This window comes from Streptomyces sp. NPDC015139 (assembly GCF_043079785.1).
GTDB classification, from domain to species: domain Bacteria; phylum Actinomycetota; class Actinomycetes; order Streptomycetales; family Streptomycetaceae; genus Streptomyces; species Streptomyces albidocamelliae.
The window spans coordinates 99,071-154,660 of record NZ_JBIBUW010000009.1 but is presented as its reverse complement, the minus strand read 5'-3'; the positions used below and the strand labels follow the sequence as shown (position 1 = coordinate 154,660).

General features: G+C 72.2%; 54 protein-coding genes (1 of these 54 running past the window's edge). 28 read left to right on the top strand and 26 right to left on the bottom strand.

Going from position 1 to position 55,590, the window contains the following annotated elements; translation table 11 throughout:
* Positions 1-156: 156 nt before the first annotated feature.
* The 4 genes from ACF08B_RS24655 to ACF08B_RS24640 all read right to left on the bottom strand — a co-directional run bounded on the left by ACF08B_RS24655 (position 157) and on the right by ACF08B_RS24640 (position 3,566).
* Entirely contained in the window at positions 157-879 is a 723-nt protein-coding gene (locus ACF08B_RS24655; RefSeq protein WP_392319398.1) for a chaplin, read from the bottom strand.
* A gap of 201 nt (positions 880-1,080) precedes the next feature.
* Positions 1,081-1,509, bottom strand: a complete 429-nt coding sequence (locus ACF08B_RS24650; RefSeq protein WP_392319397.1) for an ATP-binding protein — start codon at positions 1,507-1,509, stop codon at positions 1,081-1,083.
* Positions 1,510-1,624: 115 nt separating this feature from the next.
* Complete coding sequence (locus ACF08B_RS24645; protein ID WP_392319396.1) at positions 1,625-1,828, bottom strand: hypothetical protein; 204 nt, start codon at positions 1,826-1,828, stop codon at positions 1,625-1,627.
* A 43-nt stretch (positions 1,829-1,871) separates the two neighbouring features.
* Positions 1,872-3,566 carry a TROVE domain-containing protein gene (locus tag ACF08B_RS24640; protein ID WP_392319395.1) on the bottom strand — a complete coding sequence of 565 codons (1,695 nt, stop codon included), beginning with the start codon at positions 3,564-3,566 and terminating at the stop codon, positions 1,872-1,874.
* 268 nt (positions 3,567-3,834) lie between these two features.
* Between ACF08B_RS24640 and ACF08B_RS24635 the strand changes: the two genes are divergently transcribed.
* The 3 genes from ACF08B_RS24635 (at position 3,835) to ACF08B_RS24625 (ending at position 4,985) form a co-directional block, all read left to right on the top strand.
* Positions 3,835-4,092, top strand: a complete 258-nt coding sequence (locus ACF08B_RS24635; RefSeq protein ID WP_093472074.1) for a DUF6400 family protein — start codon at positions 3,835-3,837, stop codon at positions 4,090-4,092.
* Entirely contained in the window at positions 4,079-4,327 is a 249-nt protein-coding gene (locus ACF08B_RS24630) for a hypothetical protein (protein ID WP_392319394.1), read from the top strand. The genes ACF08B_RS24635 and ACF08B_RS24630 overlap by 14 nt, the downstream gene beginning before the upstream one ends.
* A gap of 82 nt (positions 4,328-4,409) precedes the next feature.
* Complete coding sequence (locus tag ACF08B_RS24625) at positions 4,410-4,985, top strand: hypothetical protein (RefSeq protein WP_392319393.1); 576 nt, start codon at positions 4,410-4,412, stop codon at positions 4,983-4,985.
* A 27-nt stretch (positions 4,986-5,012) separates the two neighbouring features.
* On the opposite strand, the gene ACF08B_RS24620 is transcribed toward ACF08B_RS24625, so the two are convergent.
* Positions 5,013-7,448, bottom strand: coding sequence for a SpoIIE family protein phosphatase (locus ACF08B_RS24620; protein ID WP_392319392.1), 2,436 nt, complete (start codon positions 7,446-7,448; stop codon positions 5,013-5,015).
* A 306-nt stretch (positions 7,449-7,754) separates the two neighbouring features.
* Between ACF08B_RS24620 and ACF08B_RS24615 the strand changes: the two genes are divergently transcribed.
* On the top strand, positions 7,755-8,570 hold the full coding sequence (locus ACF08B_RS24615; protein ID WP_392319391.1) for an SAM-dependent methyltransferase: 816 nt from the start codon (positions 7,755-7,757) through the stop codon (positions 8,568-8,570).
* Positions 8,571-8,724: 154 nt separating this feature from the next.
* A complete protein-coding gene (locus ACF08B_RS24610) occupies positions 8,725-9,483 on the top strand; it encodes an SDR family oxidoreductase (protein WP_392319390.1) in 759 nt (252 codons plus the stop codon).
* A 13-nt stretch (positions 9,484-9,496) separates the two neighbouring features.
* Here ACF08B_RS24610 and ACF08B_RS24605 read toward each other — a convergent pair whose 3' ends face one another.
* Positions 9,497-10,432 (bottom strand): LysR substrate-binding domain-containing protein, encoded by a 936-nt coding sequence (locus tag ACF08B_RS24605; protein ID WP_392319389.1) that lies wholly within the window; start codon positions 10,430-10,432, stop codon positions 9,497-9,499.
* A gap of 113 nt (positions 10,433-10,545) precedes the next feature.
* Here ACF08B_RS24605 and ACF08B_RS24600 point away from each other — a divergent pair, with 113 nt between their 5' ends.
* From ACF08B_RS24600 to ACF08B_RS24590, 3 genes are all read left to right on the top strand, one after another.
* Positions 10,546-11,670 carry a diaminopropionate ammonia-lyase gene (locus ACF08B_RS24600; protein ID WP_392319388.1) on the top strand — a complete coding sequence of 375 codons (1,125 nt, stop codon included), beginning with the start codon at positions 10,546-10,548 and terminating at the stop codon, positions 11,668-11,670.
* Positions 11,671-11,682: 12 nt separating this feature from the next.
* The gene (locus tag ACF08B_RS24595) at positions 11,683-12,303 is read left to right on the top strand and encodes a LysE family translocator (RefSeq protein WP_392319387.1); all 621 of its coding nucleotides are present in this window, start codon (positions 11,683-11,685) and stop codon (positions 12,301-12,303) included.
* 120 nt (positions 12,304-12,423) lie between these two features.
* Positions 12,424-12,987: a 2'-5' RNA ligase family protein gene (locus ACF08B_RS24590; RefSeq protein WP_392319386.1), complete on the top strand. Its 564-nt coding sequence runs from the start codon at positions 12,424-12,426 to the stop codon at positions 12,985-12,987.
* Between the two features lie 156 nt (positions 12,988-13,143).
* Here the strand turns inward: ACF08B_RS24590 and ACF08B_RS24585 are convergent, their stop codons facing one another.
* The 6 genes from ACF08B_RS24585 to ACF08B_RS24560 form a co-directional block, all read right to left on the bottom strand.
* Positions 13,144-13,575 carry a PRC-barrel domain-containing protein gene (locus ACF08B_RS24585; protein WP_392319385.1) on the bottom strand — a complete coding sequence of 144 codons (432 nt, stop codon included), beginning with the start codon at positions 13,573-13,575 and terminating at the stop codon, positions 13,144-13,146.
* Positions 13,572-14,177, bottom strand: coding sequence for a PRC-barrel domain-containing protein (locus tag ACF08B_RS24580; protein WP_392319384.1), 606 nt, complete (start codon positions 14,175-14,177; stop codon positions 13,572-13,574). The genes ACF08B_RS24585 and ACF08B_RS24580 overlap by 4 nt, the downstream gene beginning before the upstream one ends.
* On the bottom strand, positions 14,174-14,320 hold the full coding sequence (locus tag ACF08B_RS24575) for a hypothetical protein (protein ID WP_176985440.1): 147 nt from the start codon (positions 14,318-14,320) through the stop codon (positions 14,174-14,176). Before ACF08B_RS24575 ends, ACF08B_RS24580 begins: the two co-directional genes overlap by 4 nt.
* A gap of 162 nt (positions 14,321-14,482) precedes the next feature.
* Positions 14,483-14,932 carry an ATP-binding protein gene (locus tag ACF08B_RS24570; protein ID WP_392319383.1) on the bottom strand — a complete coding sequence of 150 codons (450 nt, stop codon included), beginning with the start codon at positions 14,930-14,932 and terminating at the stop codon, positions 14,483-14,485.
* Between the two features lie 87 nt (positions 14,933-15,019).
* A complete protein-coding gene (locus tag ACF08B_RS24565; RefSeq protein WP_392319382.1) occupies positions 15,020-15,379 on the bottom strand; it encodes an STAS domain-containing protein in 360 nt (119 codons plus the stop codon).
* A gap of 517 nt (positions 15,380-15,896) precedes the next feature.
* Complete coding sequence (locus tag ACF08B_RS24560) at positions 15,897-16,382, bottom strand: MarR family transcriptional regulator (RefSeq protein ID WP_256339368.1); 486 nt, start codon at positions 16,380-16,382, stop codon at positions 15,897-15,899.
* A 147-nt stretch (positions 16,383-16,529) separates the two neighbouring features.
* Here ACF08B_RS24560 and ACF08B_RS24555 point away from each other — a divergent pair, with 147 nt between their 5' ends.
* The gene (locus ACF08B_RS24555; RefSeq protein WP_392319381.1) at positions 16,530-17,705 is read left to right on the top strand and encodes a PP2C family protein-serine/threonine phosphatase; all 1,176 of its coding nucleotides are present in this window, start codon (positions 16,530-16,532) and stop codon (positions 17,703-17,705) included.
* A gap of 65 nt (positions 17,706-17,770) precedes the next feature.
* Entirely contained in the window at positions 17,771-18,949 is a 1,179-nt protein-coding gene (locus ACF08B_RS24550; protein WP_392319380.1) for a PP2C family protein-serine/threonine phosphatase, read from the top strand.
* A gap of 10 nt (positions 18,950-18,959) precedes the next feature.
* Here ACF08B_RS24550 and ACF08B_RS24545 read toward each other — a convergent pair whose 3' ends face one another.
* Entirely contained in the window at positions 18,960-19,460 is a 501-nt protein-coding gene (locus ACF08B_RS24545) for a MarR family winged helix-turn-helix transcriptional regulator (protein WP_392319379.1), read from the bottom strand.
* 195 nt (positions 19,461-19,655) lie between these two features.
* Positions 19,656-20,864 (bottom strand): phosphatidylserine/phosphatidylglycerophosphate/cardiolipin synthase family protein, encoded by a 1,209-nt coding sequence (locus tag ACF08B_RS24540; protein ID WP_392319378.1) that lies wholly within the window; start codon positions 20,862-20,864, stop codon positions 19,656-19,658.
* A gap of 650 nt (positions 20,865-21,514) precedes the next feature.
* Between ACF08B_RS24540 and ACF08B_RS24535 the strand changes: the two genes are divergently transcribed.
* Both ACF08B_RS24535 and ACF08B_RS24530 read left to right on the top strand, forming a co-directional pair.
* Positions 21,515-22,186, top strand: coding sequence for an ATP-binding protein (locus tag ACF08B_RS24535; RefSeq protein ID WP_392319377.1), 672 nt, complete (start codon positions 21,515-21,517; stop codon positions 22,184-22,186).
* A gap of 66 nt (positions 22,187-22,252) precedes the next feature.
* Positions 22,253-23,095, top strand: coding sequence for an RNA polymerase sigma factor SigF (locus tag ACF08B_RS24530; protein ID WP_392319543.1), 843 nt, complete (start codon positions 22,253-22,255; stop codon positions 23,093-23,095).
* 105 nt (positions 23,096-23,200) lie between these two features.
* Here the strand turns inward: ACF08B_RS24530 and ACF08B_RS24525 are convergent, their stop codons facing one another.
* Positions 23,201-23,632 (bottom strand): response regulator, encoded by a 432-nt coding sequence (locus tag ACF08B_RS24525; RefSeq protein WP_093472051.1) that lies wholly within the window; start codon positions 23,630-23,632, stop codon positions 23,201-23,203.
* 3 nt (positions 23,633-23,635) lie between these two features.
* A complete protein-coding gene (locus tag ACF08B_RS24520) occupies positions 23,636-23,989 on the bottom strand; it encodes a hypothetical protein (RefSeq protein WP_392319376.1) in 354 nt (117 codons plus the stop codon).
* 106 nt (positions 23,990-24,095) lie between these two features.
* On the opposite strand from ACF08B_RS24520, the gene ACF08B_RS24515 reads away from it, so the two are divergent.
* The 7 genes from ACF08B_RS24515 (at position 24,096) to ACF08B_RS24485 (ending at position 34,395) form a co-directional block, all read left to right on the top strand.
* Positions 24,096-25,679 carry an ATP-binding protein gene (locus ACF08B_RS24515; protein WP_392319375.1) on the top strand — a complete coding sequence of 528 codons (1,584 nt, stop codon included), beginning with the start codon at positions 24,096-24,098 and terminating at the stop codon, positions 25,677-25,679.
* Positions 25,676-26,875 carry a PP2C family protein-serine/threonine phosphatase gene (locus ACF08B_RS24510; protein WP_392319374.1) on the top strand — a complete coding sequence of 400 codons (1,200 nt, stop codon included), beginning with the start codon at positions 25,676-25,678 and terminating at the stop codon, positions 26,873-26,875. Before ACF08B_RS24515 ends, ACF08B_RS24510 begins: the two co-directional genes overlap by 4 nt.
* A 262-nt stretch (positions 26,876-27,137) precedes the next feature.
* Positions 27,138-28,331, top strand: coding sequence for a glutamate--cysteine ligase (locus ACF08B_RS24505; RefSeq protein ID WP_392319373.1), 1,194 nt, complete (start codon positions 27,138-27,140; stop codon positions 28,329-28,331).
* 237 nt (positions 28,332-28,568) lie between these two features.
* A complete protein-coding gene (locus ACF08B_RS24500) occupies positions 28,569-30,353 on the top strand; it encodes an N-acetylglutaminylglutamine amidotransferase (RefSeq protein ID WP_392319372.1) in 1,785 nt (594 codons plus the stop codon).
* Positions 30,326-32,605, top strand: a complete 2,280-nt coding sequence (locus ACF08B_RS24495; protein ID WP_392319371.1) for a S9 family peptidase — start codon at positions 30,326-30,328, stop codon at positions 32,603-32,605. The genes ACF08B_RS24500 and ACF08B_RS24495 overlap by 28 nt, the downstream gene beginning before the upstream one ends.
* 194 nt (positions 32,606-32,799) lie before the next feature.
* Positions 32,800-33,537 carry a flavodoxin family protein gene (locus ACF08B_RS24490; protein ID WP_392319370.1) on the top strand — a complete coding sequence of 246 codons (738 nt, stop codon included), beginning with the start codon at positions 32,800-32,802 and terminating at the stop codon, positions 33,535-33,537.
* A gap of 171 nt (positions 33,538-33,708) precedes the next feature.
* Positions 33,709-34,395, top strand: a complete 687-nt coding sequence (locus ACF08B_RS24485; protein ID WP_392319369.1) for a class I SAM-dependent methyltransferase — start codon at positions 33,709-33,711, stop codon at positions 34,393-34,395.
* A gap of 186 nt (positions 34,396-34,581) precedes the next feature.
* Here the strand turns inward: ACF08B_RS24485 and ACF08B_RS24480 are convergent, their stop codons facing one another.
* Positions 34,582-36,897: an ATP-binding protein gene (locus tag ACF08B_RS24480; RefSeq protein WP_392319368.1), complete on the bottom strand. Its 2,316-nt coding sequence runs from the start codon at positions 36,895-36,897 to the stop codon at positions 34,582-34,584.
* Positions 36,898-37,204: 307 nt separating this feature from the next.
* Positions 37,205-38,017 carry an intradiol ring-cleavage dioxygenase gene (locus ACF08B_RS24475; RefSeq protein ID WP_392319367.1) on the bottom strand — a complete coding sequence of 271 codons (813 nt, stop codon included), beginning with the start codon at positions 38,015-38,017 and terminating at the stop codon, positions 37,205-37,207.
* Positions 38,018-38,571: 554 nt separating this feature from the next.
* On the opposite strand from ACF08B_RS24475, the gene ACF08B_RS24470 reads away from it, so the two are divergent.
* Positions 38,572-40,287: a hypothetical protein gene (locus ACF08B_RS24470; RefSeq protein ID WP_392319366.1), complete on the top strand. Its 1,716-nt coding sequence runs from the start codon at positions 38,572-38,574 to the stop codon at positions 40,285-40,287.
* A gap of 56 nt (positions 40,288-40,343) precedes the next feature.
* Here the strand turns inward: ACF08B_RS24470 and ACF08B_RS24465 are convergent, their stop codons facing one another.
* From ACF08B_RS24465 to ACF08B_RS24440, 6 genes are all read right to left on the bottom strand, one after another.
* Positions 40,344-41,591 carry a cytochrome P450 gene (locus tag ACF08B_RS24465; RefSeq protein WP_392319365.1) on the bottom strand — a complete coding sequence of 416 codons (1,248 nt, stop codon included), beginning with the start codon at positions 41,589-41,591 and terminating at the stop codon, positions 40,344-40,346.
* The gene (locus ACF08B_RS24460) at positions 41,588-42,193 is read right to left on the bottom strand and encodes an ATP/GTP-binding protein (protein WP_392319364.1); all 606 of its coding nucleotides are present in this window, start codon (positions 42,191-42,193) and stop codon (positions 41,588-41,590) included. The genes ACF08B_RS24465 and ACF08B_RS24460 overlap by 4 nt, the downstream gene beginning before the upstream one ends.
* Complete coding sequence (locus ACF08B_RS24455; protein ID WP_392319363.1) at positions 42,174-42,545, bottom strand: DUF742 domain-containing protein; 372 nt, start codon at positions 42,543-42,545, stop codon at positions 42,174-42,176. Before ACF08B_RS24455 ends, ACF08B_RS24460 begins: the two co-directional genes overlap by 20 nt.
* Positions 42,542-42,952: a roadblock/LC7 domain-containing protein gene (locus tag ACF08B_RS24450; protein WP_392319362.1), complete on the bottom strand. Its 411-nt coding sequence runs from the start codon at positions 42,950-42,952 to the stop codon at positions 42,542-42,544. Before ACF08B_RS24450 ends, ACF08B_RS24455 begins: the two co-directional genes overlap by 4 nt.
* Positions 42,949-44,661 (bottom strand): sensor histidine kinase, encoded by a 1,713-nt coding sequence (locus tag ACF08B_RS24445; protein ID WP_392319361.1) that lies wholly within the window; start codon positions 44,659-44,661, stop codon positions 42,949-42,951. Before ACF08B_RS24445 ends, ACF08B_RS24450 begins: the two co-directional genes overlap by 4 nt.
* 402 nt (positions 44,662-45,063) lie before the next feature.
* Positions 45,064-45,255, bottom strand: a complete 192-nt coding sequence (locus tag ACF08B_RS24440) for a hypothetical protein (RefSeq protein ID WP_392319360.1) — start codon at positions 45,253-45,255, stop codon at positions 45,064-45,066.
* 32 nt (positions 45,256-45,287) lie between these two features.
* Here ACF08B_RS24440 and ACF08B_RS24435 point away from each other — a divergent pair, with 32 nt between their 5' ends.
* Positions 45,288-45,626, top strand: coding sequence for an STAS domain-containing protein (locus tag ACF08B_RS24435; protein WP_392319359.1), 339 nt, complete (start codon positions 45,288-45,290; stop codon positions 45,624-45,626).
* 28 nt (positions 45,627-45,654) lie between these two features.
* Here the strand turns inward: ACF08B_RS24435 and ACF08B_RS24430 are convergent, their stop codons facing one another.
* On the bottom strand, positions 45,655-47,283 hold the full coding sequence (locus tag ACF08B_RS24430) for an alkaline phosphatase D family protein (RefSeq protein ID WP_392319358.1): 1,629 nt from the start codon (positions 47,281-47,283) through the stop codon (positions 45,655-45,657).
* 161 nt (positions 47,284-47,444) lie between these two features.
* On the opposite strand from ACF08B_RS24430, the gene ACF08B_RS24425 reads away from it, so the two are divergent.
* Positions 47,445-48,029: a hypothetical protein gene (locus ACF08B_RS24425; protein ID WP_392319357.1), complete on the top strand. Its 585-nt coding sequence runs from the start codon at positions 47,445-47,447 to the stop codon at positions 48,027-48,029.
* A gap of 16 nt (positions 48,030-48,045) precedes the next feature.
* Here the strand turns inward: ACF08B_RS24425 and ACF08B_RS24420 are convergent, their stop codons facing one another.
* Complete coding sequence (locus ACF08B_RS24420) at positions 48,046-48,552, bottom strand: hypothetical protein (protein WP_392319356.1); 507 nt, start codon at positions 48,550-48,552, stop codon at positions 48,046-48,048.
* Positions 48,553-48,830: 278 nt separating this feature from the next.
* Between ACF08B_RS24420 and ACF08B_RS24415 the strand changes: the two genes are divergently transcribed.
* The 6 genes from ACF08B_RS24415 to ACF08B_RS24390 all read left to right on the top strand — a co-directional run.
* Positions 48,831-50,261, top strand: coding sequence for a chloride channel protein (locus ACF08B_RS24415; RefSeq protein ID WP_392319355.1), 1,431 nt, complete (start codon positions 48,831-48,833; stop codon positions 50,259-50,261).
* On the top strand, positions 50,258-51,205 hold the full coding sequence (locus ACF08B_RS24410) for a cyclase family protein (protein ID WP_392319354.1): 948 nt from the start codon (positions 50,258-50,260) through the stop codon (positions 51,203-51,205). Before ACF08B_RS24415 ends, ACF08B_RS24410 begins: the two co-directional genes overlap by 4 nt.
* A 106-nt stretch (positions 51,206-51,311) precedes the next feature.
* Positions 51,312-52,901, top strand: coding sequence for a GMC oxidoreductase (locus ACF08B_RS24405; RefSeq protein ID WP_392319353.1), 1,590 nt, complete (start codon positions 51,312-51,314; stop codon positions 52,899-52,901).
* Between the two features lie 162 nt (positions 52,902-53,063).
* A complete protein-coding gene (locus ACF08B_RS24400; protein ID WP_392319352.1) occupies positions 53,064-53,903 on the top strand; it encodes an SDR family oxidoreductase in 840 nt (279 codons plus the stop codon).
* A 37-nt stretch (positions 53,904-53,940) separates the two neighbouring features.
* A complete protein-coding gene (locus ACF08B_RS24395; protein ID WP_392319351.1) occupies positions 53,941-55,368 on the top strand; it encodes a cytochrome ubiquinol oxidase subunit I in 1,428 nt (475 codons plus the stop codon).
* Positions 55,365-55,590 carry the 5' end (the start) of a cytochrome d ubiquinol oxidase subunit II gene (locus ACF08B_RS24390; RefSeq protein ID WP_392319350.1) on the top strand. Its footprint extends 815 nt past the window's final position, so the window shows 226 of its 1,041 coding nt (coding positions 1-226); it begins with the start codon at positions 55,365-55,367; its stop codon lies off the right edge, out of view. The genes ACF08B_RS24395 and ACF08B_RS24390 overlap by 4 nt, the downstream gene beginning before the upstream one ends.

The window sequence follows — 55,590 nt, the reverse complement described above, 5'->3', positions numbered from 1 at the left end:
GCGCGCGGCGGGTCGCGGGCGGTAACAGCCCCTCCACCCCCCCCTGCCGGGGGGGGGGGCCCCGGGGGGGGGGGGGGGGGGCCGGGGGGGGGGGGCCCCGCGGCCCCCTCGATCAGGTGACCCGGTCCGTATCAGCGGCAGCCGAGCGCGGGCCGGTCAGCCCTTCAGCTGGGCGGCCGGCGTGCGGAAGCGCCGGTACAGCAGCGTGCCGCCGAGCAGCGAGGCCGCGCTGACCCCGGCCGCCGCCAGCATGCCGTCCGTACCGGTGTGCGGGAGCACGGGCATCGCCTTGTCCGGCACGGGCGCGGGCACCGGGGCCGGCTTCGGCGGGACGTGCGGTCGCGGCGCGGCCGGGGGCTCGCTGTGGACCGGCGGCGTGACGCGGGTCGGCGGCTCGGGCGAGGGCTCGGCCGGCGTCACGGTCTCCGGGCGGTGCGAGGTGTTCGTCGACTGGTTGCCGAAGACGGGGTTCAGGATCCCCACCACGTCGACGGAGTTGCCCGTCACGTTCGCCGGGAGATCGACCGGCAGCTGGATACCGTTGCCGGAGACGACGCCCGGCGAATCGCGCGTGACGCTCGCGGCCTCGGCGCCCTGGCTGCTCGAAGTGGAGGAGGCGCCGGTCTTGGCCGCCCCACCGCCCTCGTTGGCGCAGCGGTTGCCCATCGCGGGGTTCAACAGCCCCACCACGTTCACCGTGTTCCCGCACGCGTTCACCGGAAGGTGCACCGGCAACTGGATGCTGTTGCCGGAGATCAGTCCGGGCGAACCGACCGCGGCACCGTCCGCTGCGGAGTCGGCGTGCGCCGAGCCCACCATGGCCATCGCGCCCGAAGCGGCTGCGACGGCGATGACACTGTTTCGGGTAGCCCGTCTCATAGGTCCCTTGCCTTCCATACATGGTCGCGGGCAATCACCCGCACCCGATGAAACGCCGCTACATGTGTCCTGGTTATGGCTTATCACCCTTTCGTCTGGCGCGACTTCTCTCCGACGGCACGTGACAAGGGCAATTGGCCCGGTCGGAGCGCTCCCGGACGGTGGCCGGCGACGAAAACCGGTGAAAGGGAGATCGTCAAGTCATCGTTTTTCAGGCCCGCTCGGTTCGGCGCGCGGCCGGAAACAGGCGATGACGGTCTTCCCCCGCGAGCAGGGGCGGGCCTCCCACTCGTCCGCGACGGCGTCCACCAGGAGCATGCCCCGGCCCCCGAGCCCGTCCGTACTGGGCGGACGGGGCGTCGGCAGCTTGCTGGACGCGTCGTGCACGGCGATGTGCAGGCAGTTGTTGTCCCATGTGAGGACCAGTTGCGCACTGCTGTGCGCGTGGGCATGGGCGTTGGTGACCAGTTCCGAGACGGCGAGCAGCACCGCGTCCACCGTCTCGGGGTAATCACTGGTCCAGCCAAGGGATTTCAGGTGCGCACGCGCCCAGTCCCGTGCCACCTTCACCTCACTGTTCAGCGGCAGCGAGCGTGCCCAGCCCACTGCCCGGAGCGACGATCCGTCCACTGCGACCCTCTCCTGGTACGACCCGACGGAGTTCGTGTACCCAGGACCGGGGGCCGCAGCGGTGGGTCGCGGCGATCGGTCGTGCCGGTCGCCCGCGCGCCGGGGGCGGAGCCGGTCATTCGCCCCGTACGCCCGTGGGGACGATCGTCTTCAGGGAGGTCACCGGATGCCCGACCTCGAGGGATCCGAGGAGCCCGTTCAGGAGGGACGCCGCGGGAACTCCGGAGGCGGGGGCGGGCTTCGGGGCCGCCTCGGCGGCGGGGGCGGCGGCCAGGAGAGCTGCGGCGACGGCGGACGCACAGGCAATCTTCTTGATCATGTGTGACCTAACGAGGCTTGCCCGAAAGGGAAACGCACGCCGGTCAGCCGATCGGGTGCTCCTGCGCGCGTGCACCGGTCTCCCAGGGCCAGGCCGCCCCGAGGCCGCACTCGATGAGCGGGACGAGACGGAAGGCGGCGTCGCTCAGGCCGCCGAACGTGTGCCGGTGCCGGCCCCTCGCGGTGTGGCCGTACGTATATCCGGCGAGATTCCACGTGTAGACGGGGATGTGCCGCGGGACGGCGGCGAACGGGTCGACGCCGCAGGACGGGTGGGTCTGTTCGTCGGTGACGACGACGACGCGGTCGTGGTGGCGGTAGTGCCGCCGGACGGCCGCGGCGGTGCTGGTGCCGCCGAGCTCGTGGAACCGGTCCACCGCGCGCAGCACGGACTCGCCGGGTGCCGGTTCGACGACCCGGCTGCCGGTGCCGAACTCGACGAGGTCGGCGTGCTCGGCGCGGAGCGCGAGGGCGGTGCCGAACACGGCCGCGGAATCGGCGCGGTTGAGCTGGGTCCGGGCACTGGGCGTGTCGAACATCGACCCCGACCGGTCGACCAGGACGAGGGTGCGGCCGGACAGCGCGGGCACCTGGGCGAGCGAGTGCCCGAGAGCGGTCTCCAGGGCGTCGTGCCAGCGGGGCGAGGGCGCGTTGCGGTGGGCGGCGAGATACCGGAAGGGGAACTGGCGCGAGCGGCGCACCTCGTCCCGGTCCGAGATGCGGCCGGCCACCTCGGCCGCCACCCGGTCGTCGACGCCGGCGTCGTCGAAGTTGCGCAGGTTGCGGACGAGGGCCATCGGACCCATGGAGGGGATCAGCGCCTCCCACACGGCCGCGTCGAGCGGGCGCTGGAGCCATCCGGCCACGGATTCCCAGGTCATTCCGGCGGCGGAGAGCCGCTCGGCCCCGCCGGGCGAGGTGACGAGGTCGTACCGCTCCGCCACGGCCACGGCCATGAGGTCCCGGTGCGCGAGGAGGAGGTGGTCGCCCGCGGGCGGCACGGCCAGGTGGGGCCGGTACCGCCGGTCGAGGGCGTACCGGAACACCCCCTCCTGCCAGGGCCGGTCGGGCGCGGGTACGGGATGGGTCAGGCGCAGGACGTCGGCGAAGCGGAAGCCCCGGGACGGGCTGTCGTACTTCAGGAGCGCACGGCCGGTGTACAGCCGCCGTACGGCGTCGGCGACACCGCGCTTGAGGGGCTGCGGGAGCCGGCTGCCGTACCGGGAGGTCCAGTAGGCGAGCAACTCGCCCGGTTCGTCGGCGCGTTGCAGCACCGTGTCGACCGCCTGCCGAGAGTACCCGGCGGCTCCGGCCTCCAGGCGTGCCCGTACGAACTCGGCCGCACCGACGACGGACGCGGTCCGCATGTGCGCCTCCGTGCGAAGCCAGCGGAGCAGCCCCAGGGTCCACGCGGGATCGCCGACGGCGAGCCGCCGTACGAGAGCGGAGTACCGGTCGTCCCGCGAGCCGGCACTCTCGTAGAAGGTCTCCTGCCCGACCAGGTTGCCGACGGCCAGCAGGAACAGCTCCTCCTTCGGCGTGCGGGCGTATCCCGCGCCGCCCTGGTGGTTGACGGACACGGCCGAGGGCACGGCGGGTACCCACCGCCGTGCGGGCAGGACCCACTGCCCGTGTGTGGACAGCGGTGAGGTGCGTCCTCGCGCGGTCAACCCGGGTACCTCGGCCCGAATCTCGTTCCTGGCTTCGGTCTTGGCCCGTTGGCGGCTGAACCGGGTCATGCAGACGGATCCCCCTGAAGGGTGCGGTGGACAGGCGGGGAGAGAGGTGAGGAAAGCGTGGGGGACGTCTCCCGAGAAGGATTGGGCACCGGTGTGGATTGCGTCGTCAGGAAGTAACCGGGGCTCGGCGCATCGGAAGACGTCACGGGGGACGGTATCCGCGGGCACGCGGTGTGCGCATCCGAATTAATCCGGGGCCCCGCGTCGGCCTGTGATGTCCCCCACCTGCCCTTGTCGCGGAGGGGAAGGCGTACCTACGTTCGATGGTATGTCCCTCCATGACCCCACTCCTCCCACCGAGCCGGTCGACTTCGCCGTCGATCTGAACAGCCACGAGATGATCCGGCGGGCCCACGTCATGGACGCGCTCGGCCCCGGCTGGGACCCCGTGAAGGTGCTGCGCGACGAGGAGGAGGCGTACGACCTGCTCTACTCCGGCCTCGACGAGGAGCAGCAGCGGGTGTACGACACCCTCGTCCGGGCCGGCGTTCTCCCCGAACGCGGGAACGGCCGTGCTTCCGCTTGATCCGCAGGCGGACATCGGGCGCCGCGCCTGGGTGACCTGCCCGAACTGCGAGGACCACCGGGAGTGCCCCGTGTGCGAGCAGGGCCGCAGGTGCCCGGACCACTGGCGCTACCTGCTCACCAACACCGGCAGTCTCCTCCATCTGCAGTGCCCCTCGTGCACGCACATCTGGGACCACGAGACGGGCTTCGGCGCCACCCGTACGAAGTGGAGACGCAGGACCAGCGGCCTGTGACGGCACCGGCGCGGCGCCCGCTCCCGGCCGCCGCGCGGACGCGCCGGTTGCGGCCGTGCCGGGTGGTGGCCACCGTGGACAGATGATCCTCGTACCGGGCGTGCTGTGGCGGCGGGGGCGGGCGGGCAGGGCGCTGGGCGCCGGCGTCGCCACCGGCGTGTTCTTCGGGGCCTTCGTGCTCGTCGAGTCGGGGTCCTGGCTGGGGCCCGCCGTGGTGTTCGTGGTGCTGAGCGTGTTCTACGGCATCCGTGTGGCCCGCCGGATGGACAGGCTCTGGCCCGCCGCCGGGCACATGAACGCCGCCGACCGCGCGGCCGTCGTCCGTGCCACCCGGCGGGGCGAGGCCGTCGGTGACCCCCGGCTGGCGCCCGCCGTCTCCGAGTACGCGGGTGCCCTGCGCCGGGCCGCCGAGGAGGACCGGCTGCGCCGCTGGGTGATCCTCCTCGTCACCGTGCTCGCGCTCGCTCTCGCCGTGTACGACACGCTGACGGGAACCACCGGGGAGACCATCGCCTCCTGGCTGCTGGTCGTCCTCCTGCTGGCCGACCTGCTGTGGTGGCCCCGCCGACGAGACCGCCTGCTGGCACTGGCCGACCGGGCGGAGGAGACATCGCTGCGCCGCGCCCACGAGGCGAGCGGCGCGAGGGACGACGGCTGACCCGCGCGGCCCCAGGGCCGGACGCCCTCAGCGGCAGCCGGTGCCGGGCAGTTGCTGTTCCGCCCAGATCGTCTTGCCCGTCGCCGTGTACCGGGTGCCCCAGCGCTGGGCGACCTGCGCGACCAGGAACAGACCGCGTCCTCCCTCGTCGGTGCTCAGCGCACGCCGCAGGTGGGGCGAGGTGTTGCTGGCGTCCGACACCTCGCAGATGAGGGTCCGCTCATGGATCAGACGAAGACCGATCGGCCCCGACGCGTGCGTGATGGCGTTGGTGACCAGTTCGCTCACGATCAGCTCGGTGGTGAAGGCGACGTCCTCCAGCCCCCACGCGGCCAGCTGGCACGCCACCTTCTCGCGGGTCTCGTGCACCGCCTGCGGATCGGCGGGCACCTCCCAGGAGGCCACCCGGTCGGGGGTCAGCGCGCGGGTCCTGGCGATCAGGAAGGCGACGTCGTCGCGCGGATGGTCCGGCAGCAGGATGCGGACCATCGTGTCGCAGATCTCCTCCAGCGGCCGGTCGGGGTGGGCCAGGGCGAAGCAGAGCCGCTCGAAGCCGACGTCGACATCGCGGTCCGAGGCCTCGATCAGACCGTCGGTGTACAGGGCGACGACACTGCCCTCCTCCAGCTCGATCTCGGCCGACTCGAAGGGCAGACCGCCCAGCCCGAGCGGGGGACCGGCGGGGATGTCGGGCAGCTCGACGGGCTCGCTGAGATGGGCGATGGCGGGGGTGGGATGGCCGGCCCGTGCCACGTTGAGCTTCCGCGAGATCGGGTCGTACACGGCGTACACGCAGGTGGCCCCGACCACCATCGGGTTGTCCGTCGCCGCCTCGGCCTCCTCCGCCAGGCGCAGCACCAGGTCGTCCACGTGGGCGAGCAGCTCGTCGGGGGTCAGGTCCAGGTCGGCCAGCGTCTGCACGGCCGCGCGCAGCCGCCCCATGCTCGCGGCGGCATGGATGCCGTGGCCGACGACGTCCCCCACGACCAGGGCGACCCGGGCGCCGGACAGCGGGATGACGTCGAACCAGTCGCCGCCCACGCCCGCCTCGGCGTCGGTCGGCAGATAGCGGTAGGCGACCTCGACGGCGCAGTGGTCGGGCAGATCGGGCGGCAGGAGGCTGGTCTGCAGGGCCAGGGCGGCATTGTGCTCGCGGACGAAACGCCGGGCGTTGTCCACGCAGACCGCGGCGCGGGCCACCAGCTCCTCGACGAGCAGGAGGTCCTCCTCGTCGAACGGGTCGGGGTTGTCCCAGCGCAACAGCGTGACCACCCCCATGGTCACGCCCCGCGCCCGGAGCGGTACCACCAGGTGGGTGTGCACCCCGAGCCGGACGAGCTTGGCGAGCCGCTGCTGATCGCCGGCCAGCCACCAGGTGGTCGGATTCAGCACCGGATCACGGATCGGCCGGCCGGTGGTCAGACAGCGTCGCTGCGGAGACTTGGGCGGGTAGCCGGTGGGCTCCCCGATGGGGACGACCGCCTCCGGTATCTCCTCGCGGATCGACAGGTGCGCGGCCCGCTGGAGCGTGCCCCCGGAGATCGGGCCTGAGCTGAGGTCCTTGGCGGCGAGGACGCCCTGGAAGAGATCGATCGCCGCGAAGTCGGCGAGCTGCGGCACGAGGACCTCGGCGAGCTCCTGCACCGTGCGGTCGAGGTCCAGAGTGGTGCCGATGCGCTGCGCCGCCTCGTTGACCAGGGCCAGCCGCTCACGCGCCCGGTCCTCGGCGTTGAACTCGACTGCGGTGTGGCACACCCCGAGCGTCTTGCCGTAGGGATCGCGCAACGGGAACGAGGAGCGGAGCCGGAGATGACCGTGCGAGCCCCGCCGGGACATGCCGGCCGGGGGCGCCACCTGCTCCAGGGCCGGTGACACCCGGCCCCACATCAGCACCTGCCGCGCCTGCCAGTCGACGGACGGCGGCACCTCACCCGACTGCGGGATACGGGCCGTGCCCTCGGCCCCGTCGTGGAGCGGCAGGCCCTCCATCGCGGCCAGCACCTGGTTCACCCACTGCAACCGCAAATCGGTGTCCAGGACCCCGACGCCGATCGGCGACTCCTCCAGCAGGCTCCGCAGCACCGCCTGGTCCAACTCCCACTGACGCGAGGAGGCGACGTCACAGGCCACGGCGAGCCAGCCGGAGCCCTGCTCCGCGTCCAGCGGGCACGCCCGCACGGCCAGCTCCACCGGGTGGCCCGCACGATGACGGACGGTGACCAGACCCTCCCAGCAGCCCTCGAAACGCCGGGCCCGCGACATCAGGGACGCCGGTGACTCCTCGCTCACCAGCACGGACATCGCCGGACGCCCGAGCACGTCCGCCGCCGGATACCCGAGCAGAGTCTCCGCCCGCTCGCTCCAGTGACGGATCATGCCGTGCACGTCCACCAGGACGACGGCGGCCGACGTGATGCCGAACGGATCGCCCCGGTGCTCGTTCGCCATATCCCTGAGACCCATGCTGTCGGCCCCGTCCGCGGGCAACTTTCCTTGCACTACGGTCTCACATAGCCCCGGACGTGTCTTCGCACCCGTGATGCCCATGAGGTGGCGCCGCTCCCCGGGAAGGGACCGGGCCGCGGTGTCCGGCCGACGGCTCCGCATCGCCGGAGCAGGCGCTCGCTCACGGCTCGCGCACCGGGCGGCGGAGCCGCGGGCCGCCCGGCGGAGTGGTCGGAAACCCGAACTGGTGAGTGGGCGGGCGGTGTTCGGACATAGGTTGTGCCATGACTGATCCACGCCCTGGCTGAAAGACGGACTCGACTCATGACCGATCCCGCTACGACGCCCGAACCAGAGACGCACCAGAAGATCGACACGTCGGTGCCGCACTCCGCGCGCATCTGGAACTACTGGCTCGGCGGCAAGGACAACTACCCCGTCGACGAGGAGGCCGGAGACGCGTACACCGCGGTCTTCCCCGGCATCGTCACCATCGCCCGCAGCAGCCGGGCCTTCCTGCGCCGCAACATCACGCACCTCGTCACCGAGGCGGGCATCCGGCAGTTCCTGGACGTCGGCACCGGCCTGCCGACCGCCGACAACACCCACGAGGTCGCCCAGCGGCTCGCGCCCGACGCCCGGATCGTGTACGTCGACAACGACCCGATGGTCCTGGCCCACGCCCGCGCGCTGCTCTACTCGTCCCGCGAGGGGGCGACCGCCTACATCGACGCCGACGTGACGGATCCGGAGCGCATCCTCGCGGCCGCCGCCGAGACGCTGGACCTCAGCCGCCCCACCGCGCTCATCCTGAGCAACATCCTGGGACACGTCGCCGACCGGGAGCAGGCCCGCTCCATCGTCACCCGGCTCATGGCGGCGCTGCCGTCGGGCAGTTACCTGTCCATCAACGACGGGTCGCGCGGCATCGACCCCGTCTTCGAGGATGCCCAGGACGGCTACAACAAGAGCGGTGCCGTCCCCTACAACCTGCGCACCGTCGACGAGATCACCTCGTTCTTCGACGGCCTGGAGCTCATCGAGCCCGGCGTCGTCTCGGTCACGCAGTGGCGTCCCGAGCCCGGCGGGCCGGCCGGGGAGGTCATCGCCGAACACGGCGGACTCGCCAGGAAGCCCTGACCGGACGCACCCGGCCGACCCCCCCTCCGCCTACGCGAGGCGGAGAGGAGGGGCACGGGTCCGGGGTCCCCGGGCACGGCGCCGCTCACATGCGGGGCCGCCGTCAAGGGTGCAGGCTGGCAGAGGACGAGGTCGCCGCGGCGGAGGAGGGTCCATGAGTGCTCAGCCGTCGGCGGCGCGCGACCCCCGCGATCCCGCTCTCCAGGGACAGACGCTCATCGTGATCGGCGGCAGCGCGGGCATCGGACTGGCCACCGCGCGGCATGCCCGCGCCGAGGGCGCCGACGTGATCCTCACCGGCCGGGACCCCGAGCGGCTGCGCACCGCGGCCGCCGAGGCCGAAGCGGTCGGCACCGCCGCCTTCGACGCCGACGACCCGGCGCAGTTGCGGAACTTCTTCGAGGAACTGCCGGGGCCCATCGACCACGTGCTGATCACCGCCGGCCACCCGTCGTACGGAAGCCTGCTGGACATGGACCCCGACGACGCGCGCCGTGCGCTCACGGGGCACATGGTGCTCGCGCTGGAGGTCGCCCGCCACCTGTCCGGCAGGGTGCGGCCGGGCGGCAGCCTGCTGCTCATGGGCGGCACGGGCGCCCGGCGGGTCCGCGGCGGCCTCGGCAGCGCTTCGGCCGTCACCGCGGCGCTGCCCGCGCTCACCGCCGGCCTCGCCCTCGAACTGGCGCCCGTCCGCGTCAACCTGATCGCCGCGGGCTTCGTCGACACCCCGTTGTCGGCCAGGCTCCTCGGGGACGAGCTCGACGCCCGCCGCGAGCACCTGCGCGCCACACTGCCCATCGGGCGGGTCGTCGTGGCGGAGGACGTCGCCGCGCTCGCCGTGCACCTGATGACCAACACGGCGCTCACCGGGGCGACTTACGACGTCGACGGCGGCCAGCAGTTCGTCGGCTGAGGCCGGCGACCGCTCACCCGGCCGTGCCGCCCCGTGCCGGGCCCGCGCCCCGGCCCACCGCGCCGAGGAGTGCGTCGCGGCACGCCACGACGGCGGGGTGCCCGCCCCGGCCGCGGCGGACCACGGTGAAGATGCGGCGGGTGTTCCGGCCGCGGGGGAGCGGTCGCAGCGGGACGGTCGCGGGCTGTGCGGTCCGGAGCAGGTCGGGCAGGAAGGCCGCGGCGTGTCCCTGCTCGACGAGGCGCAGGTGCAGCAGGAGGTCGGTGGTCTCGAACCGCACGTCGGGTTCGAAGCCGGCGTCCCGGCACACCGCCACGGCCCAGTGCCGTGCCGCCGTGCCTTCGGGTTCCATCACCCAGGGGTGGCCGGAAAGGGCGCGCAGCGCCGCCATCGGACCCCGGCCGCGGGAGCCGGCCGCCTCGGGCACGGCGAGCCGGAGCGGGTCCTCCAGCAGGTCCTGCTGTTCGAGTTCGGTGGGCCGCGGGCCGGGGTTGCCGGGATACTCCTCGGCGAGGACGAGGTCGAAGTCGCGTGCCTGCAAGGCCGGAAGGGCCCTTTCCGGCTCCATGTGCGTGACGTGCACCCGCAGATGCGGATGTCTGTCGCGCAACAGGCCGAGCGCGGCCGGTACGAGAGTCAGTGCGGCCGTCTGGAACGAGGCGACACGCAGCGTCCCGGTCAGGTCGGTCAGCGAGGCGGCGATGTCCGCCTCCGCCCGTTCGAGGCGCTCCAGCACCGCCTCCGTGTGCGCGACCAGGATCTCGGCCTGCTCGGTCAGCCGCACCCGCCGGCCGACCGGCTCCAGCAACGGCACACCGGCCTCCGCCTCCAGCAGGGAGAGCTGCTGCGAGACGGACGAGGGGGCGTAGGAGAGGGCGGCGGCGACGGCCGCGAGGGTGCCACGCCGCCTGAGCTCGCGCAGCAGTCGCAGCCGGTGCAGATCGAACATGGTGGGCTCGCCTCCCGCCCGTCCCGCTTCCGTCGAACGATCGGCTCATCCGAAGGGTATGCGTCGGAAACATTCGCTGGACCGATCATAGAACCCTCCCGGATCCTGTACGTGTGTCCGACAACGCCTCTCCCTCGTCCGCACTGCCCTGGCGCGTGCGCCCCGGTGCCCGGCAGTGGCGGTGCGCCCCCGCGCCCACCGCCGCGGTACGGGCCTTCCACTCCTCGCTGGCCGACTACTTCCCCACTCCGCTGACCGAACTTCCCGCGCTGGCGGCGGAGTTCGCCGTGGGGCGCGTCTTCGTCAAGGACGAGTCCTGCCGTCTGGGCCTGCCCGCCTTCAAGGCGCTCGGCGCGTCCTGGGCGATCCACCGCGTACTCGCCGAGCGCGCCGCGAGCGGTGAGCGGCCGGGCCCGGTCACCCTGGTGACCGCAACCGACGGCAACCACGGCCGGGCGGTGGCCCGGCTGGCGCGCAGACTCGGGCAGCACGCTCACGTCTACGTTCCGGAGTGGGTGCATCCGCGGGCCGTGGAGGCCATCGTCGCCGAGCAGGCGAAGGTCACCGAGGTCACGGGCTCCTACGACGACGCGGTGCGCCTCGCGGCCGAGGCGGCCGCGGACCGGGACACGGTCCTCGTCCAGGACTCCGCCTGGCCCGGCTACGAGCGGATCCCGGGGTGGATCGTCGAGGGCTACTCCACCCTGTGCGCCGAGATCGACGAGCAGCTGACCGCCGCCGGCGTCGCCACGGGCCCCGACCTGGTCGCCGTACCCGTCGGGGTGGGATCACTGGCGCAGGCCGTCCTCACCCACTACCGGTCCCGCCCCGCCGGTCCCGCCCCCGCACTGCTGGCGGTGGAGCCGGAGACCGCCGCCTGCGTCCTGGCGAGCCTCGACGCCGGCGAACCGGTCAGTGTCCCCACCGCGCGGACCATCATGGCGGGCCTGAACTGCGGTACGCCCTCCGGCAACGCCTGGCCCCACCTGTACGGCGGACTGGACGCCGCGGTCGCCGTCCCCGACGCCGCGGCCGCCCGTGCGGCCGCCCGCCTCGCCGCGCTGGGTGTCTCCTCGGGCCTCTGCGGAGCCGCGGCGCTCGCCGGCTGCCACGCGGCGCTCACCGGCCCGGGCGCCGGGGAACGCCGTACGGCGCTGGGTCTAGACGGCACCTCGGTGGTCGTGCTGCTCAGCACCGAGGGCGCCGACGCCAACCCCCACTCCACCGTCGTCCACTGAGGGAACGGCAGCGTGCTGACCCATCTCGTCGCCGCCATCGGCGTCCTCGCCCTGCTGACCGTCGTACCGGGCCCGGACATGGCGGTGGTGACCCGGCGCGCCCTCGTGGCCGGCCCCGGGGACGCGCTGCGCACCGTGGCCGGGATCGCGACCGGTCTGCTCGTCTGGGGCGCGCTGGCCGTGGCCGGGCTCGCCGCCGTGCTGGCCGCCTCGCCCGCGGCCTACCTGGCCGTCAGGCTCCTGGGCGCCGGCTACCTGGTGTTCCTGGGCGCCCAGGCGCTGTGGCAGCACCGGCGCGCCGCATCCACCGCCCCGTCGTACGCGGGTCCCGCAGCGGTCGGCAGCCCCTGGCGGACGGGACTGGTCAGCAACCTCCTCAACCCGAAGATCGCCGTCTTCTACACCGGGCTGCTGCCCACGCTGGCCCCGCCCGGGCTGCCCCCGGCCCGGGCCATGACACTCCTCGTCCTGCTCCACACCGCCCTGACCCTGGCCTGGCTGGGCGGCTACGTGCTCCTGCTGTCCAGGGCGGGGCCCGTACTCCAGAGGCCGCGGATCCGCCGCGCGCTCGGGAGCACCACGGGCGTCACGCTGATCGCCTTCGGACTCCTGCTCGCGACGGCCGGCGCCTGACGGCCGTTCCGCCACCGGGGCGCCCCACCCGCGGCACCGGTCCCGCCACCCGTGGCTCGCGGGCCGCGGGCCGCATCATGGAGTGTGGACGGAAAACCGCATTCCGGTGGGGCCGAGCCGGTGGACGCGCTCGAAGTGGCACCGACGCCCCGTACGGCGGTGGCGTGGCTGCCGCCGCGGGAGCTCTGGCCGGCGATCCAGGACATCCGCTGGGAGCACGACCCGCAGGTACGCCGGTGGCCACCGCACGTGAACCTGCTGTTCGGCTTCGTACCCGAGGAGGAGTTCCGGGCGGCCCTGCCGCTGCTGGCCGCCGCCGCGTCGGAGAGCCGGGTGTTCACCGCGCGCCTGGCCGGGGTGCGGTACTTCCGCCACCGGCACTACGCGACCGTGTGGCTCGACCCCGCCGCGGCGGGGCCGGCACCGTGGGCCCGGCTGCACGCGGTACTGGCGGCGAGGTTCCCGCTGAGCCGCGGACGCGGCGCCCGCTTCACCCCGCACCTGTCCCTCGGCCGTACCCAGGACCCGCAGGGACTCGCCGCCGAGTGCACCGCCCGGCTCGCCGCGCGTTCGGCCGTGGTGGAGGAGGTGGTCCTGCTCTCCCGCCGGGGCGAGGAGCCCATGCGCCCCAGAGCCGTGATCACGCTGGGCACGGGCGTGGTCCGCCGGGTGGCCGAGCACTGACGGTCCGTTCCGCCGCTCTCCATGATCACCCGTATGGCGCCGACTGGTCCCCGGCGTCGGGGATACCCGGCTCGTGCCGGGTCGAGGGCTCAGCCCGTGCTCCTTGGAAAGTGCCGCGGCCGGTTCCCGAACCGGCCGCGGCACTCTGGCGGCCCGTCAGGCTCGGTCGGCGTGTACGACCATGGCGTGCGAGCCCAGGCCGATGAGACGTTCCCCCGCGATGTCGCCGAGGGCCGTGTACACGGTGAGGATCGCTCCCGTGGCCGGTTCGAAGGCGATGTCCTTGACGGTGCCGTGCTCCACGCCGTACTCGGTCAGAACCCGGCTCCCGACTGCTTCGTGATGCTCGGGGAGGTGGTCCTGCCCGGCCCCGGCGGCGTTGCGCGACCGCACGATGACGGCGTCCTTGCCCACCGCCTCCACCGCGTTCCAGTCGACGACCGCGGCGTCCTTCGGTGCCCCGGACAGGCGCAGACAGGCGACGCTCCTGGAGTGGGGATCGATGGTCAGGTCCTTCACCGTGCCCAGGGTCGCCGCCTCCTCGGCGGTGATCACCGGCAGGCCCCGGGTCTGCGTGAAGAGCATCATGCGAGGTCTCCTTCGCCGGCCGTACGGGTTTCGGGAACCGCCCGGCCGGCGTCCGCCCGGAACGCCTCCACCTGGGCGTCGAAGCTCGGAAGGTCGTCGGCGACGAAGTGACTGGTCCGCGCGGGCACGACCACCGCCTGCCCCGACACGGCCAGCGTCTGCCCGCGGGGGATGAACACCCGGCGCTTGTGCGGGTCCAGGTTCTCGTTGGCGGCGACCTCGAAGCCGACCACCCGTCCGTCGGCACCGGCCTCGATCACCATGTCGCGCACGGTGCCGACCTCGGTGCCCTCGTCGGTGAGCACGGGCACCCCGATCACCTGACCGTGTCCCGCGTCCCGCGACCCCACGACGGCGTCCCGGTCCTCCAGGACCGTCTCGCTCGGGATCATCACGGCCGCGGGGCCCACGGCGTGCACAGCGGAGAACGGCAGGCTCTTCTTCAGCGGGCCGGCCAGCAGGCCCCGTCCGCTCAGGGTGAAGCCGGTGATCCGGCCCGCCCCGGCGTCGAAGACGGTGTCCTTGATCTGCGCCACGGCCTCACCGCCCAGGGTGACGACCACGCGCTTGCCCAACTCGGAGGCGAGCATCAGCCTGTTCACAGCCGGCCTCCCCGGCCGGGGCGGCGGCCTCCGCGCACCGCGATCACGGTCCCCGCGCGGCGCCTGGCCTGAACCGCCAGCGTCGCCGCGCTCAGCAGTCCGACCACCGCGACGAGGAGGACCACCCAGAGCCACCACACCATCGCCGACCTCCTTCTGGTCTTCCCCCATGTCCGGCCCCGTTTCCCCTCGTGCTTCCGGTTGCCCGCAAGGCGGTCCGGCACGCCTGCCGACGGCGGGCGGAGGAACGGGGGAAATACGCTGAGCGGGGCGTGACAAGGCGCCTTTGTACGGCAGTTCGACCGTCAGTCGGTGGGGGTGCCCAACCGCAGGTGTGCCGTGACCTGTTTGCCGGTCCTCCACGGGTCCGTGTGCACCTGCTCGCACAACTGCGTGACCAGGCGCAGACCGTGTCCGCCGACCCGGCTGCCGTCCTGGGGGCGCACGTTGGGCGGGCGGGGTGAGCCGTCGCGGACGGCGATCAGCAACACGGCGTCTTCGGCCGACAGTTCGAGCAGAAGAGCGCCCGGTCCGGGCGCGTGGCGAAGGGCGTTGGTGACGAGTTCGCTGACCACCAGCTGGGCGTCCTGACTCGGCCGGTGGTCGGGATGATGACCTGCCCGCGCCAGCAGCGTGCGGACCGTACGCCGGGTGTCGGCGATGGATATCCCGGCCGTGTCCCAGGCCGTGCCGGACCGCAGGGGGCCCTCGTCGTGTTGTTCATCCGCCGCCTGCTTCCTAAGCGGGATGACCATGGATGCGTCTCCGTGCCTGTTGAGTCCGTGCCGTTGACAGCACAGTGTTCTCGTTCTGCCGTTTTCGCCTACCCGGGGTAATCCGCTTCATGGTGTGGTGCCCTCCACATGGCCGTGGCCGGCGTCGACGACGTGGAAGTGGTCGATGGTGCCGCTGATGGTCAGGAGTCTGCGGACCGCAGGCTGCAACGGGCCGAGCACCACCAGGTCCCGGCCGTCGGCCAGATGCCGGCGCCGCGCCCCCAGAAGGGCGTTGAGGAGCATGCTGTCGGCGAAGCTCACCTGGGACAGATCGACCGCCGTCACCGGCAGCGCCGCCCGGTCGGCCGCCTCCCACGCCGCCTCGAGGTCCTCGGCGTCGTCGTGGTCCACCTCGCCGCGCACGGTGAGAACGCAGGTCTGCTCGTGGCGGGTTACGTGAACTTTTATCTCGGGGGCCGCGTGCATGAAGTCATCCTCACAGCGCAGAGTTCTGCGGGTCTAGTCGTACGTGCCGGCTGTACGCGGTGCGTCGGCCCCGGGTGATTACCCCCATGTGAGCCGTCGCAGCGGGTAAAGGGGGACTCATGAAGGACATCGCGCAGCGCTCCCGTCCGAGCGGCACAGGTGTCGGCAGGGCCCGCCCTCCCGGGCGTCCGGGACGCCGCCGTGTGTCACCGCTCTGAACCTCTTCTCGCCGCGCGCGACCGTGTCACCGCCGACCCGGATCGCGGCCGGGCCACCGGCCCCGCGAGACATGGCACACAGTCATGGCGGATCTCCCCGGTACGGGGTATTCGAACTTTCGGGCAGGACGCCCCTCGGGCACTGTTGTTGTTTGACAACAATAGTCATGAGGCAACAGAGTAGCCGTGTCGGATGTACGCGGGGAAGGACGTGGAATGCTCCGGTGGACGGAGACCGCTCCGTGTACTGGTCATGATCGCCGAAGGGCGGTGGTGACACCGCTGCCGCGTGCGGAACTTCAGGCGGTCTGGCTGCCGGAGTCCGGTGTGTCCCTGTGTATCTGCGTCGCCGCGGCGGCACAGAAGGCCTCCAGCCCGTCCAGCAGGGCCACGCGCTTGGCGGCGGGCATGTCCGCCAGGACCTTCCGCAACTCCTGCTCCCGGCGGGCGCGCAGGTCGGCGAGGAACGCGCGGCCCCGGCCGCTGAGGTGCAGCCGCACTTCGCGCCGGTCCTCCGTGCCGACCACCCGCTCGATGAACCCCGCGGCCTGCAGCCGGTCGCACAGCCGGCTCGTGGACGGCGGCGTGGAGGCCAAACACTCGGCCAGGGTGCGCAGGTTGATGCCGTCCTGGTGCTCGAGGATGTGCAGCACGCGCAGTTGGGACGCGGAGGTGGGCGCGGTGGACGCGCGCCCCCACACGACCTCCAGCAGCTCGGCGGCCGTGGTGGTCACACGGGCGACCTCGTCGGGCTCCGGGCGGCGGCGGAAGGCAGTCACGGTCACACTCTCGCAGGCACTGTGGTGCCCCTCAGCGTACTAGGCGCCCGCGCCGGCTACAGATGACTCGGGGCGACCGACGCGGCTCCTCCCGCCGAACCCGGCCCGGGGAAGCCCGCACGGCGTCCGGAGAAAGATTGGTGTATCCCCATCGTGAACAGATTCGAAGCAGCTGAACGCGCCCTGCGCACAGCGGCTCCCCATGAGTTGCTCGACGCCGTCCGTGCCGTCCTGACCGAGCGGTACGACGCGGAGGCCGTCGAACTCTTCATGGCCGACTACGGCCTGACGGTGCTCCAGCCGGTGTCCGTGCTGCCGCACACCCTGGAGCCGGTCCCGGTGCACGGCAGCCCGGTCGGCCGGGCCTTCGCCTCGCAGGCGCCGTACTGCGAGGAGGGGCGGGACAGGCGGGCGTACGTGCATCTGCCCGTGAGCGTACGCGGCGACCGGCTCGGCGTACTGTCGGTGACCCTCCCGGGCGGCCTCGCGACGCACGAGCTGGTGTCCGAGCTGGCCGAGGTCGCCGATGTGCTGGGGCACGAGGTGATCGTGGCCGAGCGCGACACCGACCTGTACCTCCAGGCGCGCCGCAAGGAACGCCTCACCCTGGCCGCCGAGATGCAGTGGCAACTGCTCCCCGGCCGCTCCTGCTCCCGAGCCGAGTACGACCTCGGAGCCCAGCTGGAACCCGCCTACGCCATCTTCGGGGACAACTTCGACTGGTCCGCCACGGCCGACCACCTGATGCTGTACGTCACCAACGGCATGGGCGAAGGCATAGAGGCATCCCTGCTGACGAACCTCGCCATCAACGCGCTGCGCAACGCCCGCCGCGCCGACATCCCCATCGCCGACCAGGCGGCCCTGGCCGACCAGGCCGTCTACGCCCACTACCGCGGGCGCTGCTACCTGTCCGTCCTGATGTTCGACTTCGATCTTGCCACCGGCCGGGCGACCGTCGTGGACGCGGGTTCCCCGCAGCTGCTGCGGCTGCGGGGCGGCACCGTCGAGCGCGTCACCTTCGACGCCCAGCTCCCCCTCGGCATGTTCGAGGAGACCGACTACGTGACGCAGGACTTCGCGGTCGAGCCCGGCGACCGGCTGGTCTTCGTCAGCGACGGCGTCCACGCGGTGGCCTCCCCGAAGGGCGAGGCGTACGGCGAGGCGGCCCTCGTGCGGGCCATCCAGTCCACCCGGCTGCTGCCCGCGCCCGACGTGCCCCGCGCCATCCTGACGGAGCTGAACCGTCACCGTGGTACGGGCGCCCTGCCGGACGACGACGCGCTGGTGGTGTGCCTGGACTGGCGCGGGCGGCCCGGCCGCTCGTGACGCTCCCCGTTCGCCGGTCCCCCGGGCGCGATAGCGTGGCTCTACGAGTCGAGAGGGCCGATGCCGTGACAGCCTCTGAACCGCTCCCGTCCGTGGAGGCCGAGCTCCGCGCGGCCCCGCCCCACGCCCTGGTCGCCACGGCGCGCCGCATCCTCGCCGAACGCCTCGGTGCGCAGGAGGTGACCCTCCTGCTCGCCGACTACGCCCTGGCCGTCCTGCAGCCGGTCTCCCACCTGCCCTACACAGGAGACCCGGTACCCGCGCAGGAGGGCCCGGTCGGCAGCGCCTTCGTCCGGCAGAGCCCGGTGGTCGAGGTCCTCCGCGACCCGGCCGCCCACCTGGTGCACCTCCCCATCACCGTGCGCGGAGACCGCCTGGGCGTCCTCTCCGTGCGCCTGCCCGACGGCGCCGCGGACCCGGAGACCGTGCTCCAGCTGGGCGACTTCGCCACGGCACTCGGCCACGAGGTCGTCACCGCCGACCACGAGACCGACCTGTACCTCCAGGCCCGTCGCACCCGCCGGCTCACCCTCGCGGCCGAGATGCAGTGGCAGCTCCTGCCCGGCCGCGGTTCCGCCCGCGAGGAATACGTCATCGGCGCCCACCTGGAGCCGGCCTACTCCATCGGCGGCGACAACTTCGACTGGTCGGCCGACGCCGGCCATGTCACGCTCACCGTCACCGACGGCATGGGCAAGGGCATCGAGGCCGCTCTCCTGACCAGCCTCACGGTCGGCGCGCTGCGCAACGCCCGGCGGGGCGGTCTCGGCCTGGCCGACCAGGCCTGCCTCGCCGACCAGGCCGTCTACGCCCAGTACGGCGGGAAGGTGTACGCCTCGACACTGCTGCTGCGGTGCGACCTGGCCACGGGCACGGTGACCGCCGTCGACGCGGGTTCACCGCAGCTGTTCCGCCAGCGGCGGGGCCACACCGAACGCGTCGAGCTGGACGCCCAGCTCCCGCTCGGCATGTTCGAGGAGACCGACTACGTCGAGGAGCACTTCCAGCTCGAACCGGACGACCGGCTGATAGTGGTCAGTACCGGCGTGCACGGCACCCGCTCCGCGGGCGGGGACCTCTTCGGCGAGGGCGCCCTGCGGCAGATCCTCAGCGCCACCCGACCCGCGCCGCCGCACGAGGCGGCACGCGCGGTCGTCGCCGGCCTGGTCGAGCACTTCGGGAGCGACGACCTCGTGTCGGACGCCGCCGTGGTCTGCCTCGACTGGCACGGCCACCAGGCCTGACGCGCCCCCGTCAGCCGGGGCCGCCCCCCTCCGGGGAGTCCCCGTCCTGGGCCGCCAGGAAGCTCTGGAGTCCCCGCCGCAGCGCGTCGCGCTCGGTCGTCTCCATGGCCGCGAGTACGGCGGCCAGCGCCCGCGACCTGCGCGAGGCCACCTCGTGCAGGACCTGCCGGCCGTGTCCGGTGAGGTGGAGCTGCACCTCACGGCGTCTTTGCGGGTGCAGTACCCGCTCCAGCAGACCGGCCGCCTCCAGCCGGTCGCACAGCCGGCTGGCCGTCGGCAGCCCGATGTCCATGCCCACCGCCAGCGCGGTGAGATTCTGCCCCGGCTCCGCTTCCAGGATCCGCAGGGCCCGCAACTGGTGCGGCGACAAGCGCAGGCTCGCCCCCTGAGCGGCGACCGACCACAGATCGGCCAGCCTGTCCACTGCCTCGGCGATCGTCGAGGCGAGGGACACGGAGTCGTCGTCCGGTCCGCTCGCTCGGCCGTCTCCGGAGCCACTGAGGCCAGTCACGAACGCATCGCTTTCAGTAATCGCCCGTCCACACGGTTACCACCCTTATTCCATCGCGGTACCCGAAGTGTCGCGGGGCAAGCGCGTCCGGCCGGGCGATGTCCCGCGGTCACGAAACCTTCGACGGGTGGGAACGCAATCTCCATCACCCGCCCATTGAAGCGTGTGCGCCCGGCGAGCGGTCACCGACCCGGGTCAGAGGAACCGGCGGACCGGGGTGACGGCCGCCTCCTTGGCGCGCTGGAGCATCGCGCGCCGTCTCCACCGGCCGAGGTCGATGTCGACGCTGTTCTTCAGGTCCGCGTCGTAGTCGGCGTCGAGGGTGGCGGTGAACTCCTCGTCCAGGACGGCGAGCATGACCTCTTCGTCGTGGTCCATGGAGCGCCGGTTGAAGTTGGTGGAACCGATGAGGGAGGCGACCGAGTCCACGGTGATGATCTTGGCGTGCATCATCGTCGGCTGGTACTGGCGGACGTGTACGCCCGCTTCGAGCAGACGGGTGTAGTGATGCTGGCCGGCGAGCTGGCAGGCGCGCTGGTCGGTGTGCGGGCCGGGAAGCAGGATCTCCACGGTGACGCCGCGCTCGGCGGTCCGGCACAGCAGGTCGATGAAGAAGGTGTCCGGGGCGAAGTAGGCGGTGGCGAGGCGGAATCGTTCCTCGGCGGAGGTCAGCATCACCCGGATCAGGGTCTGCATGTCCTGCCAGCCGATGCTGGCGGAGCCGCGCACCACCTGCACGACGGACGAGCCCGGCTGCCGGTGCTCGACGAACCGGTCGCGGTGGTCGAAGAGTTCGTCGTGGCACTCGGCCCAGTTCTGGGCGAACGCGGCCGCGACACCGTCCACGGCCGGGCCGCGGACCTGGACATGTGTGTCCCGCCATTCGTCGGGGTTGCGGGCATCGCCGCACCATTCCTCCGCGATGCCGACGCCACCGGTGAACGCGGTGTGCTCGTCGACGATGAGGGCCTTGCGGTGACAGCGGTGGTTCTGCTTGAACGGCGAGAGCCGGACGGGCTTGCGGAACCAGGCCACCTCCACACCCGCCTCGTCCATCATGTCGAGCAGGTGCTGTTCGATCTGCTGGGCGCCGAAACCGTCCAGCAGCAGTCGTACCCGCACGCCCGCGCGGGCCCGGTCGGTGAGCGCCGCCGCGAAGTCGCGGGCGATCTGGCCGCGCCAGTACACGAACGTCATCATGTCGATCGTGTGCTCGGCCCCGCGGATCGCGCCGAGCATCGCCGGGAAGATCTCGTCGCCGTTGCGCAGGGGCACGAGCTCGTTGCCTTCGGTGGCGGCCACGCCGATCAGCCGCTCCAGGCGCCGGCGAAGGCGCTGCTTGCGGGCCGCGAGGTCCGGTTCGCCGGTGCGAACGGGGGCTGCCGCTATGCCGTCGAGGGTCACGCCCGGTCTCCTTCATCTGTGCACGACGTGGTGCGGGCCTCCGATCCAGCCCGGACAATCAGATGCCCGGCGGCCACCGCCTCACTCCCGGGGCCGCGGGGGGTGTTCACCGGGACGGAGGCACGGTCCGGGCGGGGCGCGGACGGCTTCCGGGCCGGGGAGCGGCGCGCGCATGGTACTGGTTATGCACCCGGATGGCCTCGGCACAGGCAGCAGAAGCGCGGACCCCGTGCCCGCCCGGGTGCGGAGCCCTGTGGATGAGGTGGGTATGGCAGAGCGGATGGGTCTGGAGAGCGAAGGCGGGTGTTGCGGCATACCGGATGCCGACGAGCCGCCGACCGAGCGGCCGGCGACGGCCGGCCCGGTGACGACTCCTGAGGTGCCGCCGACCGAGCCCTCGACCGGCATCGACGTACTGCCGACCACCGACCCGACGACGGCAGCCGCGCTGTCCGCCTCGGCCGGGCCGCCGACGCCTGCCGTGCCTTCGTCGCGAACCGACCTGCCGCCGACCGGGCCGGTGGCCGCCGTCGGCCCACTGCCGATGCCGGACCCCGAGACGACGGCCGCGTCTTCGGCGCCGACGGCCGGGCTGCCGCCGACGGCCGAGACGATGGCGGGGGCCGGGCCGGTGGAGGCGGCCGAGTCCCTTGGCCGACGTCGCCCTGTCGCGGAGGGGCGAGGCGATGACGGTGGCCGAGCCGTCGGCCATGGCCGGGCCGGTGGTGACGGGACCGGCTCCGACACCGACCGACCTGCCGGCGACCGAGCCGGTGACCACCGTTGACCCGGTGCCGACCACCGCGTCGGCGACGGCGGCCGGCCCGTCGGCCTCGGCCGGGTCGATGACGGCGGCCGACCCGGTACCGACCACCGAGCCCCTGCCGGTCGCTCAGGCGATCGCGGCCGTGCTGTCCGGTGGCGGCGGTTGCATAGCCGAGGCGCGTCACCTGGCCGCCGGGTTCCTGGCCGAGGTCGCTGCCGGGGGTCGTACCGTCTCCGAGCGGAGCGTGCATCTCATCCAGCTCGTCGTCAGCGAACTGGTCACCAACGCCTGCAAGTACGCGCCCGGCCCGGTGCTGCTGAAGCTCCGTGTGTCGGGGGACACGGTGGAGGTGGAGGTGTGGGACGGCGATCCCGTGCTGCCCACCGCGCGGGTGGCGGACCCCGGGCGGGTCGGCCAGCACGGGCTGGAGATCGTCAAGGCCGTCGCCCTGGCGCTCGGCGCGGAGCGGGCGGCGACGGGCAAGCGGGTCACCGCGACGATCGCCCTGGATCCGGATTCCGAATCCGGGGGGCATGCCTGCGGCGAGCCGGGGTAGACGCGGGAGCGTCGGCCGGGGAGCCGACGACGACAGACAGGGCCGATCGACCGGGTGGGGCGCATGATGGCGACGACGACCGTGCAGAGCACTGAGCAGAACGTGGACGTTCCGGCGATAGCGGACCCGTCCAAGGTCGCTCCCCGGGACGCGCGGGCGCTGTCCAAGGTGTTCTTCGACCAGCTCGCGGTGCTGGAGGAGGGGACGCCCGAGTTCCAGTACGCGCGCAACACGCTGATCGAGATGAACATGTCCCTCGTCCGTTTCGCGGCGGCGCGGTTCCGCAGCCGGGGTGCGGAGGAGATGGAGGACATCGTCCAGGTCGGCATGATCGGTCTGATCAAGGCGATCGACCGGTTCGAGCTGTCCCGTGAGGTGGAGTTCACCTCCTTCGCGGTGCCGTACATCGTGGGCGAGATCAAGCGGTTCTTCCGCGACACGTCCTGGGCCGTGCACGTGCCCCGGCGCCTGCAGGAGGCCCGCGTCCAGCTGGCCCGCGCCAACGAGGAGCTGCGCAGCCGGCTCGGCCGTACCCCCACGGTCAAGGAACTGTCCGAGCTGATGAGCCTTCCGGAGGACGAGGTCGTCGAGGCCCAGCTCGCCTCCAACGGCTACAAGTCGGCGTCCCTGGACGCGGCGATCAGCGGCAGCGAGGACGGTGAGGCGGCACTGGCCGACTTCATCGGCGACGAGGACGCGGCACTCGGACTGGTCGAGGACTTCCACGCCCTCGCACCGATGATCGCCGAACTCGGCGAACGCGACCGCAGGATCATCCACTGGCGCTTCGTCGAGGAGCTCACCCAGGCCGAGATCGGCGAACGTCTCGGCGTCTCCCAGATGCACGTCTCCCGCCTGATCTCCCGCCTCCTGGCCCGCCTGCGCGAGGGAATGCTCAGCGCGGACTGACAGCGTGCCGGGAGCGGACGCGGAACGGCCGGATCCACCGGATCCGGCCGTTCGTCACGTGTGTCCCGGAGGAGCGGCGACGTGGCGCCGCCCCTCCCGGGGGCCCTACTCCCGGGGCGGCTTGACCGCGATGTCGAGGTAGAAGGTGTCGATGCTGCGGACGGCCGCCTCGAAGTCCTCCAGGTTCACCGGCTTGGTGACGTAGGCGTTGGCGTGGTGCCGGTAGGCGCCGGTGACGTCGTCGGGCGCGGCGGACGTGGTCAGGACGACCACCGGAATGGTCCGCAGATCGGCGTCCTCCTTGACCACGGCGAGGAATTCGCGTCCGTTCATGCGCGGCATGTTGAGGTCGAGCACGATGAGGTCGGGGCGCTCGTTGTCCGGGTCGCGCAGGTACTCCAGGGCGGCGATGCCGTCGGAGACCTGAGTGAGGTTCCGGGTACCGCGCTCGGCGAGGGCGTCCTGGATGAGCATGGCGTCGGCGACGTCGTCTTCGACCAGCAGGACGTCGTAGGGGCGTATTGCGGCGGCAGCCATGGGTCACGAGCTCCGGGGTTCGGGCGAGGTCGGGGAAGGTGTGCGGTTGCTGATCAGCCCGGGCCAGCGGCGTCGGGCTCCTTGACGGCTCATGTTCACGGCCCGGCCGATCTCGGGGTATCCGGCTCCGCTCGCGGCCGCGGCGCGGGCCGCCTGGTCCTCCAGGTGCCGCACCGCCTGCTTGACGCCCCGAAGGACGCGCAGGCGCAGGAGCGCCCGTCGCCGGGCGTCGGCTACCGTGCCCGCGGGCGGGTGGTGGGCGTCCCGGGCGAGTCGCCGGGTGAGCTCCTCCACCACCTGGGTCACCAGCGCGGCCGTTTCCCCGTGCGAAGGCGAGGGGGAAGGGCGACCGGGCATGGCGTCACCCTACGGCGTCGATCGGTGACGAGACAACATGCGTTGTCCGTCCCTGGGTACAGTGTGCTTGCCACATGACAACAGCGGCCGACTCGTCGAGGGAAGAATGCAGAGCGCGATACAGACCGAGCCGTCCGCCACGGCCGCGTTCTCCGGCTGGACCACCCGGCGCTGGCTGCGGACCGGGGTCGCCGGCACCCTGCTCGTCCTGGCGGTCCTCGGGTCACTGGGCGGCTGGGCCATGTGGCGTACGTCCCAGATCACGACCCAGCTGGTCGACCGGCGCTCGCCGGCGCTGATCGACGCCATGCGGGTGGAACAGGCGCTCGTCAACCAGGAGACGGGCATCCGCGGCTACGGACTGTCGGGCCGCTCGGACTTCCTCCAGCCGTACGCGGAGGGCGTGTCCGACGAGAAGGCCGCCCTGCGCCGGCTGCGGCCCCTGGTCGAGGGTGACGCCCGGGCCCGCGCCGACCTGGCCACCGTGGAGGAGCTGGCCGGCACCTGGCAGAAGCGCATCGCCGAGCCCGTCTCGGCCGCGCCCGCCCAGGAGGCGATCGCGCTGTCCACCCGGCGGGCCGCCGAGGGCAAGTCCGAGTTCGACGCGCTGCGCGGCGCGATGACCCGGCAGCAGGCCCACCTGCAGAACGAGCGGGAGCAGGCCGCGCGCGACCTGCGGCGGGCGGTGACCCTGCGGAACTGGATGTTCGCCGGCATCGCCGTGGTCATCGCCCTCGTCGCCGTGCTCGTCTTCGAGGGGCTGCGCCGCGGTGTCACCGGCCCGCTCGCCCAGCTGGGCACGGCCGCCCGTGAGGTGGCCCGGGGCCGTTTCGACCGCTCCCTCGCCGGCACCGGCCCCGCCGACCTGCGGCAGCTGGCCTCCGACGTGGACTCGATGCGCCGACGGCTGGTGGAGGAGCTCCAGTTCAGTGAGGCGGCCCGGCGTCTGCTGGACGAGCAGGCGGAGGACCTCAAGCGGTCGAACACGGAACTGGAGCAGTTCGCCTACGTCGCCAGCCACGACCTCCAGGAGCCGCTGCGCAAGGTGTCCAGCTTCACCCAGCTCCTCCAGCGGCGCTACGGCGGACAGCTGGACGACAAGGCGGACCAGTACATCGCGTTCGCCGTCGACGGCGCCAACCGCATGCAGCTCCTGATCAACGACCTGCTGGCCTTCTCGCGGGTCGGCCGGGTGCACAACGACCACCAGACGGTGGACCTCGAAGGCGTGCTGAACCGGACGCTGGACGCGCTGAGCGTGGCCGTCGAGGAGAGCGGGGCCGAGATCACCCACGACCCGTTGCCCACGGTCGTCGGGGACAGCACCCAGCTGGGCATGCTGTGGCAGAACCTGCTGTCCAACGCGATCAAGTTCCGCAGCCCGGACCGCCCGCCCCGGATCCACATCGGCGCCGTGTCCGACGACGGCGTCTGGGAGTTCACGGTCACCGACAACGGCATCGGCATCGCACCGGAGTTCCAGGAGAAGGTGTTCGTCCTCTTCCAGCGGCTGCACACCAAGGACGCCTATCCGGGCACGGGCATCGGCCTCGCGATGTGCAAGAAGGTCGTCGAGTTCCACGGCGGCACGATCGGGATCGACCCCGACTACAAGCTGGGCACCCGAGTCGTCCTCACCCTGCCCGCCGTCGGGCCCGCGCCCGCCGCCGAGAGAGAGGCGCAGTCGTGACCGGCCGGGCGCCGGTTCGCGCGGAGCGGTTCCGCATCCTGCTGGTCGAGGACGACGACGGAGACGCCCTCCTGGTCGAGGAACTCCTCTACGACACCGACATGCCGCACGCCCTGACGCGCTGCCGCACGGCCGCCGACGCGCGGAGGGCGCTCGCGTCGCACCCCGTCGACTGCGTCCTGCTCGACCTGCACCTGCCCGACGCGTCCGGCGTGGAGACGGTCCAGGCCATCCAGGCCGCCACCCGTGCCGCCATCATCGTGCTGACCGGCCTCGACGAACCCCGCGCCGGAGTCGACGCCCTCGCCGCCGGCGCCCAGGACTACCTCATCAAGGGCAAGGTCGACCCCGACCTGATGCAACGCGCCGTCCGCTACGCCGTCCAGCGAAAGCAGGCCGAGCGCGCCAACGCGGACCTCCAGATCGGGCGCCTGCGCGCCGAGGAGAACGCCCGTCTGGAACGCGGTCTGCTGCCGGAACCGCTGCTCTCGCCCGGCGCCGTCACCGCCTCCAGCCGCTACTACCCCGGCCGGGCGCAGGCTCTCCTCGGCGGTGACTTCCTCGATGTCGTCCAGACCGACGACGGACAGGTCCACGCCGTCATCGGAGATGTCAGCGGCCACGGCCCGGACGCCGCCGCGCTCGGTGTCTGCCTGCGCATAGCCTGGCGTGCCCTGACGCTCGGTGGCCACCGCGACCAGCATCTGCTGCACCTCCTGGAACAGATCCACATCGCCGAACGCACGGGCAGCGACCTGTTCGCGACCTGTACCCTCATCACCCTCGATCCGGGTGCGCGCACCCTCAAACTGCACCTGGCCGGGCACCACGAGCCCCTCCTCGTCACCCCCGACGAGACCCGGGAGATCGCCGCCGCGCACGGAGTCGCCCTCGGTATCGCGCCCGGTCTCGGCAAGTGGCCCGCGACCACCCTCGCGCTGCCCGCCCGGGGCGCGCTCATCGCCTACACCGACGGCCTCGTCGAAGGTTTCGCCGACAGCACCGGCGCCCGGCTCGGCGTGGAGGGCCTGCTGCGCATCATCGACGGCATCCGCACCCCGGACCCCGGCATCCACCTGGACCGGCTGATCGCCGGCACCCGCACCCTGAACGCCGACCGGCACACCGACGACCTCGCCGTCCTCCGCCTCGACTGGAACGCCGGCCTGCCCGGCTCCGACGGCCCGCGGCCCTGAGGCGCAGCCCCGTCCGGCAAGGGGACCGGTAACCGCTTCGCCCGGGACGGGTGAGACATGGCCGCTGTCCGGGTACGCGTGTGTCAGCCGTGACTCCGCGTCGTAGGAGCAACCACATGCTCAGATGAGCGATCTTCACCGCAAAATGTGCCGTATGCGGCTTGTTGGCGGACGATGAGGGAACCCGGACCCACGTCAACCGCCGTCATCCGGCCGGTCCGCCGGCGTAGCGGCGGCTGTCCACTACTACCGGGGAGAGATCGTGACAGTGCGCCTCGGGGCAGAAGAAGAATTCCATGTCCTCGACGTCGAGAGCGGGCGGCTCGTCCCGCGGGCCGCCGAACTGCTCGGCCGCTTCGACAGGCCCGGCCTCACCAGCGAACTCCAGCGGTCGGTCGTGGAGAGCAACAGCGGCGTGCACGACACCCTCGACGGTCTGTGGACGGACCTCGCCTCCACCCGGCGCCGCCTGGACGCGGCCGCTTCCACGGCGGGCCTCGCGGTCGTCGCCGCGGGAACCGTCCCGCTGGCCGGTCTCGGCTCCCGGGACGTCACCGCCGATCCCCGCTATCAGCGGATGGCCGACGACTACCGGCGCGTCGCCGACGAACAGCTCATCTGCAGCGCTCAGATACACGTGGACGTCCCCGACCGGGACACCGCCGTCCGCGCGATGTGCCTGGTGTCGCCCTGGTTGCCGCCACTGCTGGCCCTCTCCGCCAGCTCACCGTTCTGGCTGGGGACGGACACCGGGTACGCCAGCTGGCGGACCATGCTGTGGCAGCGGTGGCCGACTGCCGGACCGGCGGGCTGTCACCGGGACGCCGCCGACTACGACGAGGCGGTCGCGGAACTGATCCGGTCGGGTGTCATCAGCGACGCCGGCATGATCTACCACGACGTCCGGCCCTCGGCCCACCAGAACACCCTGGAACTGCGGATCTGCGACGCCTGCCCCCGCGTGGAGACCGTGGTGCTGGTCGCGGGCCTCTTCCGGGCCCTGGTGCGCGAGGCCTGCGAGCAGCTGGAACACGCCGACGGTCCCGTCTGCGACGGCCGCCACGACTGGCTGCGGGCGGCTGCCTGGCGGGCGGCTCGATCGGGCCTCGAAGGACATCTGGTCGACCCCGTCACCCGGTACGGGGCGCCGGCGCCGGACGTCCTGACGGGCATGCTGGCCAGGCTGCGCCCCGCGCTGGAGGCGGCCGGCGACTGGGAGACCGTGCACGGCCTGCTGGAGGAGGCGCTGGCCACCGGTACCGCGGCGCACCGGCTGCGCCGTGCCGCCCAGGCCGAGGACCTCCTCGCCAGCGTCGACCTCGTGGTGGCCGAGACCCGCGGCGAACGCCCGGCCTCGCGCCCCGCGGGCGGCCGGCGGCCCGCCACCGCACGGCTGGACGCCCTCGCCGCCCACCGGCACCCCGGCAGGCCCCCGGCCCCGACCCCGAGCGCGTGATCGGACCGCCCCGCCCGCGATCGGCGGGCGGGCCGGCCGCGCGGCCGAAACCGCCGCCCACCGTCGTCCGAAAAAGGAGTGCGACAAGCTCATGCTCATCCCACAGGACCCCCCGATTCCCGAGCACCCATCGCCGGGGCACCCGGCCCGCACCGGGCCGCCCGGCCGGCAGCTCCGCCGCAACGGACGTACGGCCCGCACCGTACGGTCCTCAGCCCGGGAGAAGGGGATCCTCTGATGTGCGGACTCAGCGGAGAGATACGGTTCGACGGCGAGCGGCCGGACATGGCGGCGGTGGAACGGATGACCGACCGCCTCGCGCCGCGCGGCCCCGACGGACGCGGCCTCTGGTCCCAGGGACCGGTGGCCCTCGGCCATCGCCGGCTGAAGATCATCGACCTGTCGGAGAGCGGCGCCCAGCCCATGGCGGACCCCCGCGAGAAAATTGCCGGCGTCTTCAACGGCTGCGTGTACAACTACCGTGAGCTGCGGGACGAACTCCGCGCGCTCGGCCACACGTTCTACTCCGACTCCGACACCGAGGTCGTGCTCAAGGCCTACCTGCAGTGGGGCACCGACTGCGTCGATCACTTCCTCGGCATGTTCGCCTTCGCGATCGCGGAACTGGACACCGGCCGCCTGGTGCTGGCCCGGGACCGGCTCGGCATCAAGCCGCTCTACCTGGTGCACACGCTCGACCGGCTGCGGTTCGCCTCCTCCCTGCCCGCCCTCCTGGCGGGCGGCGACGTCGACACCTCCCTCGACCCCGTCGCCCTGCACCAGTACTTCAGCTGGCACGCGACCGTCGCCGCACCGCACACCGTCCTGAACGGCGTCCGCAAGCTCCCCCCGGCCACCGTCCGCGTCATCGAGCGGGACGGCACCTTCCGCGACCACCGCTACTGGCAGCCGCCGTACACGCGCCGCCCGGAGCACGCCGGTCTGAACGCCGAGGACTGGACGGACGCGGTGCTGGAGGCGCTGCGGACCGCCGTGCGCCGCCGCATGGTGGCCGACGTGCCCGTGGGGGTGCTGCTCTCCGGCGGACTGGACTCCAGCCTCATCGTCGCCCTGCTCGCCGACGAGGGGCAGCACGACCTCGCCACCTTCAGCGTCGGTTTCGAGTCCGAGGGGGGCGAGGAGGGCGACGAGTTCCCCTACTCCGACCTGGTGGCCCGCCACTTCGCCACCAGCCACCACCAGCTGATGGTGCCCTCCGACCGGGTGTCGGGAGCCCTGGAGTCGGCGGTGCTGGCCATGAGCGAGCCGATGATGAGCCACGACGTGGTCGCCTTCCACCTGCTGTCCGAACAGGTCGCCAAGGAGGTCAAGGTCGTCCAGAGCGGCCAGGGCGCCGACGAGGTGTTCGCGGGCTACAGCTGGTACCCGGCGATGGCCGACGTGCCCCGGGAGCGGGCCGCGCAGGCCTACATCGACACCTACTTCGACCGCTCCCACGCCGACCTCGCCCGCATCCTGGAACCGGAGATGCTGGCCGAGCGGGACGTCTCCGCCGAGTTCGTGCACGCCCACATGGCGGCCGCCGGCGCCGACACGGCGCTCGACGCGGACCTGCGGCTGGACACGCACGTGATGATGGTCGACGACCCCGTCAAACGCGTGGACAACATGACCATGGACTGGGGCCTGGAGGCCCGGGTGCCCTTCCTCGACCACGAACTGGTCGAGCTGGCGGCCGCCTGCCCGCCGGAACTGAAGCTGGCCGACGGCGGAAAGGGCGTCCTGAAGGCCGCCGGACGCAAGGTCCTCCCGCGAGAGGTCGTCGACCGGCCCAAGGGCTACTTCCCGGTCCCGGCGATCAAGCACATGGCGGGCCCGGTACTGCAACGGGTCCGCGAGGCGCTCACCGCCCCGGAAGCCGCCAAGCGGGGCGTCTTCCGCCAGGACCACATCGACGAACTGCTCGCGGCACCGAACGCGCACCGCACCCGGCGAGGAGCGAACACACTGTGGCAGGTAGCGCTGTTGGAGACATGGCTGCAGACACACGGCATCCGCTGACCACCGGTCCGCGCCCGGACACCGGGGCACCGCCGCCGCACACCGACGCCGCGGCGACGGGCGGCGGCGGCACGGCGGCCGCCGCCCTCACGGCACTCGCCGAGGCCGGCACGACGGCGGCCGCGACCGCGGCCCGCGCGGCGCCGGAGCCCGTGCTCCTCGCCGACGCCTCGGTCCCGTACGACGTACCGCAGCGGCTCGCCGCGCACAGCTGCTGGTATCCGTCCGTGGATCCCGGCGGACGGAACGTCGCCTTCATCTGCGACCGCACCGGTGTGCCGCAGCTGTGGACCGGCCCGGTGGACGGCGACGAGCCCCGGCTCCTCGACGCCGACCCCGACCCGGTCACGGAGGTCTCCTGGTCGCCGGACGGCCGGTGGATCGCCTACACCACGGCCCCCGGCGGCGGGGAACTCACCCGGGTCCTCTGCGTGCGCCCCGACGGCACCGGAAGGCGGCTCCTGGCCGGGGGTGAACCCGGCGCGTCGGCCTACCTCGGCTGCTGGACCCATGACGGTTCCGCCGTCGCGGTCACCGTCACCGAACCCGCGCCCGCCGGCGACGTCCGGGCCCGACCCGACGGGCCCCCGCCGACCACCGACCTGCCCGCCCCCGCCCACACCGGCCGCTGGGCCGGCCGCGACGGCCAGGCGGTGCTGCTGGGCGGCAGGCCGCTCACCACCGCCGCCGACCAGGAGACGGAGCGGACCGTGGTCCAGGCCGACCACACCGCGCAGACGCGCGAGGCCGCCCCGCGAGCGCTGGCCGTCTACCTCGTCGACCCGGAGGGCACGAGCGCACCGGAACTGGTCGCCGGCGAGGCGGGGGCACCGACGCTGCGCGCATGCGCCCTGACCCGCGACGGCAGGCTCGCCCTGCTGCGCCGGGGGCCGCGCGGACGCCGCGAGGCCGTCGTCCTCAGGCGCCGGGACCGCACGGTGACCGGCACCGTCCGGGCGGCCGACGGCGACCCCTGGATCGGGGGCTTCTCCCCGGACGGCCGGACCCTCTGGCTGCGCAGCGACACCCACCGTGAGTTCGCCGCGCTGCTGGAGGTCCGGCTCGGTGCACGGGGGGAGTGGCTGGGACAGCGCGTGGCCGCGGGACGTCCGGACTGCGACCTCGAACTGCTGGGCCTGCACCGGGACGGGCAGCACGCCGTACTGTCCTGGAACCGGCACGGTGTCAGCGACCTGGAGATCACCGCCCTGTCCGCACGCGCGCCGCTTGAGTTCGGCACGGACCTCCGCGAGCCGCCCGCCGACGGCTCCCCGGACGACACCTCGCGCGGTGTCCCGCTGCCGCACGAGGTGGTCACCCGCGTCGTACCGACCGCCGACCCGGACGGCCCCGTGGTGGCCCTGTCCGGCTCGCGGCGCAGGCCCGGCGTGTGGTGGCTGCCGCACGGCACGGCCCTGCGCACCCCCTGGTCCTCGCGCGACCAGGACGCGGTCCTCGCCGCCGGCCATCCGCCCGTACGGCCCTTTCCCCTGCACCCCACCGCCCGGGACGGGCTCGCCCTGGGCGGCTGGTACTACCGCGCGCCGGGTCGTTCCCCGGACGAGGGCGCCCCGTGCGTGCTGCATCTGCACGGCGGCCCGGAGGAACAGGAACGCCCCGTCCTCCAGCCGCTCTACCACGAACTCCTCGAACGCGGCCTGGACGTCTTCGCCCCCGACGTCCGCGGCTCCTCCGGCCACGGCCGCTCCTTCGTCGACGCGGACCTCGGCACCGGTCGGTTCGCCGCGATCGAGGACGTGGCCGACTGCGCGGCCCACGTCGTGGTGGCGGGCCTGGCCGATCCGCAGCGCCTCGCGGTGATGGGCCGCTCGTACGGCGGCTACCTCACGATGGCCTCCCTCGTCTGGCATCCCGAGCTGTTCCGCACCGGGGTCGCCGTCTGCGGGATGTCGGACCTGTCCACCTTCTTCGTCGGCACCGAACCGTGGATCGCCGAGTCGGCCGCGCACAAGTACGGGCATCCGGAACGCGATGCCGACCTGCTGCGGGCCCTGTCACCCATGAGCCGTATCGACGCCCTGCGCGTCCCCGTGCTCGCCGTGCACGGCGAGCACGACACCAACGTGCCGGTGGGGGAGTCGCGGCAGTTCGTCCGGGCGGCGAGGGAGCGCGGTCTGGACGCCGAACTCCTCATGCTGCGCGAGGAGGGCCACGACTTCCGCCGCGCGGACAACCGCCGCCTCTTCCGCCGCAGCGCCGCCGACTGGATCCAGCGCCATCTGACGAGATAGGTATCGCCGGGCCGACCTCGCGCCCGATCGTCCCTTCCTGTCCAGGCGGCCGCCGGGACCACAGGGGTGAACAGTCGTCTCATCGCCGAGCCATTTGGAGGTGCTGCAGTAGCGCCTGCCCGAGCGGCCTCCGAGGCTGGAGCGGGAGGAACGCGCCGTACGCCGTGCGGCGACCGGGCTGCTGGGAGGATTGTGTGACCGCTTCGTCGCCCGCCACTGATGTACCGCCGGCCAGCTACGACGACCTGCGCGCCCTGGTGATCAACTGCACGTTGAAGCCCTCGCCGGAGCCGAGCAACACGCAGGGGCTCGTCGAGCGCAGCACCGCCGTCATGAGCGGTCAAGGAGTGCACGTCGACGTGGTGCGCGCCGCGGACCACGACATCGCGACCGGTGTGTGGCCCGACATGAGGGAGCACGGCCGGCAGACGGATGCCTGGCCGGATCTGTACCGGCAGGTGATGGCGGCCGACATCCTCGTGCTGGCCGGTCCCATCTGGCTGGGCGACAACAGCTCCGTGATGAAGCGGGTGATCGAACGTCTCTACGCCTGCTCCAGCCTGCTCAACGAGGACGGCCAGTACGCCTACTACGGCCGTGTCGGCGGCTGTTTGATCACTGGAAACGAGGACGGCGTCAAACACTGCGCCATGAATGTCCTCTACAGCTTGCAGCACCTGGGTTACACCATCCCGCCGCAGGCGGACGCCGGCTGGATCGGCGAAGCGGGCCCCGGTCCGTCGTACCTCGATCCCGGCTCGGGCGGCCCGGAGAACGACTTCACCAACCGCAACACCACCTTCATGACCTGGAACCTGCTGCACCTGGCGCGGGCGCTGAAGGACCTCGGCGGCATCCCGGCCTACGGCAACCAGCGCACCGCCTGGGACGCCGGCTGCCGCCATGACCAAGAAAACCCCGAGCACCGGTAGCAAGATGCCCAGGCACGCCCTGTCCGACAGTGCCGTTTTCGGGCCCGAGACGGCGATCACCGGCGGGCTCTTCGCCGCGTCCGCAGTGGCCTGCGCGACCCGACCCCATCGCTGCTGCAAGGCGGGCCCCGGCGACGGCAGCAGACCCCTCCCAGGACCTGGCCTCCTACCGTGACGACCGATGGGGACGAAGCGTACGGCCTCGACGACGACCCCTACGCGCTGGCCCTGCGGCCCGGCAGCAGACCGGTGTTCCTGCGCCTTGCCGACGGCCGCCGGCTCCCGATGCCGGTGAACCGCTGGCACGACGGGCCCACGGCGGACGACATGACCGTGCTGGAACGCTGCGTCGGTCCCGTTCTCGATGTCGGGTGCGGGCCGGGCCGGCTGTGCGGAGAACTGCTGTGCCGGAAAGTCTTCGCCCTCGGCGTCGACATCGCGCCCCTAGCCGTCGCTCTGACCAGCGCACGGGGCGGCCTCGCGCTCCAGCGATCAGTCTTCGACCGGCTGCCGGCAGAGCGAGCCTGGCAGACGGTCCTCCTCATCGACGGCAACATCGGCATCGGAGGGAACCCGCGCAGTCTGCTCCGTCGTTGCCGCGGGCTCATCGCCCCGACGGGGCGGCTCGTCGTAGAGGTCGACTCTCAGGACGTCGACGAGGTGTGCACCGCCCGGTTGGAGGACCAGCGGGGCCGTAGCGGGCCGACGTTCGCCTGGGCGCGGATCGGAGGCCGCGCGCTCGGCTTGATCGCCAAGGATCTCGCCCTCAGTGTCACCGACCAGTGGGCGAGCGGAGAGCGGCGCTTTGCGACCCTGACCCACCAGAGATCGACCCCCGACCGCTTCCCGCCACGATGACCACAGGACTGGCTGGGCTCGTCACCGTCGCTCCCGCGGTCGGGGCCAGAGCCCAGGCGCCCGTAGAGCGGTGGTGAGCCGGCCGGGCAGTCGATCCCTGACTGCCCCGGCTGATCGACGAGAGCCATCACTTCTTCGACCTGACTGCAGGTAAGCCTGAAGATCAGGCGCAGAGCGCGAATGATGTCAGGGAACCGAAGCCTCCGAATCTCTTCGACCGAACCACAGGGCGATCTGTGTGCGGGAGCGAAGACCCAGCTTGTCGCGCACCCTGTCCAGGTGTGTGGCGACCGTATGCGCCGAAAGCCCGAGATCATCAGCGATCTGCCGGTTGGTCAGCCCCTTCGCGACGAGTTCCACCACCATGAACTCCCTGGCGGTCAGCTGCCACCGCTCGTCGCCGATCCTGATGGTGTCCGGCCCCCGCCGGACCTGCTCACCGCTCCCTGTCCGCAGGGCGTAGGCGACGAGCCGGTCCCCGCGCAGCTTGCGAGCGCCGACGACCGCGGCCTCCCGCGCCGCCGTTGGCAGCAGGGTCCGGGCACGGGCCGCCGCCTGCTCGACCCTGCGCCGCCACGACGCCTCGGGCTCGGTGTCCAGCCGGCGTCGCGCCTGCGTGCTCGCCTCGCACAACCGCAGAGCGCGCTGCATGTCACCGCTCTCCGTGGCCACCAGCGCCAGGCCCTCGACGGGGTACAGAGCGTGAAAGCTCCCCCCGGGGGCGATGCGCAGCACTTCGGCGAAGAGGGCCTCGGCGCTCTCCAGTTGCCGCAGAGCCAGTCGTACGGCGCCCGCAGTGTGCAGCGCGGCCGCGGCCCGGGGCCAGGGCGCCTGCACCCTGAGCACCGGAAGACAGTCCGCCATCAGCTCGTCGGCCTCGCGCTCCCCGCCCGCCTGGAGCAGCGCCCAGGCCAGGTGCTGGGTGCACCACGCGACGTCCTCGGGCGAGCCGAGCGGGGCGACGACGTCCAGGCACGCACGCAGATCCGTGACGGCCTCGCCGAATGCGCCGAGACACAGCCACGCCGCGGCCCTGGCGTCGAGCGCGTTGGCGAGTCCAGCGGGCACGTGACGCCGCCGCTCCAGGCTCACCGCCCGCTCACCCAGGGACATTGCTCGGTGCGGGTCGGCCTGCTGGGCGGCCACGCGTGCGGCGAGCGCGGCCACCTCCCCGCCCAGTGCCCGACCGCCGGTTTCCCGCAGCAGTCCGCTCAGCAGTGCGCCCGCGGCCGACGGTTGCTCCTGCTGGTAGTGCACCCGGGCCAGCTCCAGGGTCAGCCGTACCCGCGCGGCCTCGCCCTGGCCGGTGGCGTGGGCCGGCACCGAGGCAAGGTTGTCCCGTTCCGCCGTCAGCGGGCTGCTCGCCTGGTCGGCGAACACATCCCCACAATCTCTCTCGGCCATGTCGTGGAGCCACGCGAGGGCGCTGCGCAGGGTGGGGCCCAACTCGCCGGATGCGCGCAGACGTTCCATGGCGTAGGCGCGGATGACACCGAGCTGCCGGAAGCGGGTGGGCGCCGCGTCCCCCGGCAGTCGTACGACCAGTGACTTCTCCTCGAGCGCGCACAGGAGGGGCAAAACCTCTCGCGGCCCGATGCCGCCGCCGGCGCACACCGAGCGCGCCGCGGCCAGATCGAACCCTCCGACAAGGACCGCGAGACGCCGGAAGACGGCCTGTTCCGCCGGATCCAGTAGCTGGTGGCTCCAGTCGACGGCGGTGGCGAGCCCGCTGTGCCGCCGGGGCCCGGTCCTGCTGCCACCGGCCAGGAGGTCCAGCTGGGACAACTGGTCGTCCAGGCCCGCGAGGATGTCGCCCGGCGCGAGGGTGCCGATGTGGCCGGCCGCGAGTTCCACGGCGAGGGTCAGGCCGTCCAGCCGTCTGCAGATCTCCGCGACCAGCCGGCCGTTGTTCCTGTCCAGCGCGAACCCGGGCGAGCGGCGCGCGGCGCGTTCCACGAACAGCCGCACCGCGTCTGCCCGCAGCAGGGCCGTCACGTCGTCCCCGGCGTCCGCCGGCGGCAGGGACAGCTCGCCGACCCGGAACACGGTCTCCCCGGGCACCCGCAATGCCTCACGGCTCGTGGCCAGGATCCGCAGCCGGGGGCAGCGGCCCAGCAGGGTCAGGACCAGCCGGGCGCACGGCTCGGCGAGGTGCTCGCAGTTGTCCAGAAGCAGCAGCCGAGAGGCGTCACCGATGGCACGGACCAAGAGGTCGACCCCGGTTTGGCCGGCCCGTTCGCCCACGCCCAGCGCGGCGGCCACGGACTGCGTCAGAGTTGCGCCGTCCTGCAGCGAGCCGAGCTCCACCAGGTCGAGCCGGGCGTACCGGCTCGACAACCCTCTGGCGAATTCCAGCGCCAGCCGTGTCTTGCCCACACCGCCCGCCCCCGTCAGCGTGAGCAGCCGTGTGCTGCTGAGCAGCGCGCGCAGGCCCGACAGCTCCCGCCGTCGGCCGACGAAGGAGTCGAGCGCCGGCGGCAGAGCGCGGTCACGGGTTGCCACGGTCGCCACAACGGGTGCCACGGTGGGCGCCGCAACCGACGCGGCACCCTGGGTACGGACGGTGTCCCGCGCTGCCGTCCGCCGCCGGAGCGCCCGTTGCCGGCAGGCGTTGGAACAGTACCGAGCCGGCCGGCCGCCCTGCGGCCTGGTGATCAGGGTCGTACCGCATACCTCGCACGTTCGACTCCGGCTCATCCCCGATTCCTGGCCGCACGTTCTTGTGCCGAAACCCTGCGCGGCGAGTGGGCGGTGCGCGCGGCGGCCGGAACCGTCCCAGGGCCGCCCGGCCACCGCTCCCGGAGGACCGTCAGGGTGTGGCGCTGGGGTCGATCCCGAGTACGACGGTCCCGGTCACGCCCTTGCTCAGGTCGCTGCCCGTCTGGGTGAGGGTCAACAGGGTGGCCGAACCGCCGTTGCGGTAGATGCCGTCCCTCGCGTTGAGCGTGCGCGTGGCCGTGTTGTTCCGGTAGGGGGACAGGGCGGCGACCCTGGTGTTGTACGCCTCCGAGAAGTAGAGCTGGCCGGTGTGGGATACACGGCCTCCGTGATAGGTCCCGTTGGAGACGGTGCCGCCGGCGTGCGTCTTGACGTGGATGTGGAGGGCCCGGCCGACGTACCACCCCGGGTAGACGGTGGTGAATTCCGCGACCCCGGACGCGTCGGTCAGCTGCACACCGCGCAGGAAGGTCGTGTCGGGAGTGGATCCGCCGGCGACGTAGCCGGAGTAGATGCCCAGCGCGTCACAGTGCCAGATGTCGACGGCCGTGTCGGGCAGCGTGGCGCACGTGGTGCTGTCTATGACCGTGACGCGCAGGGTCAGCGGAACGCCGGCCTTGCCCTCGGTGATGTCCTTGCGGACCCGTTCCAGGTCCAGGTAGTAGGGGCCCTCGGTCTGCTCGGGCGTGAGGACGCACGCCGCGGCGAGCGGGGGAGCGGGCCGGTCCGCGCTCCGGGGCGCCGCGGCCGCGGGCTGCGTGGCGGCGAGTCCCAGTGCGGCCACGCCCAGCGTGGCGCCGCCGAGGGCGGCGATGACGGACCTACGGGTGGCGCCGGCCGGGCTCTCGGCCGGCTCGTCGGCGCGCTGCGGGTCCGTGGCGTTGTGGTGGGGGGCATCAGTCATGCAGCGACCATGGCGCGCACGACGTTCCACCGGATCGCTCGGACGAGCGACGAGATCGGATGCGTTACGAAACCCGTGCGGGTCCTCCCGCCGGACCTCGGAAAAGCCGCGCCTCCTCAGGAACGGGCGAGGCAGGATGAGGTGTGCCGACCTGATGCTGAGCATCTTCGCAGCGGCACGAAATAGGGAGTTCCCCGCCCGCACGCCCAGATCGCGCATGTCGTCGTGCCAGTCGCCGGTGGGCCGCCAAGTGTGCGGGGTGGCAAAGGTCGTCGGCGAGGGCGCGCGAGTATACGCAGCTCAAGTCGCGTGAGCAGTAAGCGAGGTCACGGCCGGTCTCCGGTGTAGATCATTTGGACGCTGGGAAGCCTCGTTCCGCTTTTCGATTCAACTTACGTATCGAAAACATGAGTTCGAGTCGAGCGGGCGGTACCTCTCCTTCGAGGCGGGCGACCCGCTGCCCTTGCTCGGACACGACCGGCCGACCATCCCGGTCGGTCAATTCCGTTGTGAGGCAGTCAGCTTGAGGGGAGACCGGTGTGAATGCTCGAGTCGTGGGCGAGGGTCCGGAGACATTCGTCCACAGCGTGATCCCGGCGCCGCCGGGCGCCCAACACCAGTCGGCGGAGGCGGGGAAGGCATTGGCCCGCCTCATTGAGAACCGCACTCGTGGGTGCACGGACGAGTACCGGCACCAGCAGAACGCCGCTCGGCAGCGGCTGGACGCGCTCCGCCTGCCCGGTTCCGGTACCACGCTGCCTGTGGAGGGCGCCCTTCGTCTGGCGCCGCGCGCGTTCCTCCCGCCGGACGAGGAGGGCCACGCCAGGCTGCGGCGGCTCGATGCCAGACTGCGCCTGATCGCCGAGGCCTTCCCCCAGGTCACCAGCGATACCGAGCTCTGCCGACTGACCTGCGCGATGCTGGAAGCGGCTTGGCGGAGCCGGGCGCTCGCCCCGTCGCGCGAGGAGGAGCGGACAGCCGTCTGCGACTGCTCCCTGTGCCGTCGGCTGCCCACGCCGCCCGAGCGCACGCTGGACGACTACGGCTGGCGGCAGAGCGCCGGTCGTCCCCTCACCGTCAAGACGTGGCCGTACCACGCGGAACTCGACAGCGTGCTGACCGGTGGCTGGGTTCTGGCCCGGCAGCTGAACGACCTGGAGCGGGACCTCGGCCACCGTCATCGCTTCGAGGACGACATCCTGCTCTTCCACGAGTACAAGCGCGTGATCGACACCATAGACACCACGCACCTCACCCAACTCATCGAGGGCCGTCTGGCCGAGGATTTCAGCATCAACACCGCACGGGCCCTGGTCTGCGGACTCTACGCCGCCCACAAGCGCTCCGTGGACGAGTACTGGCTCCGGCAGCATCACGCGGGCAACGTCGTACTGCCCCAGACCAATCCGCTCGGCCGGAGCAGTTACTCGCTCCTCCAGATGATGGACTGCCTGTTCTGGCACGTTGCGCCCGACACCGAACTCTGGCAGGAGGAACACCTCGCCTCCCTGCTGCTGTGCCGCGTCGTGGACGACATGGTCGACGTACGAGCCGATGCCCTCACCGGCGAGATCAGCAACTTCTGGCTCGCCGACATGCCCTCCCACACCAAGGCCCTCTACGCGGCCAGCGCCATCGCCCTCATCAAGTACGGCTGCACGCCCGAGGCGCATCAACCGATGTGGAACACCTGGCTGATGCCCAGCACCATCGTCTGGTTGGGGCTCACCGGCCGGCACGCCCTGTGGTTCGACGGCATCACCCAGGACCTCCCCCCGGCCCAGGACTGCCCGCTGTGCGACCTTCAGCCTGACGCCTGCACCGGCATCCTCACCCACGGCACCAGCCTCACCATCGCCCCGCGGCCCACCGCACCGGCGCTGAGCCCCCGGACCGCCGAGTTGTCCGCACGCTGCCGGGCCCAACACCCCGAGACATGGCCCCTCTTCGACGCCGAGCTCCATGCCTTCGAGGCACTGCACGGCCCCTGGTACGGCAACGTCGACTGCGCCTGGGAAATACTGCGCCGCACGTACATCGCCGCCGTGGAGGCGTCCCACGCCGCGCCGTCCACGGCCCGCGCCCGTGAAATCCAGGAGGACTCCGGCGCCGTCGGAGCCGAGTTCTTCCACGCCCTGCACGACCCGCAGACCGGGCGGGAGGACGTGGCGCTGCTCGCCTACATGTTCGGCTGCGCCCACCCGCACTTCCTCTGGAACGCCATGGGACACCGTCCCTCGGATCTCGCGGGCGACTGGCTCGACGGCTGACGCCTCGAACCGACGACGCCGCCCCGGCCGGGGCAGCGTCGTCCGAAGGGACCTGCCTACACCTCGAACTCGACCGGCAGGCTGTCCAGCAGGGTCATCCACGTGGACGCGGTCGAGCTGAGCTCCTCGGCCGGCACGGCCAGGCGCAGGCCCGGCAGCCGGTGCAGCAGGACGTCCACCGCGATCTCGACGATGGACGTCCCGATGCTCTGCCCGGGGCACTCGTGCGGGCCCGCGCCGAACGCCAGGTGCGACTGGTTGCCGTGCACCGAGACACCCGGGTCGGGCCGGACCTCGGGGTCGACGTTGCCTGCGCCCAGACCGAGCACGAGCAGGTCTCCCTCCTCGATGCGGTGCCCACCCAGTTCGATGTCGCTGGCGGCGAAGCGCCCCGGCAGGACGGCGAGCGGCGGGGAGTTCCACATGGCCTCCTCCATCACCGCCGTGATGTTCAGCTGACCGCTGATCAGCCCGGAGAACCGGGAGGCGTCGGTCAGCATGAGTTCCAGCACCCGGGCCAGCAGGCTGGTCGTCACGTGCGCGGCGATCAGCACCGCGCGCAGGTGGGCCACGACCTCGTCGTGGTCGAGCCCCGCGTGGTGCTCCAGGAGACTGGTGGCGAGGTCGGAGCCGGGCTCGGAGCGTCTGCGCTCTGCGAGATCACCGAAGATCTCCCGGATCACGCCGTCGTGCAGGACGGCGTCCTCGCCGCCCTTCATCACCTGCGCGCAGGACTCGACCAGGCGACGCCCCTGCGCCTCGGTGAGCCCCAGGACGCGGGCCGTCACAAGCATCGGCAGCAAGTCGGCGTAGTCCGCCACCAGATCGGCGCGGCCGGCGTCCGCGAACGCGTCGATCTGCTTGTTGGCGAAGTGTGTGGCGTGACGGCGGATACCGCGGTTGGCGGCGGACTGGAGCCCGTCGCTGACCGCACCGCGCAGTCGGCGGTGCGCCTCGCCGTCCTGGGACACACAGTCGGGACGCCAGGCGAGCATCGGGACCAGTGGGGAGTTGTCCGCGACCCGCCCCTCCCGCCAGTGCCGCCAGATCCGTCCGTCCCGGGCGAACTGGCGGGGGTTGTCCAGCACTCGCCGGCTGTCCCGGTACCCCAGGACCAGCCAGGCGGGGATGTCGCCCTCGAGCAGCACCGGCGCGACCGAGCCGTGCTCCTTGCGCAGCCGCTCGTAGATGCCGCGCGGGTCGGTCGCCGCCTCGGGCCCGTACAGTCGGACCAGCTCTGCCGACCCGTGCGCGACCGGGCAGCCGCGAGGGGCGTCGGGACGGCCGGGGTTCTGGTCGTTCATCGGGACTCCAAGACGACGGCAGCGCGGTCTTTCAAGTGACGCATCAGGGTGATCAGCACATCACGGCTGGAGGCCCGGTCGCGGGCGTCGCAGACCACGATCGGGGTGTGGGGGGAGATGTCCAGGGCGTCCCTTATCTCCTCGATGGGGTGTTCCCTGGAGTCGGGGAAGACATTGAGGGCGATGACGAACGGCACCTCCAGCCGCTCCATCTCCTCGATCGCCCGGAAGCTGGAGGCGAGGCGGCGGGTGTCCACCAGCACGACCGCGCCGAGCGCGCCTTTGCACAGTCCGTTCCACAGGAACCAGAAACGTTCCTGCCCGGGGGTGCCGAACAGGTACAGTCTCAGGCTGTCGCTGATGCTGATCTTGCCGAAGTCGAGGCTGACGGTGGTCTCCGTCTTCTCCGCGACCCCGATCAGATGGTCGACGCCGGCGCTCGCCTGGGTGAGGGTCTCCTCCGTGGTGAGCGGCTTGATGTCGCTCACCGAGCGGACCATGGTGGTCTTGCCGGTGCCGAACCCGCCGGCGATCATCACCTTCACCGAGCGGGTGCCACCGGTCTCCGGCCCGCCTGGGTGGTCAAAGCCTTTGCAGTCCACTGAGTACCTCCTCAAGGAGCGCGAGGTCGGGCCCGCGGCCGGCGTCGTGCACCGGAATGGGGTCACGGGCTTCGACGCGACCTGCCTCGAGCAGATCCGCCAGCAGCACCGCGAGGATGTTGAAGGGCAATCCGAGGTGGGCGCCGAGTTCGGCCACCGACAAGGGATCGCGGCAGCGCCGGAGAATCTCCTCGTGCTCGTGCTGCATTCCAGGGACGGGGGCCGCGCGGGATGCGATGAGGGTCGCCACGTCAAGGCTCGACGCCGAACCGCCCGGTCCGCTGCGCCCCTTGGTGAGGACGTAGTAGCGCTCGAGACCGGACGGGTCCGTGGGCCGACGGGGAGCACTCATCCAGAGTGCTCCTCCAGGCGTGGGGTGGTCCCGAGCAGCTCACCCATTCTGCGCGCCAAGTCCCTCATCTGATGTCCGAGCAGCCCCTGGTCGAGGCCCTCGCGGGCGAGGACGCCGAGATAGGTCTCCATCCCGGCCCGCACGACGAACAGGTGGCCGCCGTCGACCTCGATCATCGCCAGCCGCAACTGCCCCGCGTAGTGGGGGAACTGTTCGGCGACCGGCTGGGCCAGCGCCTGGAGCCCGGCCACCACCGCGGCGAAGCGGTCGACGTCGTCGGGGTCTTCGGCGCCGTAGGCGGTGATGGCCTTGCCGTCGCTGGAGGCCACCAGGGCGAAGCGGATCTCCGGTATGGACTCCACCAGATCGCGGAGCGCCCAGCTCACGTCGGTTCCCTGCTGCGTCATTCGGACTTGTCGCTTTCTTCGGCGTGATGCTCGGGGGACTCGCGTCCGGCGGTGGCGTCGGCGGGTTCCCGGCCCGCCGTGGCGAAGGCGGCCAGCCCGGCGAAGGACTCGTCCGGTGGGACGGCCGCGGCCGCGGTCCACTCGCTGCGTTCGATGCGATCGGCCGGCTCGTGGCGGGCCGCCTCGCTTCGTCTGCTGCGGCGTCGTGGCAGACCCCCAGGGGTGGTCTCGACGTCGTCACCCGCGAGCGTCGGCAGATCGGCCGACGCGGTGGTGACGGCGGCGCGGGACGCGGGCTCCGGCGCGGTCCGGGCTGCCGGGGTGGCCGCAACGGTGGCCGCGGCGGACGCAGGAACCTGGCTGAAGTACTTGTGCGGGACCACGACGACCACCGAGGTGCCGAGCCACGGTGAGTCGGCGTAGGTGACACGGATGCCGTAACGGCGGGCCAGGGAGCCGACGACCCGCAGACCGATGCTGGCATCCTCCGAGATGCCACCGAGGCCGGCGCCGGGCGCGGTACCGGCCAGGACGTGCTCGACCTCGCGTTTCTTCTCATCGCTCAGGCCCTTGCCGGAGTCCTGGATCTCGATGCCGACGCCGTTGGGCACCTCCTTGCCGGAGACGACCACCGGTTCGGTGGGCGGCGAATAGCGGGCCGCGTTGTCCAGGAGGTGGGCGAAGATCAGCGTGAGGTGATCCACCAGCGCGCCGTCGACGCCCAGTTCGGGCAGTTGTCGGACCTCGACGCGGTGGAAGTCCTTGATCCGGCCGATACCGCCGCGGACCACGCCGAGCAGCCGCTGCGGCTCCTGCCACTGGCGGCCGGGCCGGTCCGTGCCGCCGAGCACACCGACGCTGGCGGCCAGGCAGTCGGCGGGGCCGACCGCCTGGTCCAGCTCCATCAGTCCGCGCGCCACGGACGGCATCCGTCCGTGCTCGCCCTGCATCTCGTGCAGGCGTCCGCGTAGCTTGCTGGTGAGCACGTGGATTCGGTTGCCGATACTGATCACGGCCTGTTCGGCGGAGGTGGAGCGGTTGAACTCGGCCTCAACACCGATCAGCGAGGTCCGCAGGACCTTGCGCAGCTCGGCCTGGAGCTCGGCACTGACCTTGTCGTTCTGGCCGGTGGTCGGCAGCAGGTCGTCGACGGCGTCGCCGGCACGCAACCGCTGCAGTGCCCCTGGTAGTTGCTCACGGGCGAGCCGGGCGACCGCCTCGTGCTGCTGGGTCAGCCGCTCCTCGAACACCTCGGCCTGGTCGGCAAGCCGCGCCTCGTAGGACTGGGCCTGTCCGGCCAGTCGCTCCTCGAAGGTCCGCTTCTGCTCGGCGAGTTGTACCTGGAAGGCGCCGGTCTGCTCGACGCGGTGGCTCTCCATGGCGGCACGCTCGCCGTCCAGGGCAACCCGTTCGGCCGCTAACTTGCGCTCCAAGCCCGCCACATGCTGTTGCCACTGCAGGGTCTGCTCGGCCTGCTGGGCGCGGAACCCGGCCTCGGCGCGGCCGAGTTGCGCCCGGGTGCGGAGCAGGAGCCGAACGCACACGGTGCCGGCCGCGGTGGCCGCTGCGCCGGCGACAGCGAGGGTTATTCGCTCGGAGCTCATGAATGTCGCGGCTACCGTCCCGCCTCCCAAGGCCAGTGGCATCATCCACCAGCTGTACCAGGCGACGGGAGGCCGCGCCGCCGGAGGCGGGGAGGCGAGTTCCATCTGCATCCTTCGAACCAACACGATCGAACAGGGGGGCGTGCACGGGACCGCACTCATGAGTACGCACCACGAGACCATCGGTGGTGACCGGGCCAACTCGCGGCGCTAGAAAGGAGCTTATAGGGCTCGGGGGCAAAAGGATCAACCATCCCGGTCCACGGAGGTGAGGGTTCCGTCACTCTCCGACAGGATCGGTCCGCATGGGACCGGGACATTTGCCGGACAGCTGTCTTGGCACAAGCTTCCTGTTGCTCGCCGTTCCACTCAGGCTGCTCACCGCACTGCGCTTGATCTGCAACCACCCGGGCCCACCACTGAAAGAGGTCTCCGACACGCACGTTCCGGAGGTCGCCGCGGTCCGGCGCACCGCCGGCGCCACTGGCCGACACTTCGAGGAGCTGCTCACCGGCGGCACCGTCCACACGACCCACCCGTGACGACCTGTACGGCGAGGAGGCCCTGCTGGCCTTCGTCACCGAGCAGGCTCCGGCCCCACCCCAGGCGGTGATCACCGCGCTCACCGGACTCCTCGAAGGGTTCGGCGACGGCCTGGACGACGAGACCGCCCTGCTCGCCCTGGGCGTACCCGCCCACCAATCCGCCACCCGCCCGGCAACGAATCACTCATGATGACTCCGCTGAAGATCACTCACCGCGCCGCCGCCACCGGGCCCGTGCTGACCGTGGCCGGCGAACTCGACTACGAGCAGGCCGCCACCCTGCGCCGGCAGGTCGAACACGTCGTCCTCAACCCGGGGGAGAGCCTGACCCTGGACCTGTCCGGCCTGGAGTTCTGCGACTCCACCGGCATCACGGAACTCCTGGCCGCACGGCAACGTGCCCTGGCCGCGGGCGCCGACGTCGTCCTGGCCGACGTCCCGCCGAGCCTGCTGCGCACCCTCACCATCGTCGGCCTCGACCAGATCTTCACCTTCCGCACCGGCGGCGATCCCCCCGGCCCCTGACGGACGCCGGCGCCGCACGGCCGCGGGCTCACCGTGTGGTCAGCGTGGTCTCGTGCACGGTGCGCAGCCTGCCGTCCGCTCCCGCCCGCTCCAGCCGCAGCCGGGCCGAACGCCCGTGCAGCGTCAGGGTCATGAGCTGGTTGCCGAACCAGGGGCCGCCCCTCTTGCGCCACTTCACCGGCGGCCGGGGGCAGCGGCCGTGCCGGGCGAGTACTCGGCCGAGGAGCCGGGCCGGGCGGCTCCAGCCGAAGCGGAACCCGAGCCGCATCCAGACCGGCACGGAGTTGTGCACGGGCGAGCAGGTGAGCTGCACGACCCGCGCGTCGGGGCCACCGGACGGCCAGCTGGCCTCCGCCACATAGGCGTGGTGCACGTCCCCCGACAGCACGTACACACCGGCCGGCGCACCCGCCCCGGAACCGGCCTCGGCGATCAACGCGGCCAGGTCGGCGAAGGACCGGGGGAACGCCGCCCAGTGCTCAAGGTCCGCCCCGCGCCGCAGACGCTCGCCCCGCCGCGCCCACCGCGCCCCGCGCTCTCCCGCGCACAGGGCCGCGTCCCAGGCCTCCGCGTCGTGCACCAGATGCGGCAGCAGCCAGGGCAGCGAGGTGCCGATCAGGAGCTGGTCGTACGATCCCGGGCCGGTCAGCACCTGCTCCCGCACCCACTCCGCCTCGGCGGGGTCGAGCATGGCACGGCGGTCCTCGTGTAGCACCCGGGCCGCCCGCGAGTCCACCATCAGCAGCCGGACCCGGCCGAAGTCACGCCGGTAACTCCAGCGCACGGAGGCGAAGTCTGCGTCCGCCTTCGCGGCGAACGCGCGCAGCGCATCGGTGCCGTCGGGCGTGTCACGCACCGCCGCGTACGTCGCGTCGTCGGCGAGCTCGGCCGGGGTGAGGTTGCCGAGGTGCTGGTACACCCAGTACGACATCAGGCCGCTCAGCAGCCGTTCCTGCCACCACGCGGTCGCGCGCATGTCCTCCAGCCAGGCGGCCGAGGTGTTCCAGTCGTCGACGACGTCGTGGTCGTCGAAGATCATGAGGCTCGGCACGGTGGACAGCAGCCAGCGGATCTGCGGGTCGAGCCAGGACTCGTAGTAGAGGTGGCAGTACTCCTCGTAGTCGGCGACCTGACTGCCCGGGGCCTCACGGAGGTCACGGCGGGAGGCCAGCCAGTTCCGGGTGTCCGCGGAGGTCTCGTCGGCGTAGACCTGGTCGCCCAACAGCAGCAGCACGTCCGGGCGTTCGGCGTCGGGGTCGGTGGCCAGCCGGGTGGCGAGGCTGTCCAGGGCGTCCGTGCCGACCGGATCCTTGCCGTCCGCGGGCGGCGCGGCCCACCGGCAGGAACCGAGGGCCATCCTGACGGTGTCGCCCTCGGCGGGGGTCCGGATGACCGAGGGCGGGAACGCGGAGCCGGGCAACGGCCAGACCGCGCCGCCGTCCAGGAACACCTCGTAGGAGGCCGAGGTCCCCGGCTCCAGTCCGGTCACGGTGACGAGCGCGTAGTGGTGCCCGGCGATCTGGAACGTCGGGGCGTGCGCCCGTGCCCCGGTCGAGCAGCGCACCTCGACGGCGCACGGCCGGCTCGTCTCCACCCACACGGTGGCGGACGAGTCGTCGGTGTGCCTCAGCAGTGGCCCCAGGCGCAGTTCGGCCATCGGCGGTCCCCTCCTCCGTCGCACCGTACGGTACGCAACGGCGGGACCGGGGGACAGAGCGGGGCGGTAGACATCGTTCCGGCGACAGCACAACCAAACGCCGGTGGCGAACGTCATATGAGTGACGCTTCGCTCGATACCGTCACGCCAGGGGGCAAAACATGAACAAGCGTAGATGGCCGGCGGTCGCCGTGGTCGCGCTCGTGACAGCGGGATCACTGAACCTCGTGGCCACGGCCGCGTCGGCGGCCGACGGCAGGACGTCGGCCGCCGCCGCGACCACGTGCCCGACGGGATGGGGCAGTCTGCCCAAGCGCGCCACCCGCGACTCGGCGGTCGCGCACTCGCTGACGAACATCCGCACCGGCCGGCACACCTGCTACGACCGCATGGTCTTCGACGTCGGCGGCGGCACGGCTCCGCTGACCTACTCCGTCGCCTACGTCAAGACCTTCCGCCAGGATCCCTCCGACATGGTGATACCGGTCGCCGGAGGGGCGATCCTCGACATCAGGGTGGGCGCGCCCGCGTACGACCCGGAGACCGGAAAACCCACCTACCCCGCCCGGCCCGGCAAGACGCTGCCCGGCGTCAGCGTCACCGGCTACCGCACCTTCAGGGACACCAAGTTCGGCTCCAGTTACGAGGGAGTCACCCAGGTCGGTCTGGGCGTGCGGGCACGGCTGCCGTTCCGGGTGCAGCACGTGGCCGACCGTCTGGTGGTGGACGTGGCCCACACCTGGTGAGCCAAAGCCACCGGCGTCAGTAGCGCAGGGCCGTGGCGACGTCCGCCTTGACCTGTCCGGTCAGCTTCCGGTTGCTGGTGGCGGTGCCGTCACCGGAGGCGCCGGCGGCGACGTCGCTGATCTTCACCACGGTCACGTCCAGCAGGTTGCCGCTCGTGTCCGTGAAGTTGACCTGCACGGCGAAGGACTTACTGGCGTCCGCGGTGTTCTTCGCGGTCACCTTGGCCGTGGCCTTGCCGTCGCCGCCGATGGTGGCGGAGCCGAGGCTCACGTCGTCCTTGGCCTTGACACCGCCCTTGGCCTCGTCGAGTTTGCGCTTGGCCTCCGCCGTGGCGGAGGCCAGCGCGTCGGTCCCCTGGGAAGCGAGGGAGGAGGCCGCCGAAGCCGCCTTGCTGGCCGCCGACGCCGCCTTGCTGGAGCCGGTGGAGGGGGTTCCGGAGTTGTCGGAGCAGCCGGCCGCCCCGACCGTGACGGCCAGGGCCAGCGCCGTGCCGGCCGCACCCCGTGTCCAGTTCCCTGTCATGCCGCGCCTCCCGTGCACTCGGATCGGTCTGTCCATCTCAGTGAAGGGGGCGCGGCCGGGTCCCGCACACCGAGCGGGGCGCCCGGGCGGCACCGGCACCCGAACGGCCCTGTCCCTGTCCGGGAACGGCGCCGGGCAGCCGTCACCGTCCCCGCTGCAAAGGCCGTCCGGACGTGCGGGGCCAACTGCCGAATGCTGCAATGACGGGAGACGCGCCGCCAGGGAGGCGCGCGGCACACCAGCGCACGATCCCCGGCTGACACGGGAGGGACGGTGTCGTGACCCGCTCCGATGCAACTCCCGCCCCCGCCGCCGGGACCCAGCCGGAAGAGGCCGACCGGCTGCGGGATCTGCTGCGCGACCCCGCCTACCAGAGGACGCTCGTGTTCTCGGCGGTCGTCGGCGTGCCGGTCTCCCTGGCCGCCTTCTGGTTCCTCGCCGGGCTCCACGAACTGGAACACCTGCTGTGGGTAGGGCTCCCGGCCGATCTGGGCTGGAGCACGCCGCCCTGGTGGTGGCCGCTGCCCCTGCTGGCGGTCTCCGGCCTCCTCGTCGGTCTCGTCGTCAGCCGGATGCGGGGCGCCGGCGGGCACATCCCCGCCTCGGGTCTGCACTCCGGCGGGATGTCCCCGGCCGCCCTGCCAGGAGTGGTGCTCGCCGCCGCGGCCAGCCTGCCGCTCGGCGCCACCCTCGGCCCCGAGGCCCCGCTGATCGCGCTCGGCGGCGGCCTCGCCCTGTTCTTCCGGGACCTGATCCGCACCCCGGCGACCGCGCGGGGCACCGCCCTGGTGGGCGCCGCCGGTGCCGCGGCGGCCCTGTCGGCGATCTTCGGCAATCCGCTGATCGGCGCGGTGATCCTGATCGAGGTCGCCGGAGTGGGCGGCCCGCAGCTGTTCGCGGTCATGCTGCCCGCGCTGCTCTCCAGCGGCATCGGGTCGCTGGTCTTCACCGGCTTCGGACGCTGGACGGGCCTGTCCACCGGAAGCCTCTCGATGACCGTGGGCGTCCCGTTCCCCCGCCTGGACGCGGGAGACGTGCTCTGGTCCGTGCTCATGGCCGTCGCCATCGCCACCGCCGTGCACCTGGTGCTGTCCCTGGGGCGCCGGGCCGCGGCGTTCGTCGCGGGCGGGGTGGTGCCGCGCACGGCGCTCTGCGCGCTCGCCGCCGGCGCGTGTGCCGCGGTGTACACCCTGGCCGTGGGCCGTTCGCCGGCGGACGTGGCCTCCTCCGGCGAGGCCGTCCTGCAGCGGCTGGCCGCGGATCCGCACGCCTGGGGCGTGGGCGCCCTGATCGCCGTCCTGCTGTGCAAGGCCGTGGCGTACGCGCTGTGCCTCGGCAGCCTGCGCGGCGGCCCGGTCTTCCCCTCTCTGTTCCTCGGTGCGGCGGTGGGCGTCCTGCTCGCGCCCCTGCCCGGCCTCGGCGTGGTGCCGGGCATGGCCGCGGGCATGGCCGCCGCGACGGCCGCCGCGCTGCGGCTCCCGGTCAGCAGTGTGCTGCTCGTCGTCCTCGTGCTCGGCAGCGGGGCGATGATCCCCGTGGCGATCCTCGCCGCCGTCGTCGGCTTCGTCACCGTCGAACTGCTGCCGCCCGGGCGCGCCGTGCCGCCGGTCGGCAGGCCCGCCGGCCCGCCGGCGGCACGGCCCGCGGCCACCTGGGAGGACGACGGCGCCGAACCCGAGCCGGGGCCGACGCCCGGAAACGCACGATGAGCCCGCAGCCGCCCGCCGCCGCGCGGCCCCTGTCGGCGGCGGCCTTCCGCGAGCTGTACCGCAGGCTGCGCGAGCGGGCTCCCGCGGACGGGGAGCACCGGCGCGGCGCGCTGGACCTGATCACACCCGAGCGCGTGGTGGCGGCCGCCGCCGGGGTGCGGTCCGGACGCACGGTGTCGCTCGCCGCCCCCGTCGAGACCCGGCCCGGTCCGGACAGCCCGGAGCCCGCGGCCCACCGGATGACCGCGCCGACGGACCGGGAAGGCCACGAGCACGGGCTGTACTTCGCCCGCGACCGGTTCGCCATGAACGTGCACGGAGACGTCGACAGCCACCTCGACGCCCTGTGCCACGTGATGTTCGACGGCGAACTGTACGGCGGGGTCCCGGCCGGCACCGTGACCCCGGACGGCGCCGGCACCCTCACCGTCGACCTGGTCCGGGACGGCATCGTCGGCCGGGGCGTGCTCCTTGACATCCCGCGCCTGCGCGGAGTGCCGTGGCTCGATCCCGGGGACCAGGTGACCGCCGAGGACCTCGCCGCGGCCGAGACCGCCCAGGGGACCCGCGTCGGGCCGGGCGATGTGCTGCTGGTGCGCGTCGGCCACCGGCTCCGGCGCCGGACCCTGGGCGCCTGGGACGTGACACGGGCGCGGGCCGGCCTGCACCCGGCGGCGATGGGCTTCCTGGCCGAGCGGCAGGTGTCCGTCCTGGGGTCGGACGGCAACAGCGACGCGGCGCCGAGCGCCGTCGCGGAGGTCCCGTTCCCCGTGCACGTACTGGCCGTCAACGCCATGGGAGTGCACCTGCTGGACTGGCTGGACTTCGAGGAGCTGGTCCCGGTCTGCGAGGAGCAGGGCCGCTGGCACTTCCTGTGCGTCGTGGCCCCCCTGCGGCTCCCCGCGGCCACCGGCTCCCCGGTGAACCCGATCGCCGTTCTGTGAGCCGGCCGGTCCGGCACCGGTCCCGCTCCGGGTGCCGCCCGACCGCACTGCGCGTACGTTCGAAGAGGAAAAGCCGGCAACAGCCCAGACCACACGAGCGAGGACGGTGGTTGCCGTGGACGCACTCCCCCCGTACGACGTGATCGTCATCGGTACCGGCGCGGGCGGCGGCACCCTCGCGCACCGCCTCGCCCCGTCGGGCAAGCGGGTACTGATCCTCGAACGCGGCGGCTACCTGCCGCGCGAACGCGACAACTGGGAGTCCACCGCCGTCTTCGTCAAGGCCAAGTACCGGGCCCCCGAGTTCTGGCTCGACCGGCACGGCAACGAGTTCCCGCCCGAGGTCAACTACTACGTCGGCGGCAACACCAAGTTCTACGGCGCCGCGCTGTTCCGGCTGCGCCCCGAGGACTTCGGCGAACTGCGCCACCACGACGGCGTCTCGCCGGCCTGGCCCCTCGCCTACGAGGACCTGGAGCCGTACTACACGCAGGCGGAGCACCTCTACCTGGTGCACGGCCGGCACGGCGAGGACCCCACGGAGGGGCCGAGCAGTGCGCAGTACGCCTACCCACCGGTCGAACACGAGCCCCGCATCGAGCAGTTGAGTCAGGACCTGGAGAAGCAGGGGCTGCACCCCTTCCACCTGCCGATCGGGGTCAACCTCACCCAGGACGAGTTCGGCGGGGCCACCCACGCCAGCGCCTGCATCCGCTGCAACCGGGTGGACGGCTTCCCGTGCCTGGTCCGCGCCAAGTCCGACGCCCAGGTGATCTGCGTCGAGCCGGCACTCGAGCACCCCAACGTCGACATGGTCACCCACGCGCGCGTGACCCGGCTGGAGACCGATCCCACCGGGCGCAGCGTCACCACCGTCGTCGCCCAGCTCCCCGGCGACGAGGAGGCCCGGTTCTCCGCGAGCGTCGTGGTCGTGGCCTGCGGCGCGGTCAACTCCGCGGCCCTGCTGCTCGCTTCCGCCGGCGACCGGCATCCCGACGGACTGGCGAACGGCTCCGGCGTCGTCGGCCGGAACTACATGCGGCACAACAACCTCGCGCTGATGGCCCTTTCGAAGGAGCCCAACGACACGCAGTTCCAGAAGACCCTCGCCCTGCACGACTGGTACCTGGGCGCGGACGACTGGGACTACCCGCTCGGCGGCATCCAGATGCTCGGCAAGTCGGACGCCGAGCAGATCCACGGACAGGCCCCCCGCTGGGCCGGCGCGGTGTCGCCGGACATGCCCTTCGAGGTCATGGCCCACCACGCCGTCGACTTCTGGCTGTGCGGGGAGGACCTGCCCCAGCCGGACAACCGGGTGACCCTGGAGAAGGACGGCCGTATCCGGCTCACGCTCGACGAGGACAACAACATCGCCGGTCTCAAGCGGCTGCGGCACAAGCTGCAGCACATGCTCGGCCGGCTCGGCATGCACGAGCACCAGCTGCTGTCCCGCAGCATCTACCTGCACAAGGGCATGCCGATCGGCGCCACCGCCCACCAGGCCGGCACCGTGCGCTTCGGAACCGACCCGGCGTCCTCGGCCCTGGACCTCAACTGCAAGGCCCACGACCTCGACAACCTCTACGTGGTCGACACGAGCTTCTTCCCGAGCATCGGCGCGGTCAATCCGTCCCTCACGGCCATCGCGAACGCCCTGCGCGTGGGTGACCACCTGCTGGAGCGCCTCGGCTGACGCGGCCGCCGGGCCGCGCCCTCCACGCGGGCGAAGATGCTCAGCCGCAAGGCGCAATGCGGTCCGTCCCGGCATGCCGAACGCGCGGCGCGGTGTTTGTCTGGCGCCTGAACCCTCCGGGCCGCGCCCGGACGATCCGGGCAGGCAGAGGAGCAGGGCATCGTGAGTTCCACCGAGGGCGCACCGAAGAACGTGATTCCGGCACAGCTGCTGAAGGGTCAGAAGGCGCTGGTCACCGGCGCCAACTCCGGGATCGGCAGGGCGACCGCCGTCGCCCTCGGCCGGGCCGGGGCCGACGTCGTCGTGAACTACGTGGCCGGCGGCGACGAGGCGGAGGAGGTGGTCCGGGAGATCGCCGCCTTCGGGGTGAAGGCCGCCGCCTACGAGGCCGACGTCTCGAAGGAGGACCAGGTCGTCGCCATGATGGACCGGATGGTCCAGGAGTTCGGCACCATCGACATCCTGGTCGCCAACGCCGGACTCCAGCGCGACGCCGCCTTCACCGACATGACCCTCGCCCAGTGGCAGAAGGTCATCGACGTCAACCTCACCGGTCAGTTCCTGTGCGCCCGCGAGGCGACCAAGGAGTTCCTGCGCCGCGGTGTCGTCCCCGAGGTGTCGCGGGCGGCCGGGAAGATCATCTGCATGAGCTCGGTGCACCAGCTCATCCCCTGGGCCGGCCACGTCAACTACGCCTCGTCCAAGGGCGGAGTGCAGATGATGATGGAGACCCTCGCCCAGGAACTCGCCCCGAAGAAGATCCGGGTGAACGCGGTCGCCCCGGGAGCCATCAAGACACCCATCAACCGCAGTGCCTGGGAGACGCCGCAGGCGGAGCAGGACCTGCTGAAGCTGATCCCCTACGACCGGGTCGGCGAGCCGGACGACATCGCCCACGCCGTGGTGGGCCTCGCCTCCGACCTCATGGACTACGTCGTGGGAACCACCCTCTACGTCGACGGCGGCATGACCCTGTTCCCCGGCTTCGCCACCGGCGGCTGAACCCACCCGCCCGGCGCCGCCTCCCGGAAAGGCACCCATGCACACCGTTCTGATGCTGGCGGACACGCCCGCGCAGATGCTTCCGGCCAGATCCCAGATGGCCTTCACCCTCGCTTCCCACATCATTCTGGTGCCGCTGGGTGTGGCCCTGCCGCTGATCACCTTGATCATGCACGCCTACGGGCTGCGCCGCGGAGACGCGACAGCCCTTCTGCTGGCGCGCCGATGGTCGGCGGTGATGGCGGTCCAGTTCGCGATCGGGGTCGTCACGGGCACCGTGCTGTCCTTCGAGTTCGGACTGCTCTGGCCGGGCATGATGGGCCGGTGGGGCGACGTCTTCGGCATCGGCTTCGGGGTCGAGGCCTGGGCCTTCTTCCTGGAGGCCGTGCTCATCGCCGTCTATCTCTACGGCTGGCGGCGGCTCCCCGCGCGCACCCACTTCCTGCTCGGCCTGCCCCTGCCCTTCGCGGCCCTGCTGGGCGCCTTCGGCATCATCGCCGCGAACTCGTGGATGAACACCCCGCGGGGCTTCACCCTCGACGCCGCCGGCAACCCGACCGACGTGCAGATCTGGAAGGCGATCTTCACGCCCATGTTCGGCCCGCAGTACTGGCACTTCGTCGTGGCGATGTTCCTGACGGCCGGCTACGTCGTGGCCGGTGTCTACGCGACCGGCTGGCTCCGCGGGCGCCGGGACCACTACCACCGCCTCGGCTTCACGATCCCCTTCACCCTCGCCGCGGTGTGCACACCGGTGCAGTTCGTGCTCGGCGACTCCATCGCCCGGCAGGTGTTCCACAAGCAGCCGGTGAAGTTCGCCGCCATGGAGATCGTCTGGAAGACCGACACCCATGTCCCGGAGTACCTCTACGGCCGGCTCCATCCCGACGGCACGGTCTCCGGCGGCATCAAGGTCCCCCAGCTCGACTCGATCCTCGCCGGCTTCCGCCCGGACACCAAGGTCACCGGGCTCACCTCGGTGCCCGCCAGTGACCGGCCGACGGCCGCCGAGGCCACCATCGCCCACTTCACGTTCGACACCATGGTCTTCATCGGGTCGGGGCTGATCCTGCTCGCCCTCTGCTACGCCTTCGTGTGGCTGCGCCACCGGCGGCTGCCCGCCTCCCCCTGGTTCTACCGCTGCGCCGCCGTCGCGGGCGTGGCCTCCGTGGTCGCGGTCGAATGCGGCTGGATCACCACCGAAGTGGGCCGCCAGCCGTGGATCGTGTACCAGAACATGCGCGTGGCCGAAGCGGTCACCTCGACGCGCGCGTCCAGTCTGTGGCTGATGTTCGCCCTGGTCATCGTGGTCTACGTGTTCGTCTTCGGGTCGTTCCTGGTGGTGCTGCTGAAGCTGCGGACCCGCTGGCGCGAGGCCGACGCGTCGGCCGGCCCGCGCCCACCGCGGGAGGCACCGGAGACCGACACCCCGTACGGGCCGCGCTCCGCCGGGAGCCCCCGGTGATCGCCGGGGTCATCGCCGTCGTCCTGCTGCTCGCGGTGGCCGCCTACGCCTGTGGCGGCGGCACCGACTACGGAGCCGGCTTCTGGGACCTGACCGCAGGCGGAGCCGAGCGAGGCAAGCGTCCGCGGTGGCTGATCGACCACGCGATGGCTCCCGTCTGGGAGGTCAACAACGTCTGGCTGATCTTCGTCCTCGTCATCATGTGGACGGGATTCCCGGTCT

Bases quoted from the DNA above. Each gene is read 5' to 3' on its own strand.
- ACF08B_RS24655 (WP_392319398.1), bottom strand. From the start codon at position 879: ATGAGACGGGCTACCCGAAACAGTGTCATCGCCGTCGCAGCCGCTTCG.
- ACF08B_RS24645 (WP_392319396.1), bottom strand. From the start codon at position 1,828: ATGATCAAGAAGATTGCCTGTGCGTCCGCCGTCGCCGCAGCTCTCCTG.
- ACF08B_RS24640 (WP_392319395.1), bottom strand. From the start codon at position 3,566: ATGACCCGGTTCAGCCGCCAACGGGCCAAGACCGAAGCCAGGAACGAG.
- ACF08B_RS24635 (WP_093472074.1), top strand. From the start codon at position 3,835: ATGTCCCTCCATGACCCCACTCCTCCCACCGAGCCGGTCGACTTCGCC.
- ACF08B_RS24625 (WP_392319393.1), top strand. From the start codon at position 4,410: ATGATCCTCGTACCGGGCGTGCTGTGGCGGCGGGGGCGGGCGGGCAGG.
- ACF08B_RS24620 (WP_392319392.1), bottom strand. From the start codon at position 7,448: ATGGGTCTCAGGGATATGGCGAACGAGCACCGGGGCGATCCGTTCGGC.
- ACF08B_RS24615 (WP_392319391.1), top strand. From the start codon at position 7,755: ATGACCGATCCCGCTACGACGCCCGAACCAGAGACGCACCAGAAGATC.
- ACF08B_RS24610 (WP_392319390.1), top strand. From the start codon at position 8,725: ATGAGTGCTCAGCCGTCGGCGGCGCGCGACCCCCGCGATCCCGCTCTC.
- ACF08B_RS24605 (WP_392319389.1), bottom strand. From the start codon at position 10,432: ATGTTCGATCTGCACCGGCTGCGACTGCTGCGCGAGCTCAGGCGGCGT.
- ACF08B_RS24585 (WP_392319385.1), bottom strand. From the start codon at position 13,575: ATGATGCTCTTCACGCAGACCCGGGGCCTGCCGGTGATCACCGCCGAG.
- ACF08B_RS24575 (WP_176985440.1), bottom strand. From the start codon at position 14,320: ATGGTGTGGTGGCTCTGGGTGGTCCTCCTCGTCGCGGTGGTCGGACTG.
- ACF08B_RS24570 (WP_392319383.1), bottom strand. From the start codon at position 14,932: ATGGTCATCCCGCTTAGGAAGCAGGCGGCGGATGAACAACACGACGAG.
- ACF08B_RS24565 (WP_392319382.1), bottom strand. From the start codon at position 15,379: ATGCACGCGGCCCCCGAGATAAAAGTTCACGTAACCCGCCACGAGCAG.
- ACF08B_RS24530 (WP_392319543.1), top strand. From the start codon at position 22,253: ATGGCGACGACGACCGTGCAGAGCACTGAGCAGAACGTGGACGTTCCG.
- ACF08B_RS24525 (WP_093472051.1), bottom strand. From the start codon at position 23,632: ATGGCTGCCGCCGCAATACGCCCCTACGACGTCCTGCTGGTCGAAGAC.
- ACF08B_RS24520 (WP_392319376.1), bottom strand. From the start codon at position 23,989: ATGCCCGGTCGCCCTTCCCCCTCGCCTTCGCACGGGGAAACGGCCGCG.
- ACF08B_RS24515 (WP_392319375.1), top strand. From the start codon at position 24,096: ATGCAGAGCGCGATACAGACCGAGCCGTCCGCCACGGCCGCGTTCTCC.
- ACF08B_RS24500 (WP_392319372.1), top strand. From the start codon at position 28,569: ATGTGCGGACTCAGCGGAGAGATACGGTTCGACGGCGAGCGGCCGGAC.
- ACF08B_RS24495 (WP_392319371.1), top strand. From the start codon at position 30,326: ATGGCTGCAGACACACGGCATCCGCTGACCACCGGTCCGCGCCCGGAC.
- ACF08B_RS24475 (WP_392319367.1), bottom strand. From the start codon at position 38,017: ATGACTGATGCCCCCCACCACAACGCCACGGACCCGCAGCGCGCCGAC.
- ACF08B_RS24465 (WP_392319365.1), bottom strand. From the start codon at position 41,591: ATGAACGACCAGAACCCCGGCCGTCCCGACGCCCCTCGCGGCTGCCCG.
- ACF08B_RS24455 (WP_392319363.1), bottom strand. From the start codon at position 42,545: ATGAGTGCTCCCCGTCGGCCCACGGACCCGTCCGGTCTCGAGCGCTAC.
- ACF08B_RS24450 (WP_392319362.1), bottom strand. From the start codon at position 42,952: ATGACGCAGCAGGGAACCGACGTGAGCTGGGCGCTCCGCGATCTGGTG.
- ACF08B_RS24445 (WP_392319361.1), bottom strand. From the start codon at position 44,661: ATGGAACTCGCCTCCCCGCCTCCGGCGGCGCGGCCTCCCGTCGCCTGG.
- ACF08B_RS24435 (WP_392319359.1), top strand. From the start codon at position 45,288: ATGATGACTCCGCTGAAGATCACTCACCGCGCCGCCGCCACCGGGCCC.
- ACF08B_RS24430 (WP_392319358.1), bottom strand. From the start codon at position 47,283: ATGGCCGAACTGCGCCTGGGGCCACTGCTGAGGCACACCGACGACTCG.
- ACF08B_RS24425 (WP_392319357.1), top strand. From the start codon at position 47,445: ATGAACAAGCGTAGATGGCCGGCGGTCGCCGTGGTCGCGCTCGTGACA.
- ACF08B_RS24420 (WP_392319356.1), bottom strand. From the start codon at position 48,552: ATGACAGGGAACTGGACACGGGGTGCGGCCGGCACGGCGCTGGCCCTG.
- ACF08B_RS24410 (WP_392319354.1), top strand. From the start codon at position 50,258: ATGAGCCCGCAGCCGCCCGCCGCCGCGCGGCCCCTGTCGGCGGCGGCC.
- ACF08B_RS24395 (WP_392319351.1), top strand. From the start codon at position 53,941: ATGCACACCGTTCTGATGCTGGCGGACACGCCCGCGCAGATGCTTCCG.